This is a genomic window from Bacillus sp. ChL18, assembly GCF_026241425.1.
Lineage (GTDB): Bacteria > Bacillota > Bacilli > Bacillales > Bacillaceae > Bacillus > Bacillus velezensis.
In genome coordinates, this window is record NZ_JAPHWE010000001.1 from 1,834,764 (window position 1) to 1,890,630 (window position 55,867).

63 protein-coding genes and 1 pseudogene (1 of these 64 running past the window's edge) are annotated in these 55,867 nt (G+C 45.5%); 24 read left to right on the forward strand and 40 right to left on the reverse strand.

The genetic code is table 11. The annotated features are described in order from the left end of the window. The 12 genes from OQ477_RS08945 to OQ477_RS09000 form a co-directional block, all read right to left on the reverse strand. On the reverse strand, positions 1-142 hold the 5' portion of the coding sequence (locus OQ477_RS08945) for a phage major capsid protein (RefSeq protein WP_007407274.1). The gene continues 794 nt to the left of window position 1, outside the view; only the first 142 of its 936 coding nucleotides appear in the window; its start codon is at positions 140-142; its stop codon lies off the left edge, out of view. 26 nt (positions 143-168) lie between these two features. Further along, the gene (locus OQ477_RS08950; protein ID WP_007407275.1) at positions 169-1,014 is read right to left on the reverse strand and encodes an XkdF-like putative serine protease domain-containing protein; all 846 of its coding nucleotides are present in this window, start codon (positions 1,012-1,014) and stop codon (positions 169-171) included. 19 nt (positions 1,015-1,033) lie between these two features. Next, positions 1,034-2,425 carry a phage portal protein gene (locus tag OQ477_RS08955; RefSeq protein WP_088412335.1) on the reverse strand — a complete coding sequence of 464 codons (1,392 nt, stop codon included), beginning with the start codon at positions 2,423-2,425 and terminating at the stop codon, positions 1,034-1,036. A gap of 48 nt (positions 2,426-2,473) precedes the next feature. Continuing rightward, complete coding sequence (locus OQ477_RS08960; RefSeq protein ID WP_022553490.1) at positions 2,474-3,772, reverse strand: PBSX family phage terminase large subunit; 1,299 nt, start codon at positions 3,770-3,772, stop codon at positions 2,474-2,476. Continuing rightward, positions 3,769-4,566, reverse strand: coding sequence for a terminase small subunit (locus tag OQ477_RS08965; RefSeq protein ID WP_044802860.1), 798 nt, complete (start codon positions 4,564-4,566; stop codon positions 3,769-3,771). Before OQ477_RS08965 ends, OQ477_RS08960 begins: the two co-directional genes overlap by 4 nt. A gap of 112 nt (positions 4,567-4,678) precedes the next feature. Beyond that, complete coding sequence (locus OQ477_RS08970; protein ID WP_032874577.1) at positions 4,679-5,191, reverse strand: sigma-70 family RNA polymerase sigma factor; 513 nt, start codon at positions 5,189-5,191, stop codon at positions 4,679-4,681. 106 nt (positions 5,192-5,297) lie between these two features. After that, positions 5,298-5,501 carry an XtrA/YqaO family protein gene (locus OQ477_RS08975; RefSeq protein WP_007610788.1) on the reverse strand — a complete coding sequence of 68 codons (204 nt, stop codon included), beginning with the start codon at positions 5,499-5,501 and terminating at the stop codon, positions 5,298-5,300. Next, positions 5,491-5,832, reverse strand: a complete 342-nt coding sequence (locus tag OQ477_RS08980; protein WP_039251797.1) for a hypothetical protein — start codon at positions 5,830-5,832, stop codon at positions 5,491-5,493. Before OQ477_RS08980 ends, OQ477_RS08975 begins: the two co-directional genes overlap by 11 nt. A 97-nt stretch (positions 5,833-5,929) precedes the next feature. Next, entirely contained in the window at positions 5,930-6,097 is a 168-nt protein-coding gene (locus OQ477_RS08985) for a hypothetical protein (protein WP_265972143.1), read from the reverse strand. Then, entirely contained in the window at positions 6,097-6,897 is an 801-nt protein-coding gene (locus tag OQ477_RS08990; protein ID WP_061581963.1) for an ATP-binding protein, read from the reverse strand. The genes OQ477_RS08985 and OQ477_RS08990 overlap by 1 nt, the downstream gene beginning before the upstream one ends. Beyond that, positions 6,797-7,624 carry a hypothetical protein gene (locus tag OQ477_RS08995; RefSeq protein WP_061581962.1) on the reverse strand — a complete coding sequence of 276 codons (828 nt, stop codon included), beginning with the start codon at positions 7,622-7,624 and terminating at the stop codon, positions 6,797-6,799. Before OQ477_RS08995 ends, OQ477_RS08990 begins: the two co-directional genes overlap by 101 nt. Then, positions 7,614-7,793, reverse strand: a complete 180-nt coding sequence (locus OQ477_RS09000) for a hypothetical protein (protein WP_061581961.1) — start codon at positions 7,791-7,793, stop codon at positions 7,614-7,616. The genes OQ477_RS08995 and OQ477_RS09000 overlap by 11 nt, the downstream gene beginning before the upstream one ends. A gap of 190 nt (positions 7,794-7,983) precedes the next feature. Here OQ477_RS09000 and xre point away from each other — a divergent pair, with 190 nt between their 5' ends. Both xre and OQ477_RS09010 read left to right on the forward strand, forming a co-directional pair. Continuing rightward, entirely contained in the window at positions 7,984-8,322 is a 339-nt protein-coding gene (gene xre / locus OQ477_RS09005) for an HTH-type transcriptional regulator Xre (protein WP_003154871.1), read from the forward strand. A 147-nt stretch (positions 8,323-8,469) separates the two neighbouring features. Next, the gene (locus OQ477_RS09010; protein ID WP_021494032.1) at positions 8,470-9,060 is read left to right on the forward strand and encodes an ImmA/IrrE family metallo-endopeptidase; all 591 of its coding nucleotides are present in this window, start codon (positions 8,470-8,472) and stop codon (positions 9,058-9,060) included. Positions 9,061-9,198: 138 nt separating this feature from the next. Here the strand turns inward: OQ477_RS09010 and OQ477_RS09015 are convergent, their stop codons facing one another. Next, complete coding sequence (locus OQ477_RS09015) at positions 9,199-9,804, reverse strand: poly-gamma-glutamate hydrolase family protein (RefSeq protein ID WP_265972144.1); 606 nt, start codon at positions 9,802-9,804, stop codon at positions 9,199-9,201. A gap of 109 nt (positions 9,805-9,913) precedes the next feature. Here OQ477_RS09015 and OQ477_RS09020 point away from each other — a divergent pair, with 109 nt between their 5' ends. Continuing rightward, the gene (locus OQ477_RS09020; RefSeq protein ID WP_007610770.1) at positions 9,914-10,291 is read left to right on the forward strand and encodes a PH domain-containing protein; all 378 of its coding nucleotides are present in this window, start codon (positions 9,914-9,916) and stop codon (positions 10,289-10,291) included. Positions 10,292-10,328: 37 nt separating this feature from the next. Here the strand turns inward: OQ477_RS09020 and OQ477_RS09025 are convergent, their stop codons facing one another. From OQ477_RS09025 to OQ477_RS09035, 3 genes are all read right to left on the reverse strand, one after another. Further along, entirely contained in the window at positions 10,329-11,282 is a 954-nt protein-coding gene (locus OQ477_RS09025) for an N-acetylmuramoyl-L-alanine amidase (protein WP_265972145.1), read from the reverse strand. A 142-nt stretch (positions 11,283-11,424) separates the two neighbouring features. Continuing rightward, positions 11,425-11,559 carry a PhrA family phosphatase inhibitor gene (locus OQ477_RS09030; RefSeq protein WP_003154881.1) on the reverse strand — a complete coding sequence of 45 codons (135 nt, stop codon included), beginning with the start codon at positions 11,557-11,559 and terminating at the stop codon, positions 11,425-11,427. Continuing rightward, on the reverse strand, positions 11,549-12,685 hold the full coding sequence (locus OQ477_RS09035) for a Rap family tetratricopeptide repeat protein (protein ID WP_153014821.1): 1,137 nt from the start codon (positions 12,683-12,685) through the stop codon (positions 11,549-11,551). The genes OQ477_RS09030 and OQ477_RS09035 overlap by 11 nt, the downstream gene beginning before the upstream one ends. Positions 12,686-12,889: 204 nt before the next feature. Between OQ477_RS09035 and OQ477_RS09040 the strand changes: the two genes are divergently transcribed. Both OQ477_RS09040 and OQ477_RS09045 read left to right on the forward strand, forming a co-directional pair. Further along, positions 12,890-13,357 (forward strand): DinB family protein, encoded by a 468-nt coding sequence (locus OQ477_RS09040; RefSeq protein WP_021494037.1) that lies wholly within the window; start codon positions 12,890-12,892, stop codon positions 13,355-13,357. Positions 13,358-13,502: 145 nt separating this feature from the next. Then, the gene (locus OQ477_RS09045) at positions 13,503-14,267 is read left to right on the forward strand and encodes a sulfite exporter TauE/SafE family protein (RefSeq protein ID WP_007610763.1); all 765 of its coding nucleotides are present in this window, start codon (positions 13,503-13,505) and stop codon (positions 14,265-14,267) included. A gap of 33 nt (positions 14,268-14,300) precedes the next feature. Here the strand turns inward: OQ477_RS09045 and OQ477_RS09050 are convergent, their stop codons facing one another. From OQ477_RS09050 to OQ477_RS09085, 8 genes are all read right to left on the reverse strand, one after another. Continuing rightward, a complete protein-coding gene (locus OQ477_RS09050) occupies positions 14,301-15,794 on the reverse strand; it encodes a UxaA family hydrolase (RefSeq protein ID WP_061581958.1) in 1,494 nt (497 codons plus the stop codon). Then, positions 15,791-17,236 (reverse strand): tagaturonate reductase, encoded by a 1,446-nt coding sequence (locus OQ477_RS09055; protein WP_265972146.1) that lies wholly within the window; start codon positions 17,234-17,236, stop codon positions 15,791-15,793. Before OQ477_RS09055 ends, OQ477_RS09050 begins: the two co-directional genes overlap by 4 nt. 81 nt (positions 17,237-17,317) lie before the next feature. Next, positions 17,318-18,316: a LacI family DNA-binding transcriptional regulator gene (locus tag OQ477_RS09060; protein ID WP_265972147.1), complete on the reverse strand. Its 999-nt coding sequence runs from the start codon at positions 18,314-18,316 to the stop codon at positions 17,318-17,320. A 70-nt stretch (positions 18,317-18,386) separates the two neighbouring features. Further along, the gene (locus OQ477_RS09065) at positions 18,387-19,778 is read right to left on the reverse strand and encodes an MFS transporter (protein WP_049589350.1); all 1,392 of its coding nucleotides are present in this window, start codon (positions 19,776-19,778) and stop codon (positions 18,387-18,389) included. A 24-nt stretch (positions 19,779-19,802) separates the two neighbouring features. After that, positions 19,803-21,200: a glucuronate isomerase gene (uxaC, locus tag OQ477_RS09070; RefSeq protein WP_265972148.1), complete on the reverse strand. Its 1,398-nt coding sequence runs from the start codon at positions 21,198-21,200 to the stop codon at positions 19,803-19,805. A 185-nt stretch (positions 21,201-21,385) separates the two neighbouring features. Next, entirely contained in the window at positions 21,386-22,564 is a 1,179-nt protein-coding gene (locus OQ477_RS09075) for an NAD(P)/FAD-dependent oxidoreductase (protein ID WP_032874546.1), read from the reverse strand. A gap of 39 nt (positions 22,565-22,603) precedes the next feature. After that, the gene (locus OQ477_RS09080) at positions 22,604-23,020 is read right to left on the reverse strand and encodes a DUF1641 domain-containing protein (RefSeq protein ID WP_003154908.1); all 417 of its coding nucleotides are present in this window, start codon (positions 23,018-23,020) and stop codon (positions 22,604-22,606) included. A gap of 386 nt (positions 23,021-23,406) precedes the next feature. Then, the gene (locus OQ477_RS09085) at positions 23,407-23,904 is read right to left on the reverse strand and encodes a cupin domain-containing protein (RefSeq protein WP_015417270.1); all 498 of its coding nucleotides are present in this window, start codon (positions 23,902-23,904) and stop codon (positions 23,407-23,409) included. 129 nt (positions 23,905-24,033) lie between these two features. On the opposite strand from OQ477_RS09085, the gene OQ477_RS09090 reads away from it, so the two are divergent. The 3 genes from OQ477_RS09090 to OQ477_RS09100 are packed head-to-tail and all read left to right on the forward strand — an operon-like array spanning position 24,034 to position 26,544. Continuing rightward, positions 24,034-25,017, forward strand: a complete 984-nt coding sequence (locus OQ477_RS09090) for a multidrug resistance efflux transporter family protein (protein WP_265972149.1) — start codon at positions 24,034-24,036, stop codon at positions 25,015-25,017. Positions 25,018-25,043: 26 nt separating this feature from the next. Continuing rightward, positions 25,044-25,781, forward strand: a complete 738-nt coding sequence (locus OQ477_RS09095) for a phosphate ABC transporter ATP-binding protein (protein WP_265972150.1) — start codon at positions 25,044-25,046, stop codon at positions 25,779-25,781. A 1-nt stretch (position 25,782) separates the two neighbouring features. Next, positions 25,783-26,544, forward strand: a complete 762-nt coding sequence (locus tag OQ477_RS09100) for an ABC transporter permease (protein WP_265972151.1) — start codon at positions 25,783-25,785, stop codon at positions 26,542-26,544. Positions 26,545-26,569: 25 nt separating this feature from the next. On the opposite strand, the gene OQ477_RS09105 is transcribed toward OQ477_RS09100, so the two are convergent. Continuing rightward, positions 26,570-27,388: a uroporphyrinogen-III synthase gene (locus OQ477_RS09105; protein WP_265972152.1), complete on the reverse strand. Its 819-nt coding sequence runs from the start codon at positions 27,386-27,388 to the stop codon at positions 26,570-26,572. A 175-nt stretch (positions 27,389-27,563) separates the two neighbouring features. On the opposite strand from OQ477_RS09105, the gene OQ477_RS09110 reads away from it, so the two are divergent. Beyond that, the gene (locus tag OQ477_RS09110; RefSeq protein WP_003154919.1) at positions 27,564-27,749 is read left to right on the forward strand and encodes a hypothetical protein; all 186 of its coding nucleotides are present in this window, start codon (positions 27,564-27,566) and stop codon (positions 27,747-27,749) included. 42 nt (positions 27,750-27,791) lie between these two features. On the opposite strand, the gene OQ477_RS09115 is transcribed toward OQ477_RS09110, so the two are convergent. The 4 genes from OQ477_RS09115 to fdhF all read right to left on the reverse strand — a co-directional run bounded on the left by OQ477_RS09115 (position 27,792) and on the right by fdhF (position 33,893). Continuing rightward, positions 27,792-28,976: a macrolide family glycosyltransferase gene (locus OQ477_RS09115; protein WP_265972153.1), complete on the reverse strand. Its 1,185-nt coding sequence runs from the start codon at positions 28,974-28,976 to the stop codon at positions 27,792-27,794. Next, on the reverse strand, positions 28,973-30,193 hold the full coding sequence (locus OQ477_RS09120) for a cytochrome P450 (RefSeq protein WP_265972154.1): 1,221 nt from the start codon (positions 30,191-30,193) through the stop codon (positions 28,973-28,975). The genes OQ477_RS09115 and OQ477_RS09120 overlap by 4 nt, the downstream gene beginning before the upstream one ends. A gap of 207 nt (positions 30,194-30,400) precedes the next feature. Next, positions 30,401-30,943, reverse strand: a complete 543-nt coding sequence (locus OQ477_RS09125; RefSeq protein ID WP_012117344.1) for a DUF1641 domain-containing protein — start codon at positions 30,941-30,943, stop codon at positions 30,401-30,403. Continuing rightward, the gene (gene fdhF, locus OQ477_RS09130; RefSeq protein ID WP_265972155.1) at positions 30,936-33,893 is read right to left on the reverse strand and encodes a formate dehydrogenase subunit alpha; all 2,958 of its coding nucleotides are present in this window, start codon (positions 33,891-33,893) and stop codon (positions 30,936-30,938) included. Before fdhF ends, OQ477_RS09125 begins: the two co-directional genes overlap by 8 nt. Before the next feature lie 124 nt (positions 33,894-34,017). Here fdhF and OQ477_RS09135 point away from each other — a divergent pair, with 124 nt between their 5' ends. The 4 genes from OQ477_RS09135 (at position 34,018) to OQ477_RS09150 (ending at position 35,599) form a co-directional block, all read left to right on the forward strand. Further along, positions 34,018-34,587 (forward strand): YjgB family protein, encoded by a 570-nt coding sequence (locus tag OQ477_RS09135; protein ID WP_038457697.1) that lies wholly within the window; start codon positions 34,018-34,020, stop codon positions 34,585-34,587. 97 nt (positions 34,588-34,684) lie between these two features. Then, positions 34,685-35,086, forward strand: a complete 402-nt coding sequence (locus OQ477_RS09140) for a DUF2809 domain-containing protein (RefSeq protein WP_265972156.1) — start codon at positions 34,685-34,687, stop codon at positions 35,084-35,086. Positions 35,087-35,129: 43 nt separating this feature from the next. Then, a complete protein-coding gene (locus OQ477_RS09145) occupies positions 35,130-35,303 on the forward strand; it encodes a YjfB family protein (RefSeq protein WP_012117340.1) in 174 nt (57 codons plus the stop codon). Positions 35,304-35,416: 113 nt separating this feature from the next. Further along, positions 35,417-35,599: a hypothetical protein gene (locus tag OQ477_RS09150; RefSeq protein ID WP_074534190.1), complete on the forward strand. Its 183-nt coding sequence runs from the start codon at positions 35,417-35,419 to the stop codon at positions 35,597-35,599. Positions 35,600-35,882: 283 nt separating this feature from the next. Here OQ477_RS09150 and OQ477_RS21035 read toward each other — a convergent pair. Further along, positions 35,883-36,279: pseudogene (locus OQ477_RS21035) on the reverse strand (MgtC/SapB family protein); the annotation flags it as partial. A gap of 362 nt (positions 36,280-36,641) precedes the next feature. Between OQ477_RS21035 and OQ477_RS09160 the strand changes: the two are divergent. After that, complete coding sequence (locus OQ477_RS09160) at positions 36,642-37,067, forward strand: MarR family winged helix-turn-helix transcriptional regulator (protein ID WP_265972157.1); 426 nt, start codon at positions 36,642-36,644, stop codon at positions 37,065-37,067. Then, complete coding sequence (locus OQ477_RS09165) at positions 37,051-37,398, forward strand: DUF3147 family protein (protein ID WP_265972158.1); 348 nt, start codon at positions 37,051-37,053, stop codon at positions 37,396-37,398. The genes OQ477_RS09160 and OQ477_RS09165 overlap by 17 nt, the downstream gene beginning before the upstream one ends. 193 nt (positions 37,399-37,591) lie before the next feature. Here OQ477_RS09165 and OQ477_RS09170 read toward each other — a convergent pair whose 3' ends face one another. Together OQ477_RS09170 and OQ477_RS09175 are read right to left on the reverse strand one after the other, a co-directional pair. Beyond that, positions 37,592-38,275, reverse strand: coding sequence for an HAD family hydrolase (locus OQ477_RS09170; RefSeq protein ID WP_167409023.1), 684 nt, complete (start codon positions 38,273-38,275; stop codon positions 37,592-37,594). 16 nt (positions 38,276-38,291) lie between these two features. Further along, positions 38,292-39,053: a DeoR/GlpR family DNA-binding transcription regulator gene (locus OQ477_RS09175; RefSeq protein WP_007610724.1), complete on the reverse strand. Its 762-nt coding sequence runs from the start codon at positions 39,051-39,053 to the stop codon at positions 38,292-38,294. Between the two features lie 251 nt (positions 39,054-39,304). Between OQ477_RS09175 and lacG the strand changes: the two genes are divergently transcribed. The 9 genes from lacG (at position 39,305) to OQ477_RS09220 (ending at position 49,951) form a co-directional block, all read left to right on the forward strand. Further along, positions 39,305-40,705 (forward strand): 6-phospho-beta-galactosidase, encoded by a 1,401-nt coding sequence (gene lacG, locus OQ477_RS09180; protein WP_265972159.1) that lies wholly within the window; start codon positions 39,305-39,307, stop codon positions 40,703-40,705. 62 nt (positions 40,706-40,767) lie between these two features. After that, complete coding sequence (locus tag OQ477_RS09185) at positions 40,768-41,082, forward strand: PTS lactose/cellobiose transporter subunit IIA (RefSeq protein WP_007407323.1); 315 nt, start codon at positions 40,768-40,770, stop codon at positions 41,080-41,082. 11 nt (positions 41,083-41,093) lie between these two features. Continuing rightward, complete coding sequence (locus OQ477_RS09190; protein WP_265972160.1) at positions 41,094-42,791, forward strand: PTS lactose transporter subunit IIBC; 1,698 nt, start codon at positions 41,094-41,096, stop codon at positions 42,789-42,791. Positions 42,792-42,806: 15 nt separating this feature from the next. Further along, positions 42,807-43,976, forward strand: coding sequence for a galactokinase (locus OQ477_RS09195; protein WP_265972161.1), 1,170 nt, complete (start codon positions 42,807-42,809; stop codon positions 43,974-43,976). A gap of 3 nt (positions 43,977-43,979) precedes the next feature. Continuing rightward, positions 43,980-44,972: a UDP-glucose 4-epimerase GalE gene (gene galE, locus OQ477_RS09200; protein ID WP_265972162.1), complete on the forward strand. Its 993-nt coding sequence runs from the start codon at positions 43,980-43,982 to the stop codon at positions 44,970-44,972. A gap of 1 nt (position 44,973) precedes the next feature. Beyond that, positions 44,974-46,473, forward strand: coding sequence for a UDP-glucose--hexose-1-phosphate uridylyltransferase (galT, locus tag OQ477_RS09205; RefSeq protein ID WP_265972434.1), 1,500 nt, complete (start codon positions 44,974-44,976; stop codon positions 46,471-46,473). Between the two features lie 51 nt (positions 46,474-46,524). After that, positions 46,525-47,637 (forward strand): glycoside hydrolase family 53 protein, encoded by a 1,113-nt coding sequence (locus tag OQ477_RS09210; protein WP_265972163.1) that lies wholly within the window; start codon positions 46,525-46,527, stop codon positions 47,635-47,637. Positions 47,638-47,922: 285 nt separating this feature from the next. Then, positions 47,923-48,396 (forward strand): MarR family transcriptional regulator, encoded by a 474-nt coding sequence (locus tag OQ477_RS09215; protein WP_265972164.1) that lies wholly within the window; start codon positions 47,923-47,925, stop codon positions 48,394-48,396. A gap of 142 nt (positions 48,397-48,538) precedes the next feature. Next, positions 48,539-49,951, forward strand: coding sequence for an MDR family MFS transporter (locus OQ477_RS09220; protein ID WP_265972165.1), 1,413 nt, complete (start codon positions 48,539-48,541; stop codon positions 49,949-49,951). Between the two features lie 99 nt (positions 49,952-50,050). On the opposite strand, the gene OQ477_RS09225 is transcribed toward OQ477_RS09220, so the two are convergent. From OQ477_RS09225 to OQ477_RS09260, 8 genes are all read right to left on the reverse strand, one after another. Next, positions 50,051-50,332, reverse strand: a complete 282-nt coding sequence (locus OQ477_RS09225) for a putative quinol monooxygenase (protein WP_416346523.1) — start codon at positions 50,330-50,332, stop codon at positions 50,051-50,053. A gap of 110 nt (positions 50,333-50,442) precedes the next feature. Beyond that, positions 50,443-51,363 (reverse strand): class A beta-lactamase, encoded by a 921-nt coding sequence (gene bla, locus OQ477_RS09230; RefSeq protein WP_265972435.1) that lies wholly within the window; start codon positions 51,361-51,363, stop codon positions 50,443-50,445. A 347-nt stretch (positions 51,364-51,710) separates the two neighbouring features. Beyond that, positions 51,711-52,097 carry a VOC family protein gene (locus tag OQ477_RS09235; protein ID WP_007407334.1) on the reverse strand — a complete coding sequence of 129 codons (387 nt, stop codon included), beginning with the start codon at positions 52,095-52,097 and terminating at the stop codon, positions 51,711-51,713. A gap of 147 nt (positions 52,098-52,244) precedes the next feature. Then, positions 52,245-52,391: a hypothetical protein gene (locus OQ477_RS09240; protein ID WP_265972168.1), complete on the reverse strand. Its 147-nt coding sequence runs from the start codon at positions 52,389-52,391 to the stop codon at positions 52,245-52,247. After that, a complete protein-coding gene (locus OQ477_RS09245; RefSeq protein WP_265972169.1) occupies positions 52,388-52,750 on the reverse strand; it encodes a hypothetical protein in 363 nt (120 codons plus the stop codon). Before OQ477_RS09245 ends, OQ477_RS09240 begins: the two co-directional genes overlap by 4 nt. Before the next feature lie 632 nt (positions 52,751-53,382). Next, a complete protein-coding gene (locus OQ477_RS09250) occupies positions 53,383-53,853 on the reverse strand; it encodes a hypothetical protein (RefSeq protein ID WP_014417483.1) in 471 nt (156 codons plus the stop codon). A 67-nt stretch (positions 53,854-53,920) separates the two neighbouring features. Next, positions 53,921-54,250, reverse strand: a complete 330-nt coding sequence (locus tag OQ477_RS09255) for an HIT domain-containing protein (RefSeq protein WP_021494066.1) — start codon at positions 54,248-54,250, stop codon at positions 53,921-53,923. A 325-nt stretch (positions 54,251-54,575) separates the two neighbouring features. After that, on the reverse strand, positions 54,576-55,319 hold the full coding sequence (locus OQ477_RS09260; RefSeq protein ID WP_224988640.1) for an alpha/beta fold hydrolase: 744 nt from the start codon (positions 55,317-55,319) through the stop codon (positions 54,576-54,578). Positions 55,320-55,867: the final 548 nt, after the last annotated feature.

Sequence of the window (55,867 nt, forward strand, 5' to 3'; positions counted from 1 at the left end):
TCACACGCGATTCGCTGAAAATGGTCGGCGTGTTCTGCACCATGCGGATAAATGCTGAAGCTTGTGCGGGGTTCATTAAACCGCCGCTTTTTAAAGCGGAAAGTGACATTTCCGCCTTTCTGATGATATCTTGATTTCTCACTCTACAGTTCCTCCTTCTGACTGGGTTTAAAGCAGTCCGCTCCAAATGGATTTTTTAACAGGCTCTTGGCCGCCCGTCTCTTCTTCCGGCTGCTTTGATGCGCCTCTTACTTTTTCAAGCGCTTCAATGCGTTTAATAATCGGCGCGAGCATGTCCTCAACAAGCGTTTTCAGCTTTTCTTCATCAGACGGCGCAGCCGCCCCGTCTTTGTCTTCCGTGTTTTGGTCCAAGCTGTCAAGCCGCTTTAAAAGCGGGTGCAGCGCGTGTTCAATCGATTCTCTTACGTCTTCTTTTCTCATCTTGTTCAAGTCCTCTCCCTTGCGGTTTCTTGATTTGCGGTCACGGTCGAGAAATTGCTTGACCGCGCCGAATAAGCCGGCTTGCTTTTCTGCCGGCTCTTCGTAAACGTCAGCGGTTCCCGCCATGCTGTAGCCCGTAATGATACCGGCTTTAATCTGATCCCATACTTCATCGGAAGCTTTGGTGACAAGCACCCAAGATCCTTTCCGGATCACAGCATTCCCGATTTCAAAGTCATCCGGGGCGACGTACGACTCCACCACCTCGCCGGTCCCGCCTTCAAAATTATGATTTGTATCGATGTTGCGGGCGTCCGCCAAAAAACCGTGAGCGGCCTTTTCAATTTCTTCAGCCGTCATATAATCGCCATGGGCATCCGGGACATCCGGCTCGTAAACGATGCCGTAAACAAGCTTCTGCTCATCCGATTCGCTTTTTGTAAACACCTGCACCTTTTTTTCAAATGACGGAAGGCCTCCGGCTGATTTTGTAAAAAAGAATTCCGTTTGGTTCGCCGCCTTATCGACATAGCTCACAAAACTGATGACGGCATTTCTCAATTCTCTCGGCACGAGATGTTTTCACCCCCTTTCAGGATTGCTCCTTTTTCCCTTTCAGCACCGGCCGGCTGTAGTACTCTTCAGGCCACTCCTCAAGCGTCTTCCCGAGCACTCTTCCGGCCAGATCACGGAGGTCATTAGGAGAGACCGCGCCGGCGGAAATAAATGGCGTAAGCACCTTCGCAATTTCAAGCGGATCGCGAAAATCAGGCCCTTTTAATGTGAGCTGTACATCGTGGAGACCCAATTCTGGCAAAAATAACGTGTTGAGCTTATTAATCAGCGTTTTCCGCTCCGGCTGAAACACCTGCTCCTCCGTTATTTTCCGTGCCGTATCGGCGGTGGCTTTGTTGTATTCCTGCGCCTCGCCCGTATAAAGCGGCGGAAGACGAAACGCGGAGCGGAGTTTATTTCTGCTTTTGTCGTCATATTCAAGAAACAGCGCATCATCCTGCAGAATTTCCGCAAGTGATTTAATTTCCACAGACACGGGCGTAATGTCTTCGCCTCCGTGAAGGTCTTTTTCCTTCGCAATGCCTTCCGCCTCAATCAGCAGAAATTTGTGGGCGTTTTCCACCCCTTCCAGGTCATTCATATAATCCTGGAGCTCTTTGTACGAGGTTTCTGACAGCATGCCGTTTTCAACCGTAATGGCGGCCGGCACGTGACGGCCCTGCTTGAAATACATAAAATTCAGTTCTTCCGCTTTCCGGGCGCCGTACAGATTGACGATATTGCCGACCCAGCGCGGAATTCCGTAAGTGCCGCTGCCGATTTTTAAGTGAATGGCTTCATTTGCCCGGTATTCTTCAGACAGGGTCTTTACGTATTCGCCGGTTCTCATGTCCATCATGCGGGGATCGCCGTATTCCTTAAAAAACACTTTCCGACCGTTCAGCATCTGAACATATTTACGAAACCGTTTTTGCCTTTTAATCGTTTTGGATGCGCCGTTTTCTTCATATGAAAATGTGACTTCAACGGGATCAGTCACACCGCAGACGCGCATATGTTTCACATCCAGATATTCAATCCCCGCCGGTTTTCCCGCCCCGTCCCGAAGCACTTCGAGAAAACCGTTGCCCGTTTTTTCACGGTCTTCTATCGCATATCCGAGGATCGTCTCGGCCGATTCATCAAAATGAAGACATTTGTAAAAGCTCTCCAGCTTCATCCAGTTTTTTTCGGCCCGGGCCTTTTTTGACGGGGAGCAATCTGGGCTATTTACATCAAAGGTATATTCCACATCGAACCCAAAACCCGTAATATTGACTCGATACGCGTCAATGCACTGCTGAAGAATCGTCGAATATTCGGCGATTGTTTTCAGTTCAATGAGATTATAGGGCGGTGAAATGATGTCTTCGCCGTACAGATCGGCAAATTGATCTTCGTTCATCTGCCTTGCCTGCGGCGCGGCCATATTTGATTTAAAGACGGTGGCTCTAACGTTTTGATAGTTTGGCAACGCCTACCTCCTCCTTTCCCGATTCGGACGTCTCCGTTTTTGTGATGCATCTTTCAAATCCGCCGCGTCATAGTCATCCAGCGCATACCAAATGGCTGAAAGGGTGTGGGGATCAATTGAAAACTCATCTTCCGACAGAACGCCGTTTTTGTTTTTTGCGTACGTTAAGTTCTGCAATTCGCGGATCGTATGTTGACAGCTGTCTGAGCAATAGATATGTTTGAACCGTTTCAGCTTTTTTGTATACTGAAGTCTTGAGCCCGGAAACTTTTTGGCCGCAACCATGCAAAAGCCCTGCCTGCGGAAATATTGGATGCTTTTCGGCTCGGCCGAATCCGCTTTGATCAGCTCTTTTTGATCCGCCAATTCCTGAAGCTCCTCAGCTGTCTGATCATCGGTCATTTTGTTTTTGTAATACTCCCAGAAAATATAAAGCTCTTTTTGATCCGGATCGACGGCAAGCCGGATGACCGCATTGTATGACTCTTCAAAACCGAAATCCATGCCCGTCCGAAACAGGGGGCGCCTGATGGAAGCAATCCGCTCCGTTACTTCGTTGTGCTCCATGACCTGAAACTGCGGAAACACGCGGATGCCATTGACGCCGAACTGTCCTTTGCGGGCGATCCGGTACAAATCAGGATCGTAATGCCGTAAGCTGTCCAGCTGCTTAATATAGCTTTTCGGCAAAAACAGATTATCGCACGCTGTGGAATGGTGGTAATACGTATCTCCCTTAACGACAGTGCCTTTTTCATACAGCGTCTGATCATCCAATACGAACCGTTTTTTTTGGTCATCACGGAAAAAATGCCGGTACGTCCAATTGGAGGTGCCGACGGGATTTGTGGTGCATATCATATGAAGCGAAAGCTCGGGATGGCGCAGACGCCCGATCAGCTCCTTAAAGCCTTCATACTTCACTTCAGAGCATTCTTCAATCCAAATCAGTGAAATATGATGAATGGATTTCAATTTGGCCGGGTTGTCCATCCCTTTAAACATAATCCGGCTTCCGTTTGAAAATCTCAGCTGCATCGGCGAAGACACGGCCTTTACGGCATGTCCCAGCTCAAGCTCCCCGATAATATCTTCAAACAAGGCAAAAGTAGAATCTCTGTGCGTATCGAAAACTTCCCGCACGACAAGCGCCGTCCGCTTTTCACGAAGCAGCTTCAGGATGATTTTCAGCGCGGTATGATAGCTTTTTGACGAGCCGTAGCCTCCGACGAGAAATTGGTACGTTTCATTCCAATTGAACAAATAATCTTCAAAGCGCGGGTTAACCGCTTTTTCAATCATGACCGTTCCTCTTTCCGCGTAATGACAATGTCAATCGGCTTTTGGCTGTCTTCTGTTTTTTCCATCTTCTGCTGTGCCAGCTTTAATTTTTCATTTTCGATTTTTTGTTTAAATTGATCGGGGAAAAGGTCAAAGTACAAGGACAGCTTTTCAAGAGCCTTCATCTTGTCGGCAAGCTTGATTGCAATGCCCTCTTTTCCGAGTTTTGCTTCTGTGACGATGGTTCCGTCCAGAAGGTGCGAATCTTTAACGTCAACGTAGCTGATTTCCTGCATAATCGGATTATCATTTTCGTCAAAGAGCGGCCCTGATTTTCCGAAGGCCTGAACCTCTTTTTTTCCGAAGGTTACATAATCGGTAATGTCGGCGAAAGCGATTTTCACATAGACTTGAAGAACGTCCATCGCTTCGACAAACACTTTATTGACCATTTCCTTTTTCATGCGGCTGATTTCTTTGGCGACTTTTTCGTTTTTTAACAGCCTGCTTCCCGTCACATGCGCGCTTTCCGGTGAATACCCGGCTTTTATCGCAGATTGGGTGGCGTTAAAGCTTTTCACATAATAAAGACAAAACAGCCGCTGGCGTTCGTTTAACTCATCACCTTCGCCCGGGGTGTTTTTTCCGCCGCTTTCCGCGTTCTTATGGAGCGCCTCGTCCCAGCGCCCTTCTTTTTTCCATCTGCCGATCGTTCTTGCGGATACGCCTGATTTGCCGGCAAGGGCGCGATTTGTGATGCGGCCTTTATGAGACTGATAGATTGTAAATGCCTGTTCTCTTTTTGCGTTTTTCATGCTACGGCATCACCGCCACCTCCGACATGATTGTCTATAATAAAAAGCGGCTTCTAATCGGGCCGCTTTTTGTGATCGTCTGTTCACTTCTAGGTGGCAAACGTATGACAACTTATGAAGCAGGCGATTGATTTCTTTGTTCCTGCTGTTTTTGAATTTTTAGAAGCGCCCGTTTGACCGTCGTCTGTACGGTTGATTTCTTTACGTTCAGCAAGGCGGCGATCCGTTCATACGAAAAGCATTCCGCTTTGTGGAGCAGCAGCATTTCTTTTTCTCTATCCGTTAAAACGGCTAATGCGTCCCGCAGTCTGATTCTGTCTTCTTCAGTCACATTTGCAGAAGGTTCAAACATCAGCGCCTGCGAATAGGTTTCTATGATTCTAGGATCTTTAATCAGCATTCTCTGATAAGCGTCTCTGCGGTCTATCGCTCTTCTTATGCCGGGCTGCCGGCCTTTTTCAAGCCATTCGATGACATATTCCACATCTGTAATGATCGTTCTGATGATTTTTTTATCTTTCAGTTCTTCTGAAGTAAGCATCGTTTCATCGGCTTCCTCCAGCTGCTTGTACCACTTTTTCGTCTCTTTCAGCGTGCGTTTATATTCAAATAGTAAGTCTTCCATGTAGATCCTCCTCTTTTTCGGAACAAAAAAAGGACACCAACCAATGCGCAGCATGTACGCGATTGATCAGTGTCCGCAGGCTTTCCGTCTTGGACGTATTCTGTTTTTAATTCAATTTAAAGCCGATTTCATATTCGATCCGGGCCAGATCTCCTTTTCGCGTTTCGACAAGCGTTTTGCCGTGCTCCGGCGCTTCGGCGAGCCATGCTTCCTTCTTCAGTCCGTCTACAATAATCACCCGAACCTTGCCTTCTTCCAGCTGGCTTTTTAATGTTGTATGTTCAATGTCAGTCAGTTTTTTAGGATTCATGTTTTACGTCCTCCGTCTTTTTCAGGATGTTTACTTCATGTATGAGGCTTCCGAGCTTATTTATGAACGCTTCTTTTTCTTCAGAACTTTCTCCTCGGAGCAGGCGGAGAGCCGTTTCGGCCGCCTCAAAAAGTTCCGGAGCTTTCGCCATCAATGCCGCGTTGATCTGCTGAGAGTATGAACTTAAGTTGAAAACGGCCGCGATGAGCCTTCCGTTTGAATAAGGGAACTTCTCTTTATCCGCTTCGCTGTAAGCGGAATAAATGTAAATGGGTTTTTCTTCTCCGCTGTGTACGGCCCGCCATGGAGCGGGGCTGTGTTTTTCTTGCAATGGTTATCCTCACTTTCCATCAGCCTCATGCCATGCTTCAATTTGCTTTTCTATCCGTTTCGCCCTGAACAGCAGGCAAAAAAGCCATTTGATATATTTATACACGTGCATCAAGCCTCGTTTTTGCGTCTTGAACCATTCGCTCAAGACGTTTAATGACCGGCGTTAAATCAGTGCCTGTTTTGCAGTTCGGGCAAGGGTGAAAGACAGCGCCGAAACCCGTTTCCGTCATAATGACCTTCTTCGGCCCGCACAGCTTACACATTATCTCGCCCCCTCTAATCTGTGGTTTACGTCAAATGAATTGCCATTAATGATGACTAAATAATCGCTGCACATCTCATAAATTCTTGTGCCTAAGGCTTCATCAACCTGCACCAGTCCGTCACAGGCCAGCTCGCTCGAGATAAGAACCGGCTTATGATTTAAATAGCGGTAATTCACGACGGCGTACATTTGTTCAATCTGCCAATCGGTCGCCCGGGGTTTTCCGTTCAGCGGTTTGAACAGATCGTCAATAAAAAGCACATCCGCCTGTTTCATACGGCCAAGCTTTGTATCAAGCAGATCAAAATCATTTTTTAAATCCGTAAAGCCCTCCACAAAAGGAAAATACAGCACCGGTGTCTGCTTCTGTCTCATGACATAATTGCTGAGAGCGGTCAAAAGATGGGTTTTTCCCGACCCCGGACGCCCTAAAAGGGCAATGCTGTTTTTCCGGCAGTTTTTAATCTTGTCGAAGTTTTCAACATATTCAAGGGCGCACTCATATGCGTCGACGACTGCCTGAGGCTTGCCCCGCGTGATAAACCCTTTGAAATCCAGCTTCCGAAAGGCGCCTGTAATCTCACTTGCGCTGAGAATGCGCTCTGCTTTTCGTTCGGCGGCGCAGCGGCACTTAACCCACACATCCATTCCAAGCTGGTTTTTGAGATAACCGCCCTGATCTTTACAGAGCGGACAGTCAAAGCGGCTTTCGCCTGATTCTTCCGGTCTGTCCGCCAGTAATGGACGTTTTCCGTTTTTCAGGTCGGACAGTATCTGCTCGATCGTTCGTTTTGTCATGTATCGTATTCCTCTCTTTTTTTGTTGTGATTGTCCTTCCCGCAATTCGTGCATTCAAGCGGTCTTCCATATACTTGGCGCAATAGCTGAAAGCCTTGATCGTTTCAGCTGAAGAGGTGCGCCGCTGTTCAAAAGCGGTAAAGCATTCGCCGAGCCATTTGATTGCTTCTTGTGCTGACGCACCGAGAGAAACAATACGGGCGATGGCCTGATAATCCCGGGGCGACGGGTATACGCTCCGCCCCTCCTGTGCAGACCTTAATCTGATAAAATGGGCGGCAATGTCGTTAATCGCTTCTTCAGCAGTATGATTTTTTGTTATATCTATTTCTCTCCGGACATTTTTGTCCCGGTGATCCGCCGATATTGTCCGGTCTGTGACTTCCGGGCGGGTCAATGTCTTTTTCTGCGTGAATCTTTTCGAGTGCTTTACGGAGACGATGAGTCCGTAAGGGGCGCGGACGGTTTTGATATATTCATGCTGTTCCAAAACCTCAAGCCACCGTCTGACGGTTTTTTCGCTGACGGTAAATACATCGGCCATCTCTCTTGCTTTTACGGGCTTATGTCCGAGGACGATCCCCCACTTTACGCCGTCTTTTACGTGTTCCTTTGTCGTTGAGCTGATGAACCATAAAAACAGCCATATGGCGGACCCTATTTTGCCATAATGTTCTGAATTCAATAATCCGGAATAGATGAAAAACGGGTAGCTTTTACGATTCATATTGGACGTCTCCGTTTGTCTTCAGACTTATATAGCGTTCATACTGCGATCGGTTATCAAATCGGAATACCGGTAGTCCGCAAGCGGTAAAAGATATCGAACCGCCTGCTTTTCCTAAACATCTCTGATCAGCCGGATTGCTGCTGAAACGGATGATAATCGGCTTCATCTCTCACCCTCCTGATCAATTTTTTATCGCACGTCGATACATTTCGTATCCCTATGATGTTGATTATATACGATACAATTCGTATCATCAAGACCTTTTTGATACTTTTTTTATCATCACTTTATTTTGATACATTTTGTATCTATAATCATAAGTAACTTAGGGTGTTGAAAAAAGAGAGGTCATTCGGATGATAGGCGGAAGATTAAAGAGTCTCAGAGGAAAGAAAACGCAGGAAGAAGTCGCAAATCATATCGGTGTCTCGCGCGCCAGATATTCTCATTATGAAAACGGCCGATCTGAACCCGATTACGACACGCTGCAAAAGCTTGCGGATTATTTCAAAGTGTCGACTGATTATTTGTTAACCGGAAAAGAACCTTCAGATGAAGACATGTTTGCCGATCCCGACTTGCAGATCGCATATCGGGACATGCAGGACTTTTCCCCGGAAAGCAAGCAGCAGGCCATTGAATTCATTAATTATTTAAAAGAAAAAGAGAAAAACCGCAGGCCGAAACATAAATAATCCGCTCTTTTCCTTTAAACTGCTTAACGTTCAGCCGATATAAAAGCTGAATGTTTATTTTTAAAAGAAAAGGGAATTGATTCAAAGTCCGATCAGGGCTTTTCTTTCTCGCTTAAAAAGAACATATGTTCGAAAGGGTGTATTCAATTGGGCGATTTTTTAACACATCTTGAGGAATACGTCAAAAACTTATATTGCCGCATGGGAATGACCGCCCCTCTCCATATTGATATGCAGATGATTGCCAAGGAGCTTGACATTTGGATTCATTTTGAAGATACGCACAGTATGATGCTGAAGCGGGACGGCATGTACAGCATCGTCCTGAATCAAAAAAAGTCACCCGAAGAGCAATGGCAGGATTTTGCGCACGAACTGTGCCACGTGCTGAAGCATACCGGCAACCATTTTCATATGAACAAGCTGTTCAGGGAACTGCAGGAATTTCAGGCCAACCATTTTATGTACCACTTCTGTGTGCCGACCTTTATGCTGTTAAACATGGAGCTTCCCCAGCGGAGGAGCCACGCCGTCATTTTAATCGCAGCCGCTTTCCGGGTGACGGCATCATTTGCGGAAAAAAGGCTGGAGCTGTTTGAACGGCGTAAAGCAGGTATTCAATTTCAGAAGCGGCTCGCTTGTCTGTTATCCGACAAGCGGCCGAATGGGTATTATGAAAGCGGACAGACACACTTGCATGCCGCTGAGGAAAAAACGCCGTATTTTATTGAAAATTAGCGATTCTCCGCCGGCAGAGTGTCAGCATTTTAAATCGCAGGAAAGGTTTTTGCATCATGCCGCTGTTCTCACCGTGCTGCCCGCCAAGCACTTCTTGCGCCGCATAGCTCCAGTGAATGTAAGAACGGGCCCCCCTGTTCATTTATCATAAAAACCGGCCTTCACGGCTTCTACATACCGAAAAAACAGATCGGTTGGCGTATATTTTTCTCCCCGGCAGCCAAAATTGCTGAACAGCGCGTGTCTCTGCGCCGTGCTCACTTCCAATTGCAGCCCCATTTTCCTTTTTGTCCGATTGACAATGTTGCCGGGATTTACACCTGCCAGCCGATCATTCTTCTCTGTCAGCTCGGCATCAAGTCCCGCTTCACGCAGCAGATCACAAATCAGTCTTGCTTTTTCCAGATCCGCGCCCCCGACGAGTGTATTTGCCTTTTTCAGATCATGATACCCATGAAAAGCCAATGCGTAATGATGGGCGGTCACTTTTTCTAAAGCCAGGGGTTCGTCAAAGCGTGTGCTTGTCAAATGGAGAGAACGGTTATCGCACCGCTTCGTTCCTTCAAATAAATAAATTGAGCTTTGGTCAGAAAATGCCCGCACCAGCTCACTGACTCCCGGCTCAATCCTGCCGCCGTGGGGAGCGAGGACGATACATTTACTTCCCTCTTTTTCTTCATAAATAATACTGTATTCTGATTCAGCAGCTGAAAGGGCTGCGAAATTGTCATATCTATCTTTCATGTGTAACATGCTCTCCTTTTCCAGTCAGCACCAGTTTACTCTACTCATCTGGGAATGGAAACCTTTTTATAGTATGATTTGATAGAATACTTAACAGGGGGGATATATCATGGGGTTCATCAATGGCTTGCTGGGCAATGCGTCAACAATATCGACGGCTGAAGCAAAAGCAGAACTGGCCCGTATTCTGCTGGAAGGTGAAAATGTCAACGCCGCATTTAAGCTTGTCCGAGATATCATTGTCTTTACGGATAAGCGTCTTATCCTTGTTGATAAACAGGGACTCACGGGGAAGAAAACGGAGATTCAATCCATTCCGTACAAGAGCATTTCCAGATTCAGCGTAGAAACCGCCGGCCGCTTTGACCTTGATTCAGAGCTGAAAATTTGGATTTCAGGCGCGGAACTTCCCGCTGTCTCAAAGCAGTTTAAAAAAGATGAAAGCATTTATGATATTCAAAAGGCCCTTGCCGCAGTTTGTATGTAAGAAGAAACGGAAGCCCGGGGAGCTTCCGTTTTATTGATTACAGTTTTTCTTCTATTTTCGCCTTCGTTTTCGGGCCGTAAATTCCGTCTGCCGTTAATCCGCTGACGGATTGAAAGCGTTTTACATCATTTGCCGTTTTCGGGCCGTAAACGCCGTCCGCCCCATGATTTTTTGCTCCTTTATCGGGATAAAAATAAAGAGCGGATAAAGCGTTTTGCACTTGTTTTACGTTTGTCCCTTTCGTCAGCGGTTTCGTCACTTTGATCACACCGGATGGAAGCGGATAGGAAGACACAGCCTGACTTTTTGAAGAAGAACCCGTCTGAGCGAGCTTGATCACTTGTCCGACTGTAATGTGATTCGGATCGGTGATATGGTTGATGCTTTGCAGCGATTTTACGCTGACACCGTGCGATGCGGCGATTTCCGATAAGGTGTCGCCTTTTTTCACATGGTATTCAGACGCGGAAGAAGAAATAGAGGCTTTTTTCGCCGGCATACTCCCGCTTAATTTCTTTTCAATCTTCGCCTTCACTTCATCCCAGCGGCCTTCAGACAAAATGCGGTGCGGGCAGTACTTTCCGTTCCAGTCCTGATGCTTTCTGATTCTGTCAATCCCCCAGCCCCGTTCTTTCAAAAGCTGCGCCGCAAACGCAATTGCCAGTTCTTCTGCAGCTCTGTACCGTTCGCCGCCTGACTTACTGTAACAGATTTCTATAGCAATCGACTTTCGGTTTCCGGTACCGTTCGTGCCGTCTCCCGAATGCCAGGCATTCCGGTCCAACGGAATTCCCTGGATCACTTCTTTGTCATCAACCGCAAAATGATAGCTCGTTGATTCGCTGTTCCCCGTCATATAGCTGATTTCATTAGCGGCGGATGCGTCGTTTGCCGTGTTATGAATGGTAATATACTCCGGCGTCATCGGATTCGGACATTTTAACGCATATTTATCAGCCGATACGAGCCGTTTTTTCACTTCAATCCCCACTCTTCATCTCTCCTTATGCCTTTTTCATCAATAGGTGGCATTCGTAGGACAGATAACTTGAGCATATAGACTCTGCATTCGGATAAAAATGGAATGGATACGCATGCAAAAAATAAGACCCTTCAAAAGAAGGGTCTTTATGTTATGTTTGGTTGCGCGCGGCAATATGGAATGTGCCGTCCGCTTGGTTTTCCAAATGGCTTTCATGGCCGATCACCTGTGTAAAGCTGAACCCGACAGCAACAAGCAGTAATCCTGACAACAGTTTAGATTTCATATAGACAATCTCCTCTCTGGATTTGTTTTTGGGCGTGCACCATTTTTTCATAAAACGTGAGCGCTTTTTCAGGCTGTCCGTGTTCCATGTAAAATTTGGCAGCGTCATGCGCCAATTCTTCCACATACGGATACAGCATGTGTTCTTCCAGAAAATCAAACGTGTGCCTGACGGATGCGTTATCCATTTCCTTGCCGTATAACGCATGTAAAAATTGGAACAGATTCACAAACAATTCATCATTGTATTCGCGGGCGATACTGAGCCCTAGGCGGTATTGCTTCTCTGCTTCGGCTATAGTGTTCTGTTTATAAAGAACCTGTGTTAATGAGTAAATAGAATGCGGAAGATTATCGAACTTTTCTGACCTGCAAATGGAAACGGATGTCTCAAAATATTCGGCTGCTTTAGAGAGGTCTCCCATTTTTTCGTAACAGTTTCCGAGATTATATAAGGCTGAACTAATAAGACGGGGATTGCCTTCTTGTTTTGCAAGATCTAAAGCAAGTTCTAAGTGGGGCAATGCTCTTTCTGGATACTGCATGTCATCATAATTCCCTGCAATAACGAATTCACATTGGATTCTGCGGACGTTGTACGTCTCATACGATTGGTACGTTTCAAGGGCTTGAACGGCATAACTCATGGAGACGTAGGTTTGTTTCAGGTTGTAAAATATCTCGGCCATTTTAAAAGCAAACTCAGCTTTCTCGATGTCATCAGAAACGAGTGCAAGGTTTTTTTCAGCCCGTTTGTAATACATCATGGCGTTTAGGAACATTTTCTGTTTAAATTCGTACATTCCTCGAAAAAAATTAAAGTAGTAATCAAGCAGTCCTGTCAGTTTATACTGGTTGCCTTCAATGTCTTCCAATAATTCTGAAAACTCAGGCTGAGAAGGGTCCTCCTTTAAGGGCTTGATGTAATCCAGCATGACACGGTGTCTGAATTCCATTAATGAATAATACAGCAGCAGATCCTGATCTTCTTCCATATCCTCGATCTCTCTCTCTACTTCACGTTTGACGCGCTCCGCCTCAAGGACGTGAAACTGCCGGATATGGGTATACCATTCATTAATTTTGAGCCCGACAAAAGAGGACGGAATAGTCTGCTTCATCCTCAATAAATCCCCCCTTTTGGAATGACCGAGATATGTCATATTTTATCATATTTGCTAGAAAAAGAAGAACGCAAAAAGACCGCAATTGTCGAATTTCGGATATCCGCAACGATTTATCTCCATCACAAGCTTATTGCTTGTTTCTTCCGTGCCGTTGATATAGCATATCCTTGCAGCTTTTATTCTGTATTAAATGGGGGTTTTCACATGACAGCACAAAATCAATTGGTCAGCCACTTTCTGTCACATCGAAACGTGACGATTGAACTGGCGGAAAAAATCAGCCGCGAGCATTACGACTACAAACCGGCAGAGACATCAATGTCCGCTCAGGAACTTGTAAAACACATCGTTTATTCTTTTCTTATGTTTGCAAACGTCATTAACGACGGAAACGGATCAGCCATCCAGAACAAACCGAAAGAAGAAGCGGAAACAGACCTCGTCAAACTGGCGGAAGCATGTACTGAAAAAACGACAGACATCCTGTCACAGCTGACTGAAGAGCAGCTGAACCGCGAAATTGACCTGACCGCCTCTTTCGGCAGAAAAGTGACCGGCGCTGCTCTCCTTCAGCTTGCAATGGAGCATGAAATTCATCATAAAGGCAACCTTTTCGTGTATGTCAGAGAAATGGGCCACACGGAACTTCCGTTTTATCAGCAAAAATCATAATCCGGCCATCCGCCGGTCTGCGACATAACAGCAGGCTGGCGGATTTTTTTGTTCTGTATAAAATTTTCCGAAAATTTAATTGATTACCGCCTCTTAATCATATATAATCTGATAAAAATAGTAGGATTATTCAGGAGGCACACAGATGACTGTAAGCATTGTGTTTATGGGTTTCTTTGTCGGAACGCTGGTCGGATTGACGGGTGTGGGAGGAGCGGCGCTTTTGACTCCTTTACTGATCGTTTTGGGGATCAACCCCTCAATCGCCGTCGGCACTGACCTTTTATATAACTCCATCACCAAACTGTTCGGTGTCGTTTCTCATTGGAAGCAGCGCACCGTTCAATTTAAACTTGTCGGCTATTTGGCGCTCGGGAGCATTCCCAGCGCAACAGCCGCCATCGGTGTTCTTCACTTGTTTCCCGCTTTTCATCAGCATCAGGAGCAGATTATCAAACAGGCGCTCGGCTACGTGCTGACCCTTGTCGCCATTTCCATTATCGCCCGCCTTTTTTTCGATAAAAAACTGCGGCCGAACCGCTGGCAGCAAAAAACGCTTGAAGAAAAGCGGACACTCATGATATTGATCGGCGTCATTTTCGGCTTCATCGTCGGCCTGACATCTATTGGGTCCGGCTCGTTATTTGCAATCGCCATGTTATACCTGTTCAGAATGAAAACGGCAGAAGTAGTGGGAACGGATATCGCACATGCCTTTTTGCTCGTAACGGCTGCCGGTCTGTTAAACGCAAGCTTCGGAAGCGTCGATTACCTGCTTGTATTGAATCTGTTGATCGGCTCTGTGCCGGGTGTGCTTCTCGGCAGCTTCTTTTCGCCGAAATTCTCACCGCGCCCGCTGCAGTTTGTGATGGCGGCGATTATTTTAATCAGCGGAATAAAATTAATATAAAAAAGGCGGTCTGTTGTCAGATCGCCTTTTCCCTTATAACGTCACACCGGACTTAAAGATTGCAAGCTCCCGAAAATCGTTTTTTTCGTTATTGACGAATTCTCCGCTTGCAACTTTAATAATGTATTGAATAAAATCTCTTACAATGTGATCTTCTGTTGTTTGGTCTTCCGCCAATCTGCCCGCGTTGTAATCAATCCAATGAGGCTTTGATTGAAATAAATCGGTATTTGTTGATACTTTCACAGTCGGGACAAATGTGCCGAACGGCGTGCCTCTTCCGGTTGTAAACAAAACGATGTGACAGCCCGCCGCGGCGAGCGCTGAAGAAGCGATTAAATCATTGCCGGGCGCACTGAGCAGTGTCAATCCCTTTGTTTTCAGTGTTTCACCGTATGTCAGCACATCAGAAACCGGTGCAAGACCGGCTTTTTGGGTGCAGCCGAGCGACTTGTCTTCGAGCGTTGAAATGCCGCCTTCCTTATTCCCTGGTGACGGGTTTTCATAAATCGGCTGCTCGTGCTTCATAAAATATTGCTTGAAATCATTGATCAATCGGACTGTTTTATGAAACACTTCTTCACTCGCCGCACGCTGCATGAGAATCGTCTCAGCGCCGAACATCTCAGGCACCTCCGTTAAAACCGTGCTCCCTCCCTGTGCAATCAAGTAATCTGAAAATCTCCCTAATAAAGGGTTTGCCGTGATGCCGGAAAAACCGTCCGACCCGCCGCATTTCAATCCGATGCTCAATTCTGACAGCGGAATCTCCTCACGTTTATCTCCCTTTGCCGCAAGGTGTATCTCTTTAAGAAGCGCAGTCCCCGCTTCAATTTCATCTGTGACAGCCTGTGATTCGAGAAATTTCACCCGATCTCCATTCACTTCAGAAAGCGTTTCCTTAATCGCCGCCAGCTCATTATTTTCACAGCCGAGCCCTAAAACCAGCACACCGCCCGCATTTGGATGACGGATGGCGTTTATCAGCATTTGTTTCGTATTCTCATGATCATCGCCAAGCTGGGAGCAGCCGTATTGGTGCTTTAAAACCAGCACATTGTCAAAGGGCGCAATGTCTTTCGCCTCTTTTACGAAGCGCTGCAGGATTTTCTCAGCGACGCCGTTTACGCAGCCGACTGTAGGCACGATCCACAGTTCGTTCCGGACGCCGGATGTACCATTTTCTCTTCTGTAGCCTTTAAATGTCCGGTTCTCATTTGTAAAAGGATTGTCCTCGAAGCGCGGTGAATACGTGTATTCTTGCACATCGGATAAATTCGTTTGCAGATTATGGGTATGAATATGCTCGCCGGCCGAAATCCGTCTTGTTGCACGCCCGATCGAAAAACCGTATTTAATGATGCTGCCATTTTCTTCAATGGTTTGCAGCGCGATTTTATGCCCCCGCTTTACAGGGTCCTTCACTTCAATCGTCAGTCCGTCTGTATGCAGCCGCTCCCCTTTGTTAAAATGACGCATGGCGAGAAGCACGTTATCGTTTTTATGGATTTTTATGACCTCTTTCATTTCACTTCCCCCTTTTTTCCGCAGCATTCATGTAACGCATGCTTCATGCCCCGCTTATGAATGACAGACAGAAAAAAAGCCGTTCGTTCAGTCAGCCCCGGAAGATGATTCAGATTCTTCCCCCACAATCGCTCTTCTCCTAATATGGCAGATGCCGCTTGAAACATATCATCTTTGCAACGGGACCGCGCCATTTGAAAACGGTGAAGAACCTCCTCGCCGTCAGCCGGTTTGTTCGGTCCGTTCCAGTATGAATAGATCATGGCGCTGAACGAAAATACCAGCTTCTCAGGTAGCCGGCCCTCCTGTTCGATACAAGCCTTCAGCGTCGGCAGGTTTCTTGTTTTGAATTTCGCGGCGGCGTTAAGGGTAATGCTTTGCAGATAATGTTGGATATAAGGGTTTTTAAACCGCTGTAACACATCTGCCGCGTATTGGGTGACACCCTCCATTTGCAGCACAGGGAGGATTTCTTCATTGATCAGCTCTTCGATGAACCTGCCCGTCATCTCGTGCTCAGCCGCTTCCCGGACGGTTTGCAGTCCGTATAGTAAGGCCACTGGCGCCAATGCTGTATGAGCGCCGTTTAAGATTCTCACCTTTTTTGTCCTGTAAGGCGTAAGGTCAGACGTGATCAGGGCGTTCAGCCCGGCCTCAGCAAAAGGAAGCTCATTCTGAAGCTGTTCCGGCCCTTCTATCACCCACAAATAATAATGCTCACCAACCACAAGCAGACGGTCTTCGTATCCGAGAAAATTGGTAAGTTCTTCTACGGTATCAACAGGGAATCCGGGAACAATCCGATCCACGAGGGTATTGCAGAAGATGTTCGCCTCATGAATCCATTGAGTAAAATCAGGCTCCAGCTCCCACAGCCCGGCATATTGAAGCACGGCAGCCTTCAGTTTCCGTCCGTTTTCTTCGACCAGTTCACATGGAAGCACAATGCACCCTTTCTCGGCGTCACCCGCAAATGCCTTATAGCGGAAATAAAGGAACGCCGCTAATTTCCCGGGGAATGTTTTTTGAGGTCTATCCTCAAGCCGGTCGCCTTTCTCAAACGTAATTCCCGCTTCTGTCGTATTGGAAATGATAAAACGAAGCTCCTCTTGTGCTGCCAGCCGTTTAAAGGAATCATAGTCAGAAAAAAGATCAATGCCGCGGCTGATGGATTTGACGATCGTGTGTTCTTCAGCCGGTTTCCCGTCCTTTATCCCCTGCAAAAAAAGCGTAAATAAACCGTCCTGCTCGTTTAAACGTTTGATTTTCTCAGAGCCTCTCGGCTGTACGGCGACAACGCTTCCGTTAAAATCCGTCAATTGATTCAATTGATCGATCTGCCAGTCAGCGAAGGCCCGCAAAAAGTTGCCTTCGCCGAACTGAAGGACTTTTTCAGGATATTGAATGTATTCGCCGCACATCTTTTTATTCAGCTGCCGCAAGCTGTCCGCCTCCTTCTGTATTTATGCATATGCACGCGTTAACATTTTGCCGTACGAAAACCCGGATAATCAGACGGGCCGTTATGTGAGTTTTTTAATTGAATCTCTTATCATCACCTCGGTGTTTTCGTATATTTTTTCCGCCGCCGTATCCGGGTCGGTGATTAGCGCCAAGATCTTCTCTGCGCCGAGTATGCTGATGTTTTCAACCGGGCGTTTTACTGTTGAAAGCCTCGGCGTCATGTATTGGGAAATGCCGATGTCATCAAACCCGATAACAGATATATCTTCCGGAACGTTCAGGCCTTTGGCGAAAATGGCGTTCATCGCCCCGATCGCCATATCATCGTTTGAACAAAAAACAGCCGTAGGCGGTGATTGAAGCGCCAAGAGTTTTTCCATCGCCTGACTGCCGCTTTCCATATCATAGCGGCCTTTTACACTGTATTCATGCTTAATCGGAATAGAATGATCAATTAAAGATGTCAAATAGCCTTCTTTCCGCTGAGAAGTTGACCTGAATCCTTCCTTTCCCTCAATGATCGCGATATCTCTGTGTCCGTTTGCGATCAGGCAGTCGACCGCCTGTCTGGAGCCTTCTTTATCGTTTGACAGGATATTCGTGATGCTCTGGTCATCAATGTCCCGGTTCAGCACGACAAGCGGGATGTTTTTCTCGCGGATATGATAAATAAATGCATTATCACTGTCGCTTTGGCTCATTAATATGATTCCGTCATATCTCATGGGCGTAATGGTTTCAAAGCTTTTCAGGTCGTCAATCGCGCGGACGAACAAATTGTATTCCTCACTGATTGTGCGGTTTACACCTTTGATGGTATCGGAAAAAAAGCTGTGTGAGGTTCCGTTTGTGATGCTTGTAAAAAACAGTCCGATCGTATGGGACTTTTGCATGGCAAGGCTTTTTGCATTTACATTCGGTGTGTAATTCAGCTGTGAAGCGAGCTCTAATATTTTCTGTTTTGTATGCTCTTTAATATAGGGGCTGCCGTTAAGTGCCCGGGATACGGTTGTGTGGGATACGTTGGCGAGTTTTGCGATATCTTTTATGGTTACCATCGTTTTTCCTTTCTTTCTGTATGCTGTCATTTATTTCTATTGTACCATTAACGGACAGTCCATAAAATCACTAAAGTTGAGGTTTTGCATGATGTAAGTCCTGAACGAGCTCGGCATGCTGCCGGTCCGTCAGCTTATACATTAAACCGATAATCAGCATGGCGCACGCTAAAGCGAAAGCCGGGTACAGCAGCAGTAGCCCTTTAATCCCGATCAGCGTGCCTTTTGTCTGAGATGCATTCGGGATATAGCCGATAACGCTCAGCCCGATGCCTGAAAGAAAACCTGATAAAGATTGGGCGAGTTTTCTCGAGAAGTTGAAAAGCGAATATGTCGTCGCCTCCTTCCGTTCACCCGTCTTCCATTCTCCGTAATCAATAATGTCCGACACGAGCGCCCACGTAATGCCGTTTGGTATGCTGATCCCTATAAAAGCAATGCTCGCTAACGCCGTAAAGATATATACGTTTGACGGGAGACAGAAATTCAGCGCATCAGCCGCGGCGCTGACGGCAAAACCGATCATCACCGTTTGCTTTTTTCCGAAACGTTTGACGAGTTTCGGCATAAACAAAACACCTAAAAATGAAGAACCGATGATGATAAAACTCATGTAGGACATCAGCTCCGCATTGTTGAGATTGTACTGGGCGAAGTAAACAAGCATAGCGGATTTAATGTTATATGCCGATATTGAGAAAATCGTCATGAAAACGACGGTCAGAAGCGGTTTGTTGCCGATAAAGCATTTGAAAACCGACATGACGGACAGCTTTTCTTTCGGCGCTTCACGGACGATAATTCTTTCTTTGCAGTTTCGGTAGCAGATCATAAATCCCGCGATTCCGATTACGGCCATCATTCCCATGACTGCCGGGTAGCCGATGTGAACGTTATCAAAATGAACGAGAATCGGGATGACGATGACACTTGTAATGAGCAGCGCGCCGAGGGAGCCGATCTGGCGGAATGCGGAAAGCGCCGTTCTGTCCTCCGCATCCTGAGTAATGGCCGCGCCGAGGGAGCCGTACGGAATATTGACGAAAGAATAAGCGACCCCCCACAGCATGTAAGAAGCATAGGCGTACACAAGCTTCCAGGTGACGCTCACGTCCGGTGACACAAAAATCAATACGGTCATGACCGCAAGAATAATACTTCCGAATAATAAGTACGGCCTGAATTTCCCCCGGGGTCCGATCTTTTTTCTGTAGTCAATGGCCGAGCCGACAATCGGATCAGTCAAAGCCGCAAACAGCTTGCTGACCAAAAAAATACTGCCGGCGAACGCTGCCGGAATGCCTGCGACATCTGTGAAAAACTTCAGCAAATAGATCTGCCCGAGATCAAACATAAATCCGTTCCCAAAATCTCCAAAACCATAGGATACTTTTTCTTTCAGACTCAGCTTATGCTCCTTCACTTTTGCGGCAGGTGCTGTCACGACAGGCACATTACTCATAGGCCACCTCTTTCATTCCATTTTTTAAAAGCGGAAATATTCCTCAGCATTCCGGTAACAAATCCCCTCGACAATCTTTCCTAAAAGCTCCATATCGTAAGGCGCTTCGCCTTGTTCCGCCCAGCCGCCGATCAGCGTGCAGACAAGCCGCCTGAAGTATTCATGGCGGGGATAGGACAGGAAACTTCTTGAATCCGTCAGCATCCCGATAAAACGGCTGAACAGGCCTAAGTTTGATAACGCTTTCATTTGCTGGAGCATTCCATCTTTCGTGTCATTGAACCACCAGGCTGTGCCGAATTGAATTTTCCCCGGTGTTTTCCCATCCTGAAAGCTGTTGATCATGCTGGCGATAATATAGTTGTCATTCGGATTCAAAGAATACAAAATCGTTTTAGGCAATTGCCGCTTTTTTTCGGCGGAATCTAACAGCCGGGCAAGCGGCTTTGCGATACGTTCATCATTAATTGAGTCATATCCCGTATCAGGACCGATGCTGCTGAACTTATTTGTATTGGTATTTCTTAACGCGTTAATATGGAACTGCATCGCCCAGTCCAGTTCGGCGTAAAGACCGCAAAGATATTGCAGCGTCCGTGTTTTGAATTTCTTTTCATCTTCAAAAGACACATGCTCTCCGCCTAATCCGGCTGCAAAAATCCGGGCCGCTTCCTCTTCGGTCGTCTCGGCGTAAACCATTTGATCTAACGCATGATCCGACACTCTTCCCCCGGCATTGTGAAAAAAGCGGACGCGGGATTCTAACGCATCTAAATACGATTGGTAGGTGGTGACAGCTATTCCTGAAGCGCTCTCCAGCGAACGGACCCAATCGGCAAAACCCGGGCTGCTGATGTCCAGTCCTTTGTCAGGCCGAAATCCGGGCAGCACTTGAACCGGAAAATCACTTTCTTTCAACAGTTCGTGGTATGTCAGCGCATCGGCAGGATCGTCGGTTGTGCAAATGACTTTGACATTTGATTTCAGAATGAGATCCCTTGCGCCAAACCCGTCTCCCTGCAGGAGCTCATTCGTTTTTTTCCAGATTGCCGCGGCCGTTTTTTCATTCAATACGTCATAAATGCCGAACCAGCGCTGCAGCTCTAAATGCGTCCAGCTGTACAGCGGATTGCCTATCGCCATCGGCACCGTTTTTGCCCAGGCGAAAAACTTCTCTTCATCTGAAGCGTTTCCGGTAATGCAGCGCTCTTCAATGCCGTTGGCCCTCATGATCCGCCACTTGTAGTGGTCACCGTAAAGCCATGCCTCCGTAATGGTTGCGAAGGTTTTATTTTCATAGATTTCCTTTGGGCTTAAGTGACAGTGATAATCAATGATCGGCATGTTTTCAGCGTAATCCCGGTACAGCTTTACGGCCGTTTTACTATCCAGTAAAAAATCATCACCCATAAAAGCTTTCACACTTTCATCCTCCCTCTTAAAAATGTTAACGTTAACAAAATGGTTCTTTTTTATTTTAGCTTCCTCTTTCTCACATATCAATCATTTTTATTTTATTTTTCAGAAAATTGTATCCGTTAACATTTTCATACAAAAAAAGACACTGCCGAGAAAGTCCGGCAATGTCTTCTGTATGATCTTAAGGATTAGTAAGCGAGGCTGAATAATCCTTTGATATGTGTTAAATAACGTACGTTACTTGCTTCTTTCATTAAAGATGCCGGAAGACCTTTCAGCGGAGTAGAGTTCGCTCCGATGATGGCAACCGCGTCTTTACGTCCGAGGCTTGCAAGCGTACCAGAGTTTACAGGCTTGAATGTTTCAAGCGTTTTTCCTTCTAAGTAAGCGAACAGGTTGTAACCGACAAGTTCACCCATCTGCCAAGCGATTTGCGCTGTCGGCGGGTACGGACGGCCGTCCGGCGCAAAGTATACAGCGCTGTCTCCGACAACGAATACATCTTCGTGAGAAGTAGATTGTAAGAAATCGTTAACCGTCGCACGGCCGCGGTTCACTTCAAGGCCGGATTCACCGACTAACGGGTTGCCTTGTACGCCGCCTGTCCATACAAATGTGTTGGCAACGACTTTTGAACCGTCTTTCAGATCAATAACGTTTCCTTCAACATTTGTAACAGGAAGACCTGTTAAGAACTCAACGCCGCGTTTTTCAAGACTTTTTGTCGCGCGTTCGATAAGGTCATCAGGAAGAACAGGAAGAATTTTCGGACCTGCTTCTACTAATTTCAGTTTGATTTCTTTCGGATCTACGCCGTATTTTTTCGTAAGGTTCGGCATAATGTCAGCAAGCTCACCGACAAGCTCAACGCCAGTTAAGCCGCCGCCGCCGATAAGGATCGTTGCATCAGCTTCGTTTTTCGTTTTAGCGTATTCACGCACACGGTCTTCCACGTGTTTGTATACTTTGTTGGCATCAGCAGCAGATTTCAGCACCATGCTGTTTTCTTCGAGTCCAGGAATGCCGAAATAAGCCGTAACAGAACCAAGTCCGACAACAAGCGCGTCATAAGTCAGCTTAGAACCGTCAGAAAGAGAAACTTCTTTCTTATCAACTGAGAAAGAATTGACTTCTGCGATTTTAATGTCGACGTCTTTTCCTTTCAGAAGTTTTTCAAGCGGCATAGCAACAGCCTGTTCAGACACGTTGCCTGCTGCAAGACGGTGCAGTTCCGTAATGATTTGGTGAGTCGGGTATTTGTTCACAACGGTTACGCGTGCTTCATCTTTACTGTAATGTTTGCGAACGGTTAAAGCAGAAAGAACTCCACCGTAACCAGCGCCTAAAATGACAATATGTTTTGACATCGTATATCCTCCGTCCTTTATATCAATTTGAATCTGAGATTATTTTTGTTTTTCGTTCATGATTTCAAGATAGCTGTTAGCAAAACGGAACAGCTTTTGAGCTTGAGGATCTTTCAGCATGCGCAGCAGGCCGAAAAGTCCGATCGTTTCATTGCTTGCATCCGCGCGGTCTTTTGCTTCGATCGCAGTAGCCGCCACTTCTTTCGCTGTTTCTTTCACCGGCTCAAGAATTTCTGTAAGCGCACCCACTGTATCGCTCTTCAATACTTCGTCTGTCGCTACAGACTGTGCAAAATCATAAGACTTCGTTAAAATATTTACTAACTCAGTCAGTTTTGGAAGCTGATCCACTAAAACAGTCAGTGATTCTTGAACTTCAGGTTTTAGCAGCTGATCAATAAGATCGCGTTGGCCTTGGCTGACAGATGCATTTGTTTGATCGATTGTTTCTGGCATATCCGATTCTCCTTTACTATAAGCAGTATGCTGATTTTTTTGGAAAGGGTAGCCTTTCCCCCTTCATGCAGAAAAGCATGAAAAAGCAAGATTGTGAATTCATGCACAATCATTTACAAAAATAAATGTTTACTACCCAGTTTTTCACTTTGCCATATCCAGTATTATTTTTATATCAACAAAAACAATTGAATAAGTCAAAATTTCTTTTTCCTCTCTGAAAATAGCAAACATAAAAAACCCAAATTTGATTTACTCTTATATAATAACACTTTTTGAACAAAATTTGAACGTGAATTGTTTCGTTTATGAAATTATTTATATGGCGGGGGTGTAATAACGTTTCTTTCAGGCTATTTTTTTACAGACCATCCGCTTTTCCCCTGTCATTTTTCCCACAATTTTAATAGCGGGCCCGTTTTTCCCGTAAAGGGGTCGCATTCCGGGAGCGGGACACGGCTGATTTCTTCTGAAGTTCTATCATTTTTCTCCGTTTTTGTATCGTACTGCCGGCCGCCCGGATAAGCCCCGATCACGGTAAAATCAGAACTGCCCGACAGTTTTTTATGTCCGGTGCCGGCCGGAATGACCGCTGCGTCCCCCGTTTGAAGAACGGCGTCCGCTCCTTGTTCCCCGCCGAACCTCAAAACCGCGTTTCCTTTTACCGCGACAAGAACTTCGTGCGTGGTGCTGTGAAAATGGTGATACGGAAATACTCCGCCCGTCCAGCTGTTCGACCAATCGTGCCGGCGGAGGACGGACTCTGCTTTCTGTACCGTTTCTTCATTAAATACCGCTTTATAAATAACAAGCGGAAGATTCGGGTTATTCGGAATGCGGCCGTCATCTTCGAAATAAAGCACTTGAATATCCTCTTTCTGCACTGTTTTCACCTCCGTATATGTCTGTTTCCCATTCATCATTTGTTAAAACGCTATTTTCTCATATTCCATTGCGAAGCCTGCCGGTGAATAGTATAGTATATAAAAATATGTGTCAAAATGAGGGATTTAATGAAAGCCATCGTGATCGGAATATTGGCATCTCTGTTTTTCGCAGTCACATTTATTTTAAACAGGGCGATGGAGCTTTCCGGCGGAAGCTGGATGTGGAGCTCTTCCCTGCGTTTTCTTTTTATGATTCCGTTTTTATTTTTGATCGTTTATGCGAAAGGAAAATGGGCGCCGCTCTGGCATGAAATCCGAAAAAAACCGTTTTTTTGGCTGAAGTGGAGTTTTACCGGATTCGTGCTTTTTTATGCCCCGATTACGTTTGCCGCGGCATATGGGCCGGGCTGGCTGATCGCGGGCACGTGGCAGATTACAATTGTCGCGGGTGTGCTTCTGTCGCCGTTTTTTTACGAAACAAAACATTCACCGGCGGGCCCGGTTTCCGCCAGACAAAAGATCCCGCTGATTTCGCTGGTTACTTCCGTCATCATCCTGATCGGAGCCGGGCTGATTCAGCTTCAGCATGCGGATTCTCTGTCCGGCCGCACGATACTATTCAGCGTTGTGCCGGTCGTCATCGCCGCTTTTGCCTATCCGCTCGGCAACCGCAAAATGCTGGAACAGTACGGCGGAAAACTCGATACATTTCAGCGGGTGCTCGGCATGACGCTCGCAAGCCTTCCGTTTTGGCTTTTGATCGCCGCTTTCGGCTGGCATAGAGACGGGCTTCCGTCAATGGGACAGACATTCCAATCCTTTATCGTCGCACTCAGCTCTGGCGTTATCGCAACAGTATTATTTTTCCGCGCCACCGATATGGTGAGGAATGAGCCGCAGAAGCTCGCTGCTGTTGAAGCGACGCAGTCCGGAGAGGTTCTTTTTGCACTGATCGGCGAAATCGTCTTTTTATCCGCGGCGTTTCCGTCACTTCTTTCATTTGCCGGACTGTTCATAATTATTGCGGGAATGGTCATGCATACATTCGCTTCCCGGCAGACAGACCAGAAAACGGCTGAGCAAACGTCAGCCAATCTCACCGGTTCCTGATTTTTTTACGAAAGGTGTCATCCTGTATGAAAGAAGAAATTCCGGCAATATCTTTTCTGTCAGCCGGCAAACGCTTTGAACAAAACAATACGTCCTTTGATGTCCTAAGCCGTGTAACCGGACATATTCAAAAAGGTTCTATCACGGCGTTGATAGGGCCTTCCGGCGCGGGAAAAAGCACATTGCTGTCGCTGTGCAATCTGATGAATACACCTGATGAAGGGGAAGTGCTTGTATTCGGAAAAGAAATAAGACACTGGGACATCAGAGAGCTCAGAAAAACCGCAGGCCTTGCATTTCAATCAGCTCCCGTCCTCGAGGGAACGGTGCGGGACAACCTTCTGCTCGCAGAAAAACTCCACGGGGCGCAGCACTATACCCCTGAAGAGCTCGCAGATTTTACAGATCTTCCGCGCGGGCTTCTGGATCGGAATGCAAAAGAATTATCCGGCGGGCAGCGGCAGAAGCTCTCATTAGCGCGAACCCTCGCCGGACTGCCGTCCATCCTGCTGCTGGATGAAATCACCTCGGCGCTGGACCCGTCATCCGTTCTCATCATTGAGAAACTGATGACGAAACTCCATCGGCAAAAACAGCTGACGATCCTGTGGATCACCCATAACCTTGAACAAGCGGAACGATTATCCGATACAGTATGGTTTATGGCTGAGGGACGGCTTTTAGAAACCGCGGAAACGAAAACGTTCTTTAAGGAACCGAAACATGAAAAGGCCCGGGCGCTTTTACAAGGGAGCGGGTGCTGATATGAATGAACTTTCTCTGTTATTGACAAGTATATTTGTCATTATCGCTTTATTCCTGTCTAAATCTTTTAAAGCCGGCGTCGAAAAGGATATGATCGTCGCAACCGTCAGGGCCGTCATTCAGCTGCTTATCATCGGCTATGTGCTGTCGCTGATTTTTCGCGGTGATCACCCGATATTTATCATATTAATGGTGCTTCTCATGCTCACGGCCGCTTCGCACAATGTCTCCAAACGGAAAAAAATGCGGATCGGCTCATTTTGGCGCGTTTTTCTGACACTGGCGATCGCGGAAGTTGTGACGCAGGGACTTTTACTGACCCTGCATATCATTCCGTTCACTTCAAGATATGTCATACCGATAAGCGGCATGGTCATCGGAAACGCCATGGTGCTCTCAAGCCTGTTTTTAAGCCGGCTCAGTTCGGAAGCGGATCTGCGGAAAGAAGAAATCCAGCTGATTCTCTCTCTCGGAGGAACGCCTAAGCAGGCCGTCCGGCAGATATTGACGTCCAGTATGAAGCTCAGTATGATCCCGACGCTTGAAAGCCAGAAAACATTGGGTCTCGTTCAGCTTCCCGGCATGATGACGGGGCAGATTTTAGCGGGGGCTGATCCGATACAGGCGGTGCGCTTTCAGCTGCTGATCGTTTTTACAACGATGGCCTCCGCTCTTCTTACATGTATCATACTCAGCGCCTTGACATATCCTTCCCTTTTCACGGAACACTGGCAATTAAAAAAATTCAGCAGGGAAGCATAGGCTTTTTTCCCTGCTGAATAATTATTTATGACAAGGTCAGAGATTCATAGTAACGGGATAATTCAATAATCATCGCTCCCATCCGCTCAATGTCCGGAGCAAGGACCCTCTTTACCCCTTCATCCCGGATCGCTTCAGCCGTCACTTTGCCGACTGCGGCGGCAAGCACATGTTTTTCGAATGCCTGCTGCAATTCTTTTGTGCACCCTTTTTCTTTTGCATAATCAAAGAGAGAGCGCACTTGAATGGCTGTCGTAAAACATACGGCATCAACCTCTCCGTTTAACAGCTCTCCCAGCAGTTTATCGACCGTCTCCCTTTCCGGCGGAATATGCTGATACGGGAGAACAGGGAATACCTCCGCTCCGTTTTTCTCAAGGAACTCCGTTAAGACCGGCGCTTTTTCGCCATGAAGCTGTATCATGACTTTTTTATCTTTAAAGTCAAATCGTTCCAAGGAGCGGATCAGCCCTCTTGTTGTACCGTCTTCATCTGAGGCATGCGGCGTGATGCCGAGCTTTTTTAAGGCCGCATATGTTTTATAGCCTCTGCAGCCGATTTTCGCTTCATGAACGGCCGCTAAAAATTCTTCTTTCAGACCGATTTTTTCCGATACCGACAATAACGTTTCCGTACCGATGCCTGTGGTGAATATCGCCCAGTCGGCTTTTTGCCCGGCAAATGTTCTTACGTCGGGTTCAATTTGATCCTCCGCCAGGTATACGGTTCCTTGGAGGGAACGGACGACCGCCGTTCCGCCCTGCTTTTCTATTAATTTTGTGATCTCTTCTGTTTTCCGCGAACCGCCGATGGCAATCCGTTTCCCGTTCAATCCTTTTCCCATCGCTGTTTTCTTCTTCCCTTCAGATGCCGGGCGCCCTATGGCAGGCCGTCATTTATTTCTATTATTGTTACGCAATCAGCCGGGAAAATCAAGCTATGCTCCCGTTGAATCCCTCGTGCAGTTGCTGTATCATTAACCGGGCAGAACGATTTGATTCGCGGAGGGATTTTCAATCATGGAAACAAAAAAAGAGTTCGAGACAAAAGGATACGATACTTCGGTCATTTATGAGTTCAATGAATATCCTGATGTTCACAGCGGCCGATGTGACAATTGCGACTACACGCTGTTTAAAAGCTCAGTGAAGGGCGGAAAATTTTTGAGGGAATGCCGGAGATGCGGCATGAAGAAAAACATATAACAAAACAGGCAGCCGTCTTCCGATGCGCTGCCTGTTTCTCAATCAATTTTCGACGGCCGCCGTTTTCAAAAATTCTTCAATGGCGCAAACAGCCTGTTTGGAGCCGCCGGTTTCTTCTATTTTCTGCTGCATGCTTTTCACGCGGCTGAGGATGTTCTTATCGCCGTATACGTTCTGAACGTCTTTTTGCAAACGGGCCACAGTGACTTCTTTCGGCGGCAGATGCACGCCAAGCCCCAATTCATCCACACGCTTTGCGGTGACCTCTTGTTCGTGCATTTGCGGAACGACAACGAGCGGGACACCCGCATTCATTGCTTCCATTGTACTGTTCATCCCGCCGTGAGATACGAACAGCTTTGCTTTCTCCAGCACATCAAGCTGAGGAACGTGCTGGCGGATGATAAAGTGATCGGGGACATCCGAAAAACTTTCCGGATCAATTGTTGTGCCGACTGACATAATAACCCGCCAGTCCGAGTCCCGAAACGCGTCAATACACATCCGGTAAAATTCAGGCCAGGCGTTAAACGCCGTTCCCAGTGAGATGAGCATAAGCGGACGGTCATCGGCTGCATCAATTTCCAGACTTCCCGTATTTGTGCGTTCTCCAAGAGACGGACCCACAAAACAGAAACGTTCGTCAAAGGTTTCCTGTTTCGGCTGAAAGGCTCTTGGCATAAAGACGATATTCAATTTTTCAGGCATAAAAAACTCTTCCATTGTCATCCGTTTCAATTGTTCATTTTCAATCTGCTCCTGGTATTCTTCTATCGCCTGTTTGGCCGCTTCCAGTGTTTCTTCGTCTCTTCCTAATTGAAAATACTCATTCATTGCATAGCTCGGGCAGAACTTTACGGCCGGGATGCCGCCATTATCCGCAAACAATTTTCCGGCAAGAGCTAAAAAATCAAACAGGACGATGTCAGGAAGGTCGTCTTTGTACAGCTCTTCCAGCTGCGGAAGCACTTCAACCGCTTCTTCCAGAAACATCACAAACGCGTCATTTTTGTTTACCCGTTCTTTTATCGTCTCCGGGTCCGCCTTTATGCTTGTGCGGTATAAAACGGGAATGGCGCCCGTTTTGGCAACGGAAGCTTCAAATTCCTCAGTCGTAGCGAATGTCACTTTATACCCGCGATTGACAAGTTCCTCGGCTACGGGCAGCGTGGGATTGACATGACCGTGAGCGGCCACATTAATAATGGCGATGTGTGTTTTTCTCATCTTTTTTCTTCTCCCTCATTTTCATTTATCTCCGCTTCTAAAGACTCCAGCCCGTACATGACACTGTTTCGGATCGGCTCAATCCGGACGGGCTCAAGGTGTGAAAAGGCTTTTACAATTCCTTTCAGCGCGGCTTCCGCTTCAAGTCTGGCAAGCGGTGCGCCTAAGCAGAAGTGTACGCCGAATCCGAAGGAAAGGTGCGGATTCGATTGGCGATGAATATCAAATACGCCCGCCTTCTCAAATTTGTTTTCATCACGGTTGGCAGATGCAACGTAGCAGAGAACGATCTCCCCGCTTTTCAAGCGGCGTCCGCGCAGTTCAGTGTCGTGCCGGACCGTCCTTCTGACAAACGGAGCGGGAGCGCGAAAACGCAGCGTTTCTTCCACCGTTTGCGCGATGAGAGAAGGGTCCTGTCTCAGCTCTTCATAAAGGCCGGGCGTCTCTAATATGCTGTAAACCGCATTTGAAATGAGATTAGTCGTTGTTTCATTTCCCGCCACTAAAAGCAGGTTGCAAAACGGGATCAGATCTTCTGCCGTGAGCTTCTCTCCCTCTTCTTCCTCTTTTATCAAAATAGAAATAATGTCTTGGCCGGGCTTTTTTCGTTTGCTTTCTATTATTTCCGCAAAAAATGCCGCCAGCTCCGCCTCACATTGGTCACGTTCCTGCTGATTTTTCTCCGCCGCTTCAGGGCTCGCATCTTTCGGCATGCTGACGAGAATGTCCGACCATTTTTTAAACTGATCCATACGTTCGGACGGAACGCCTAATAATTCTGAAATCACCATGACCGGCAAAGGGTAAGAGAGATCTTTAACGATATCAATCCGCCCTTTGTTCTTTGCCTGTTTCAGGAGATGATCGGTAATGTCTTTAATTCTCGGTTCCCATTCCTTCAAGACGCGGGGAGTGAAAGCGCGATTGACGGCAGATCTGATTTGGGTATGCTTCGGCGGGTCCATATTCAGCATGGACTTTGCAATCGAGCTTTTCACATCAGTCATGAGGCTTGAGAACGTCTCTTTATCACTGATGACTTTTTTGACATCATCGTATAAAAACACACTCCAAACCTTCGTTTCTTCATCAAAGTGTATAGGGCTTTCCCGTCTCATTTTTTCGTACCAAGGAAAAGGGTTGTATACGTCCAGGCCGTTTTTTCCTTTCATCAGGGTTCTTTGGATGGCTTGTCTCGTGCTCCTCAGCTTACTCATGTTTCATCACTCCTGATTGTTTCATATTTGAATAGTTGACGTATCTTGAATTTTATCCTAGCACATATTTTCAATTTTTTTCTATTCATAACCTGAACTATTAACATAACACAACAAAAGTCATGAATCCGGAGGTGAAATTTCTCCCAAGAAAATAGCAGAAGCGCACAAAAAACCCGAGCCTTCGGCCAGGCTCGGGAGAAATGTTCACTCATTCGTCTGCGGTTTCTGGTGCTGCTTTTGGTCTTCAGGAGGCTGCGTATTTCTTTCCATATCGTCCGTATCAGCGCCCATGCCTTTCAGGAAAGAAAACAGCAGAGTGACGGCCTTGTTGATTTCCGGGTCTTTTAAAGCGCGGACGATATCAAAATACCCCGTCTTCCTGCCGCTGTCTTTTTCCTCGACGGCCTTTGTGACGCCCGCATTGATTTTAACGATAAACGGCTCAAGCTGTTTTACATCGAGCATGCCGAGAACGCCGCTTAACAGCAGGAGATTTTTCAGCATATTGGCCGTTTCCGGAGTATTCGCCTTCTTCACCAGGATATCCATCACTTTGTCTCCCTGGCCGAAGAGCCCGCGCAGAAGCGCCAAAACGCCGCGCTCGTTCATGTGCTGAAGAATGTGCAGAGATTCCAAAATCGCGTCTTTATTTCGTAAAAGAGCCGTCTCGATCTCTTCTAAGTCCTTTTTTCGTTTGTCTTCTTCTGTGACGGTCTGTTTTCGGATGCCGCTGATTGCTTTAGCCATTTTGCTGTTTCCCCCTTTTTACGGCGTCTCCCGGAAATACATAATCTTTACGCGCCCATTTCCGCTCAACCCGGACACCGATCTGCGGCTGCGGGTTTCCATAACGGAAATTGATTTTCGGAAGCGGATTAACGCCTTCTTTTTTCAAAATCTCCATCTTCGCTGATGTTTCTTTATAAGCCGGTGTATCGGTATCCTTATCCGCATAGCTGCTGGTCAAAAGGTTAATGGCGGCATCTTTTGAATCGTTCATCGGAAGATAGACTTGTTTGCCTTTTACCCTGTCTGTGATGACGCATTTGACTTTCACATTTCCGTACGGTGAAGTCAGACGGACAAGCGTTCCGTCTTCCAGCCCTCTTTCTTCGGCGAGTTCGGGCGAGACCTCAAGGAACACACTCGGTGTTTTTTCGGATATTCCTTTTGATCGGTAAGTTAGATTCCCTTCGTGAAAATGCTCGAGCAGCCTTCCGTTATTCACATGGATATCATATTCTTCATCAAATTCTTTCGGCTCGGTCCACTGAACGGGATATAGAATCGCTTTGCCGTCTGAAAACGGGAACTTATCCGTAAATAAAAGCGGTGAATCGGTTCCGTCCGCTGCAACCGGCCATTGCAGTGAATTGTAGCCTTCGAGACGTTCGTAAGTGACGCCTGCGTAGAGCGGCGAAAGCATCGCCGCTTCTTCCATAATGTCTGCCGGATGTTCATAGTGCCAATCAGCGCCCAGACGGTTGGCGATGTCCGTAATGATCTGCCAATCAGGCTTTGAATCTCCCAGCGGTTCAAACACTTCGTAAAGGCGCTGCACCCTCCGTTCCGTATTCGTAAACGTCCCTTCTTTTTCAAGGCTCGGGCTTGCCGGAAGCACGACATCGGCGAACTCGGCCGTACGCGAAAGAAAGATATCCTGCACAACGAAGAAATCAAGCTTTTCAAATGCGGCATGAACATGGTTAATATTGGAGTCGACAAGCCCCATTTCTTCCCCTTTTAAATACATGGACTTCAGTTTTCCTGAGTGGATGCCTTCGATCATTTCATGATTTGTCATTCCGATTTCTTTCGGCAGGTCTGTTCCCCAGCCCTGTTCATACTTTTTGCGGGCTTTTTCATCCGTTACTTTTTCATAGCCGGGGAAGCTGTCAGGCATACTGCCGAAATCACTGGCGCCCTGCACGTTATTATGGCCCCGAAGCGGATATGAGCCTGCGCCGGGCTTGCCGTAATTCCCGGTCACAAGAAGCATGTTGGAAATGGCCGTGCTCGTATCACTTCCTCCGATATGCTGGGTGACACCCATCGCCCACAGTGCGCACACGCTGCCGGCTTCATGAATCATCCGGGCCACTTTGATTAGGGTATCCTTATCCACACCGGTATGTTTTTCCGCATATTCCATTGTATAAGGTTCAAGGCTTTTCACGAATTCATCTAATCCGTTCACTCTCTCCTTCAGAAATGCAGTATCCGCCAAATCGTGATCAAGCAGATACTTCGATACGGCATTCAGCCAGACAATATCTGATCCGGCACGCGGCTGGAAAAACACATCGGAGCGCTCGGCCATTTCATGTTTTCGCAAGTCAGCGACGACGAGCTTCTGTCCGTGCAGCTTATGAGAACGTTTAATGCGTGTGGACAGGACGGGGTGAGACTCAGACGTATTTGAACCGATTATCAGCACGAGCTCAGCTTTTTCTATATCTGTAATCGACCCTGAATCACCGCCGTATCCGACCGTTCTGAACAATCCGGCCGTGGCGGGAGACTGGCAGTAGCGTGAGCAGTTGTCGACATTATTTGTGCCGATGACAGCTCTTGCAAGCTTCTGCATCACGTACGATTCTTCATTCGTGCATTTGGAAGATGTGATAAAGGCAAGCGCGTCCGGGCCGAAATGTTCTTTTATATCGGTAAATTTATCAGCGATCAGCTGCAGCGCTTCATCCCATTCCGCCTCCCGAAACGATTCTCCTTCCCGGATAAGCGGTTTGGTAAGGCGCTTTTCACTATTGACGAAATCCCAGCCGAATTTCCCTTTTATACACGTTGAAATGCCATTTGCGGGCGCCTCGGCCTGAGGTTCTACCTTTAAAATGTCTCTTCCTTTCGTCCAAATATCAAAACTGCAGCCGACACCGCAGTAAGTGCATACGGTTTTCGTTTTTTTGATTCTTTCATCCCGCATGGCCGATTCCATATCCGATATGGCCAAAATTGATCCGTATCCGGTTTCGACGCCTTTTGTGATGTCAATCATCGGCCGAAGCGTCTCTTGGTTAATGCCTGTTAAATACCCCGCTTCGCCTTCCATACCTTTTTCCATCATGGCATTACACGGACATACCGTCGAGCAATGTCCGCAGGAAACACATGATGATTCATTGATCGGCACATCCTGATCCCAAATGACCCGCGGGCGTTTCCGCTCCCAATCAATGCTTAACGTTTCGGTTACCTGTACGTCCTGACAGGCTTCGACGCAGCGTCCGCACAAAATGCACTGGTCGGGATCATATCGGTAAAACGGATTTGATTCATCTTTAGGATACGGTTTTTGATCGAACGGAATGCTTTGATGATTGATTTTCATTTCCTTTACGGTATTATGTACTTCGCAGCTCCCATTGTTGTAATCACAGACCGTGCAGTACAATTCATGGTTGTGCAAAATGTTGTCCATGCCGATAATCTGCGCTTTTTTCACATCAGACGAAAGCGTATCGATGACATCTCCGTCCTTTATTTGCGCGGAACACGAACGCACCAGTTCCCCGTTAACATTGACGATACAGGTATCGCATGTTTCAATCGGCCCGAGACTCGGATGATAACACACATGCGGCACGTCAATTGAACTATTATTCAAAAGCTGCAAAACGGTTTGACCGTCCGGCGCTTCCATTTCAACCCCATTGATTGTAACCTTCTTTGTATCAGCCATTTTCTTTTCCCCTTTCTGTACCCCTCTATACATCCTCTATGATTCCCAACCGGCCTTTCACTAAAACATCTCGTTTATCTCAGGAAACATACGGGTATGAGCGGTAAAAAGGAGGCGTTCACATATGTTGAAGAAAAAAACACTCGCCACGGGATTGTCGGCAGTGATGCTCACGGGATGCGCATTCGGCGCAGAAGCATTTTCAGATACACAGCCCGTCCATGCCGCAGCCGCTTCAAAAACGGAAAACCAGCGTGCACAAGAACTGGTGAACAGCCTTTACCAATCGGCGTTTAAAGGGGAAATGCCGCAAAATGTGAAAGGCCTGAAAATCAACCAAAGCACAAGACAGGACGTTTACGATAAAATCGGCGAGCCGGAACAAAAAGCAGACAGCCGCAATCCATTTGATTTATACAGCTGGAACATGGGAAACCCCGGTTATGGATTTTCCTATCATAAAAACGGAAAAATCTCGGAAATACGCTATTTCGGAACAGGGGTCGAGCGGCGCTTAAACCTCGGCGGCGTCACACCTGACGTCTTAAGCAAACAAATCGGCAGCGCTGACAAAATCCTGACAGTGCCAAAAACGGGCGAAACAGATTACGTCTACCATACGGGGCAGTATGAGCTCCGCTTCGTCATCGGCAGTGACCAAAAAGCAGACCACGTCAACCTAAAAGCCAGATAACGCAAAAAAAGCGGCCTCCCGGGCCGTTTTTTCATAGACAGCTTCTCCGTCGTTCCTTACAATACATGGGAGTACAAAAAAAGGGGAACAGTTTGAAGTGAATAGACATCCATTGACATACGGAATATGTACCGTTTTTATCATCGCCCTCGGTTTGCTGTCCAGAACCGCATACATCACCGCCCTATTGCCCGGCATCATAAACGCTTATTTAGGAGATGCCTTGTGGGCGGCAATGATTTTTACAGGATTCGGGCTTTTATTTCGGCACATCCGGACGGAAACAGCCGCTATCCTGAGCCTCTCGTTTTGCTGTCTGATTGAATGCAGCCAGCTGTATCACGCGCCTTGGATTGACTCAATCAGAAGCAGCACGCTCGGCGGGCTGATCCTCGGCTGGCAATTTGTCTGGAGTGACATTTTCGCCTATACCCTCGGGGTATGCGCTGCCGCATTTTTAGAATGGGCCGTAAAAAGAAACCGCCAGTCCCCTTCATAATCGGAGCATGCCGCCGATATGAAGGGATAAGGAGGTGGAAGCTATGGATATCCCTGCGTTATCAATCGCTATGCACCAGGCATCTCTGGCGCAGAATGTAAATATCGCTTTAACAAAAACGGTCATGCAGCATGCACAGGCTGCGGCGGAAGAAACAGTGAAAATGCTGCCGTCCCAGCACCCGACTGCCGGCCATTCAATTGATGTGAAAGTGTAAAAAAAGATGCCGGATGATAACCGGCGTCTTTTTTTTGCCCGTTGTACGTACACCATACCGGGCATACAGGAATAAGGTAAACGGAACCATCATTTGAAAAGGAGGTTTTCCTCTTGTACGATCCTTTCTATCATGAAGACACAGCCGAGAGCCACGAACGGGTGCCATATCATTATCCGCGGCCGCCTTATTATTTCCCCAGACCATATCCATACTATCCGCGGCCGCCTTATTATTTCCCCAGACCGTATCCATACTATCCGCGGCCGTATATCCCGTTCTATCCCTGGTATTAATGTTTGAAAAGAAATGACCGCAGACAGGAGGCTTCCCCTGTCTGCTATTCAACTTTGACCGACAGAATATACGGGAGAGCTTGAACTTTTTCCATTACCGCCGCTTTCCCGCTTTTGCTTTTCACCCTTCCCTTCACTTCAAGCACCGCCTTATTCAATTCATAGGACGTAATAAGAATTCCTTTTTCCTCAAGAGAAGTTAAAATATCATGCATGACGGCTTTCTCCTCAATCCTGAAACTGACAGACAAAGAATGCGCCGCCGGTTTAAACAGAAAATTTAACAGTTCAAGCCCGATTAACGCCAAAATCGTGCCGCTGATGCCAATGACATACATACCTGCCCCGATCGTCAGCCCGATCCCCGACGTAGCCCAAATCCCCGCGGCCGTCGTAAGCCCCCGCACGACATGCCGCTGCAAAATAATCGTGCCGGCTCCTAAAAATCCGACGCCGCTGACGACCTGCGCCGCCACCCGGCTCGGATCAAAGGACGTATGGCTGTTGGATAACAAATCAAAAAAGCCGTATTTGGAAACGATCATCATCAAGGCGCTGCCGACGGCCACTAAAAAATGCGTCCTCAAACCGGCTTCCTTCGCCCTGAATTCTCTCTCCAATCCAATAAGAGCCCCAAGCAGACCCGCAACCGCCAGACGAATCACAAAATCAAGTTCCATCCGTCTCTCTCCTTTCCTTATCTTCTTACCCGCTTTTTATCCCCCGTATCTTTTTCAATCAGCACAAGACTGCCCTGCTGAAAAAACTGCATTTGAATATATACTTTGGTTCTTTATCATATTGTCAGCGCCCTTATTTATATGCGGAAGGCATTAAGCTGAATTTTCCAAAATAAAGGAGATAACTTATTGAGAGTATATTAAACAAGTTTATTCGTTGAAGCTGCGGCCGCTTGTCTCTTCCAATCTTCTCTCAAAACAGAACGAATGCCGCTCCCTCATGCTCAAAAATTGCTTTCAATCCGCAAAAATATATCGTAATATAAGATATAATCTTAATAAACGATAGAAGGTGGATGATGATGTCAAACAAAATAATCCGATTAAATGACCTCTGGACAGATATTTACTACCGGCTCCGTTATCAGCACCATGAAAAAATTACTCACCAAGGTGTACGGATTCTGCAAGTCATTCAAAAAGAGAAGGCAGTCGGAATAAAAGACATTGCCGAAGCGATTCAAGTATCACATAATACCGCTTCGGAACATATAAAGCGGTTACTGCAGAAAAAGTACGTTTATAAAACCAGAAGTGTTGAGGATGAGCGGAAAGTCATTTTAAAACTTACCAGTTTGGGGGCGGATGTCCTTTACCGGCATTCCGGTCTTGATGAAGAAAAGCTTAAACAGCTTCTTTTTGACAGCATGAATAATGAAGAAAGAACACTTGTCTTAAAAGCATTCAGTTTGATGAAGGAGCGTGCTGAAGATGTTTACGATCGTTAAAATCATTGTCTCCGCTGCTATTATTGGGATTATCACTGAAATATCAAGAAGAAGCCCGAGTTATGGAGGTCTTATAGCGGCTTTACCAATTGTCAGTATGCTGAGCATGGTTTGGCTGTACATCCAAGGCGAAACGAAGGAGACATTAAGTCATTTTGCATTCAGCGTGGCTTCCGGCATCCCCTCCACAATCATTATGCTGGTCATTATCGGCATCGCCCTTCGCCATTCACTGTCTTTCATTGCCGCATCAGGGCTTGGTCTTACAGGATGGCTGGTTTTCTTGTATGCTCAGGATTTTATCGTAAAACATATAAACAGTCAGCAATAAGCACCTTAGCGCTTGTTTGTAAATACGAGGAATTAAAAAAACAGGGATACCCCTGTCTTAAAAGTGACTCCGATTAAAAAGCGAAACCCCTTTCTTCACGAAAAGCAGACACCGCCGAACACAAAATCATCCCGTGTTGCGAACGGAGTCCGCAGCCTGTACAGCCATACCCGTGTGAAAACCGGCTGATCTCTCAAACAGAATGTCCGGCAATCACCTCAAAAAATGAGGTGAAATCTGTCAGTATCCCGTCACCCGCCAGCTGTTTTTCTTCAAATAGCGCGCGGTTTTTTCCGAGCGGATCAATGGCCATAATCTTGCCTGCACCTGCTTTTTTCGCCGCTGTGAGCCCCGAAAAGGCATCTTCAATGACTAAGCAATCTTCAGGTCTGAGGCCTAACTTTTCCGATGCGATGAGAAAAATATCCGGCGCCGGTTTTCCGGGGAAGCTCCCGTCATCAAACGTGACTTTGTCAAAATCAAACCACCGATCCAACTGAAAGACGTCAAAGTAAAACTCGACATTTTCCTTTACCGTAGCCGTGGCAATGGTCATCGGCGTTTCTGATTTTTTCAGATGGTTCAATACACCGGTCAGTCCTTTCGTCAGCTTTAACTCATCTTTGTTTTCAAGGCATAATTCTCTGTAGTAGGCTTCTTTTTCAAAAGACAGCTTCTCGATTTCTTCATTTGTTAAATCGCCGGAAATAAAATACGTCAGGATTTCACTGTTTGTTCTCCCATGAATGTTAACGAAAATGTCTTCATCAGAAATGGTTTTCGGTGCGTATTTTTTCACCATGAAAAACCATGCTTTTTCGTGCAGATGCGAATCTTGAAACATCGTGCCGTTGAAATCAAAAATAACCCCTTTCATCGAACCGCCCGCCTTTTTATTTTTTTGCGATTTTGACATCTACATATTGCTCGTAATGAATTTGAACATCTTTCATCACTTTATCATCCGTAATCAGATAATCCATATCATGCAAGTTATAGAACACGTAAAAATCTTCCCGGTTGAATTTTTTATTATCCGCCAGCAAAAATTTCGTCCGCGAATTATTCAGCGCGATTTGATGGGCTTCCCCTTCTTCAATGCTGTAAGAAGAAATCTCATCATTATGTATGCCGTTGGCGCTGATGAAGGCTTTCGTAAAATTGAATTTCTGCAGATTGCCGTTCACGATGGGCCCGACGAAGGCACCGGTATTTTTCCGGAAATCGCCGCCAATCAGGATGGTATCCGCAGTGTCACCATGTTTTAAAATATCAAATACGGGATAGTTGTTTGTGATAATCCTGATTCGCTTATGCAGCAGGTGTTTGGCTAAAAGTTCAATCGTCGTGCCGGGCCCTAAAAAAACGGTATCGCCGTCATTTACATATGAAGCTGCGAGTTCCGCGATCTTCTCCTTCTCCTCCATTTGAACACCCAGTTTTTCATTATGCGATAATTCGTGATCAATGGAATAAGATATGCTCTGTGCGCCTCCGTGAATACGTACGATTTTTCCGGCCTTATCCAGCTCGTCCAGATCTCTTCTCACTGTCATATCAGAAACATCCAGTTCATCGATAATATCACTCACCGTAATAAACCCCCGCGAGTTTACGATATCGATGATTTTTAAAAGACGCTCTTTTTTTAACATGTTCAATCATCCCCTCAACTTTACACACAATCTAACACACCGCGGCAATCCGGTCAACAAAAACAAACACCAACAAACAACATAATCAACATATAAACAACGAAAAACTTATAAAATCCCTATTAAAACAGATTTTATTTCTTTATGAAGCTATTGACAACAAAAATGTATGCGTTTACTATTAAACAAAAGATAACAATTACGAACATTAACAAACTTCAATTCACACATTGGCGAAGGAGGATTCAGCAATGCTCAAATTACCTCATGACTTTATTTTCGGCGGGGCGACTGCGGCATATCAAGCGGAAGGCGCCACAAAAGAAGGCGGCAAAGGGCCTGTGGCCTGGGATGAGTTTCTTGAAAAACAGGGAAGATTCAGCCCTGATCCGGCAAGTGATTTTTACCGCCAGTTTCCGGAAGATATTAAACTATGTGAAAAATTCGGAATAAACGGCATCCGCCTTTCTATAGCCTGGACGAGAATTTTCCCTGACGGCACGGGCAAAATCAATCAGGAAGGTGTTGATTACTATCATCGTATTTTCTCAGAGTGCCATAAACGCAACGTCACCCCTTTTGTCACGCTGCATCATTTCGATACACCGAAAGGATTGTTTGATCAGGGAGACTTTCTCAACCGCGCTGCAATAGAAGCGTTTGTCAGCTATGCGGAGTTTTGCTTTAAAGAATTCAGCGAAATCAGATATTGGAGCACGTTTAACGAAATTTATCCCACAGCCACCAACCAGTATTTACTCGGGGTTTTTCCGCCATCTATTAAAGGTGATATCACAAAAGTCATTCAATGCCTCCATCACATGATGGTAGCGCATGCGATGACCGTCAATCTTTTTAAAGACGGCGGCTATCCGGGAGAAATCGGTGTCGTCCACTCATTGGAAACAAAATATCCCGCCAGTGACTCAGAAAAAGACCGCCACGCCTGTTTTCTGGATGACGCGTTATCCGTGAGATTCCTCCTCGACGCCACCTACCTCGGCTATTATTCTGAGGAAACCATGCGGGCTCTGGATGAAATCTGTGAGGCAAACGGCGCTTCATACGAGTTTTCAGACAGTGACTTTGACGTGATGAAAAAAGCTTCGACGCGCAATGATTATCTCGGCATCAATCATTATCAATGCCATTTCCTCAAAGCGTACGACGGAGAAACCGTTATTCACCATAACGGAACGGGCGATAAGGGCACTTCGGTCTATAAAGTAAAAGGAATCGGCGAAAGAATTTACAAAGAAGGCCTGAAGCGGACCGATTGGGACTGGCTCATCTATCCTGAAGGCATGTATGACATGCTGATGCGCATCAAACGGGACTACCCGCAATATAACAAAATTTACATTACCGAAAACGGCATGGGCTATAGAGATGAGTTTGAAGACGGCATCATTATGGATAAGGCAAGAATCGACTATTTAAAAGTCTATTTAGAAGCCGTCAGTAAAGCGATTACCGACGGAGTCAATGTAAAAGGGTACTTCTTATGGTCCTTAATGGATTTATTTTCATGGACCAACGGCTACAACAAACGTTACGGTCTTTTTTACGTCGACTTCGACACCCAAAAACGGTATCCGAAAGAATCGGCCTACTGGTACAAACTTGTAAGTGAAACAAAAACAATCATTTAACGATCATACATGGTGAAAAGAGTCTCTTTTCATCATGTGTGCCGTCTTTAGGAGGTTTTTTCATGACAAAGGAAGAATTGCAGATGCTCGGTTTTGAAATTGTCGCCTATGCCGGCGATGCCAGAAGCACTTTATTGAAAGTCCTGAAAGAAGTCCGTGCCGGAAACTTCGAAAACACGGAAGCAGCATTGAAAAGCGCCGATGAAAATTTAACCCTCGCCCACAATGCGCAAACGAAAATGTTAGCTGAAGAAGCTGACGGCAAGGACATGGAATTAGGATTCATTTTCGTTCACGGCCAGGACCACTTGATGACAACCCTTTTGCTCCGTGATCTTATTCAGGATTTTATAGAACTCTACCGAAGCCGCCGATAAGGAGTGGAAAAATGAACGGTATCATCAAGCAAATCGAAAAGGGAAAACCGTTTTTTGAAAAAATCTCAAGAAACATTTATTTAGGCGCGATCCGCGACGGTTTCTTAACGGCCATGCCTGTTATTTTATTCGCCAGCATTTTTATCCTCACCGCCGCTGTGCCGGAAGTGTTGGGTTTCACTTGGCCTAAAAGTGTTTCTGAATGGCTTTGGAAAGTTTATAACTATTCAATGGGCGCCCTCGGTCTGATCGTTGCGGCAACAAGTGCGAAATGCCTGAGTGAATCAATGAACCGAAAAATCCCGAAAAACAAAGGGATCAACCCCGTTTCAGCGATGCTTGCTTCAGTCGTCGGGTTTCTCATTTTAAGCGTCACTCAAATCGACGGCGGATTCTCCACGGAATACCTCGGCACAAAAGGTCTTTTAGCCGCTTTTGTATCCGCTTTCATAACAGTGAACGTTTACAGATTCTGCGTGCTGAAAAATATTACGATTAAAATGCCTAAAGAAGTACCGGGTACCATTTCACAAACATTTAAAGATGTTTTTCCGTTCGCTTTTTCCGTTCTGGCCATGGTAATCATTGATTTATTGATCAGGAACACGCTGAACGTATCTTTTGCAGAGGCTCTCTCCTCTCTCTTATCGCCGTTTTTTACCGCCGCAGACGGTTATCTGGGGATTTGTGTCATTTGGGGAATGATGGCGCTGTTCTGGTTTGTCGGCGTTCACGGGCCTTCTATTGTGGAGCCGGCCATTGCAGCTATTATTTACGCAAATGTGGAGGCGAACCTTCAGCTTCATAATGCCGGTGAGCAGGCGTCCAACGTGCTGACCGTCGGACTTGGGAACTTCGTCGGCACAATGGGAGGGACCGGCGCAACCCTTGTGGTTCCGTTTATCTTTCTTCTTTTCGCGAAATCCAAGCAATTGAAAGCAGTCGGAAAAGCATCCGCGGTTCCGGTGTCTTTCGCAGTAAACGAACCTCTGCTCTTTGCTGCGCCGATCATTTTAAATCCTTATTTTTTCATTCCGTTTGTTGTAACGCCGATGGTGAATGTCTGTCTGTTTAAATTTTTCGTGGATGTCATCGGAATGAACAGTTTTATGTATGTTCTTCCTTGGGCCACCCCGGCGCCCGCCGGCTTGATTCTCGGAACCGGGATGGGGCTCTCGGCTTTTGTGCTGACGGCTGTATTAATCATTGTCGATTTCCTGATATACCTGCCATTCTGTAAAGCTTATGACAAAGTATTAGCGGCGAAAGAAGCCCAACATACCGAACCTGAAAGCGCGCCGCAAACATTACAGCCCGCCATGGCCGGCGCCTCAGAAGACGCGGCCTCCGTCATCAGCACAAATTTTCAGGAATCCTCATCCGCCTTGGAACACGGCACCAATGTGTTAGTGCTGTGCGCCGGAGCGGGAACGAGCGCCATGCTTGCGAACGCACTGACAGAAGGAGCCGAAGAATACAACGTGCCGATTACCGCCTCAGCAGGCGCCTACGGTTCCCATTACGACATCATGAAAGATTTCGATATGATCATTTTGGCTCCGCAGGTCGGCTCTTATTATGATGACATTAAAGAAGATGCGGACCGCCTGCAAGTGAAACTCATCGCAACGAAAGGAGCGGAATATATCAGCCTCACCAGAAATTCACAAAAAGCCATTCAGTTCATACTGGAGCATACCTCAAAATAGAATCGGGGGTTTATCATGGATGCAAAACTTTTGAAATCAAGATTCGAAGACATTTTCCAGAGAAGTAACGGGGAACTGTTTTTCGCACCCGGCCGGATCAACCTGATCGGGGAACATACGGATTATATAGGCGGCCACGTTCTTCCATGCGCGATCACGATCGGAACTTATGCCGTATGCGCAAAACGCGAAGATCATCAGATCCGGTTATACTCAGAAAACTTTCCTGACAGCGGCATTGTCTGTCTTGATCTTTCCGCCACAGCATACAAAAAAGAAGACGGCTGGGCCAATTATCCGAAGGGGATGATCCATTACCTTCTTGAAGCCGGCTGCCAAATAGACAGCGGAGTGGATATTCTTTTTCACGGTACGATTCCAAACGGAGCCGGTTTAAGCTCCTCCGCTTCTATTGAAATGTTAACCGGCTCCATTTTAAGGAAGTTATTCAGTCTGGATGTTTCCGATACTGAACTGGCGCTTATCGGGAAAAGAGTCGAAAATGAATTTATCGGCGTGAATTCAGGCATTATGGATCAATTCGCAGTGCAAAAAGGCAAAAAGAACATGGCCATTCTGTTAAACTGCGATAAGCTTGAGCACGAAATGATTCCGGCGGCTTTTAACGGATATAAAATCGTCATTATAAATACGAACAAGCGCCGGGAGCTGGCGGCTTCAAAATATAATGAACGCCGCAGCGAATGCGACGCAGCTCTTTCAGAACTGCGGCAATATCGGAATATCGCATCACTTGCGGAATTGACGGGAGAAGAATTCAACAAACTCGAATCCCTTCTCTCCTGTGAAACTTTGCGTAAAAGAGCCCGGCACGCGGTCAATGAAAACGAGCGGACCCTCTCAGCCGCGGAGGCTCTCAAATCGAATGATTTGAAAACGTTCGGGGAGCTGATGAATGCGTCCCACCGTTCGTTACGCGATGATTATGAAGTGACCGGTGACGAATTAGACGCGCTCGCTGAAGCAGCCTGGAAAGAAGGAGCGCTCGGAGCGCGGATGACGGGCGCGGGGTTCGGAGGCTGCGCCATAGCCATTGTGGAAAGTGAAGAAACCGCCGGCTTTACCCGGGCCGTTTCATCTCACTACCGCAGCAGGACAGGTCTTGAAGCTTCTTTCTACATCGCGGATATAAGCGATGGCGCGGCTGAATGGAGGGAAAAATAAATCATGGCGATTCTCGTTCTCGGCGGAGCCGGCTATATCGGTTCTCATGCGGTTGATCAATTATTAAACAAAGGATTGAAAACGATAGCTGTGGATCATCTGCAGACAGGCCACCGGAAAGCCGTTCATGAAAAAGCAGTTTTTTACCATGGAGATATCCGTGACAAACCGTTTCTTCGCTCTGTGTTTGCGAAGGAAAACGTAACAGGCGTTCTCCATTTTGCCGCTCAATCTCTTGTCGGCGAATCAATGAAAGACCCTCTTTCATATTTCAATAATAATGTGTACGGTACGCAAATTACGCTGGAGGTCATGCAGGAATTCGGAGTCAAACACATTGTGTTTTCTTCATCCGCCGCTGTATACGGCGAACCTGAAAAAGTGCCCATCACAGAAGACATGCCGGAAAAGCCGGAAAGCGCATACGGCGAATCAAAACTCATGGCAGAAAAAATGCTGAAGTGGTGTGAAACTGCCTGCGGCATAAAGTATGTCTCGCTTCGGTATTTTAACGTTGCCGGCGCGAAAACGGACGGTTCCATCGGAGAAGATCATCATCCGGAAACCCACCTTATCCCTATCCTTTTACAAACCGCGCTCGGTCAGCGCGAGGAGGTTTTGATATTCGGCACTGACTATGATACAAAAGACGGCACGTGCATCCGCGATTATGTCCATGTTTCCGATTTAATCGATGCCCATATTCTCGCTCTGGAATATTTGCAAAACGGCGGAGACAGCGGCATTTTCAATTTAGGATCAAGCAGCGGGTTTTCCGTATCAGAAATGGCGGAAGCGGCCCGGCAAGTGACCGAAAGAGACATAAAAGTAAGAGCGGCCGCAAGAAGACCCGGTGATCCAAGCACCCTCATCGCTTCCAGCGATAAAGCGCGGAACATTCTGGGCTGGAATCCGAAACAAACGGACATATCGGAAATCATTGCGTCAGCATGGAAGTGGCATCGGCATCATCCAAACGGATACAAAGACAAATGAAATGGAGGCGGCGGTCATTGAAGTTTTTGAATCAGTGGCAGGGTTTCTGAAAGAAAGCACTGTCTTAGGCGACATAAATGAAACAGATGTGATTTATACAAGAAACAGACTTCTCGATCTGCTCGGACTGACGGATTATGCAGAACCGAAGCATATCAAGAAACAAAACAGGCTTCACTATTTGGACGAAATGGTGAAAGACGCGGTAAAACGGTCAATCATTAACGATACGCCGGCTGAAAGAGACATGCTGGGAAGCAGAATCATGGACGTGATCACACCGGCCCCTTCTCTGATCAATGCCGCATTCAGCAAATTGTTATCAGATTGCCCGAAAAAAGCAACAGATTATTTTTATAGATTGAGTCAAAACAACGACTATATTAAGACGCGGGCCATTCGAAAAAATATCGTGTACCGCTCACCAACACCTTTTGGAGAATTGGACATCACCATTAATTTATCAAAGCCCGAAAAAGATCCTAAAGACATCGCCGCGGTAAAAAACAGTCCGGAAAACCGGTATCCGACATGCCTGCTCTGTATGGAAAACGAGGGGTATGCCGGAACACCGCATCACCCTGCCCGTTCAAACCACCGCATCATCAGGCTTGACTTAGCGGGAGAACAGTGGGGTTTTCAATACTCTCCTTATGCGTATTACAGCGAGCATGCCATCTTTCTTTCAAGCGTGCACAAGCCGATGAACATCAGCCGTGACAGCTTCAGAAGGCTTCTGGCCATTACGGAAATCTTCCCGCATTATTTCGCGGGATCAAACGCAGACTTGCCGATCGTAGGAGGCTCCATTCTTTCTCACGATCATTATCAAGGCGGCGGCCATGAGTTTCCGATGGCAAAAGCGGGTTCCCTCTACCCTTTTCATATGCGTCATTTTCCAGACGTTCAGGCCGAAGTCGTGAAGTGGCCGGTATCAGTGATCCGCCTTCGCGCAAAAGATCCGGATTTGCTGACAGATGCCGCTGCGTATGTTTTTGAAAAGTGGCGGGAATATTCAGACGAAACCGTCAGCATCATCGCAAAGACAAATGAACCCCATAATACCGTCACTCCAATTGCCAGACGCAGGGGAACGGATTTCGAAATGGATCTCGCTCTCAGAAACAACCGCACCTCCGAAGATTATCCGGATGGCATTTTTCACCCGCATCAAGATGTCCATCACATCAAAAAAGAAAATATCGGTCTGATTGAAGTGATGGGACTCGCCGTTTTACCTCCCCGCCTGAAAGATGAGCTGGCAGAAGTGAAAAAGTATTTACTGAATAAACCTCATGACATCAAAGACATTCATCTTCCGTGGGCTGAAAACATCAAAGCGGATAAAGACGTGACACCGGAAAATGCAGCCGCTGTTATACAAAAAGAAACCGCGAATGTATTTTTACGCGCGCTGACCGATGCAGGCGTTTTTAAAATGACACCCGAAGGAATTCAGGCGTTTCAGCGTTTCACGACGTTATTGGAGAATGGCAGCTGAAACATTCAGAGTGAAATCAATCAACAATCTTTTTTTTCAGGAGGTATTGTGATGTTCAAAAACCGATTGAAACGTGTATTTGTAAACGCAATCTGTCTTTCTCTCATTTTCACTGCTTTTACATTCTTTGAGAAGTCTCCTAAAGCAAAAGCGGATGCCCCGTTTGCCTACGGCGCTGATATAGGATGGCTGAAACAAATGGAGGACGAAGGTGTGCGCTGGCTGGATGACGGCGGAAAACAGAAAGATGCCTTGCAGATTCTTAAAGATCACGGAATAAATGCCGTGAGACTGAGAGTGTTTGTGAATCCGCCAAGCAGCTATTATTGGCTGAAAGACGGCACAACATGGACCATGCTCGGCTATAGTGACAAAGCGGGCGTACTTGCGGCGGCCAAAAGGGCAAAAGCGTTAGGAATGAAGGTAATGGTTGACTTCCATTACAGTGATGTGTTCGCTGATCCCGGCCACCAGATCAAGCCGAACAAATGGACCGGCTATTCAAACAGCCAGCTGCAGGCAGCCGTGTATAACCATACGTACGATGTCATGAAAGAACTTAAAAATCACGGCATCTCCCCTGATTGGGTGCAAGTAGGGAATGAAATGAATTCAGGAATTTTACTGCCCGACGGCAGCACGAACGATTTCAGCAAATTGACCGCCTTACTGAACAGAGGCTATGACGCCGTGAAATCCGTCAGCCCGGCCACCAAGGTCATCAGCCATTTGGCACACGGCACGGACAACAGCCTATTCAGATGGTGGTTTGATCAATTCTTTAAAAACGGAGGAAAAACCGACATCATCGGCGTTTCGTTCTATCCCTATTGGGAAGGTAAGCCGTACTGGGAGCTCACCAGCCATTTATCATCTAATTTGAATGACATCGCCTCACGCTACAACAAGGAAGTCATGGTGGTTGAACTGGGCGGAGATGAAAATAATCCGAAAGATTCCTACTGGACCATAAAAGACACCATAAAACTGGTGAAAGCCGTTCCGAACGGCAAAGGAACCGGCGTATTTTACTGGGAGCCCGAGGCTCACTCCAGCGTTCTGTCAGACGCGTATCCATTAGGCGCAACCGCCAAAGTGTCTAAAAACGTCTTGAAATACACAACCGCAATTGACGCTTTTCATGACGCCGCAACAGGAAAATGATTGATGCGAACCTCAAGCAGGCTCATTGCGCAGCCTGCTTTTTTATAAGGCTGTAGTGTTGGCCTGTTATGAAACAGAGCAAGTAACGAATACGGAAAGAAAAATACCCGAAAACCCACGTTTCGGTTTAAAAGCCGCTTTTTAAATAGAATACTTCTTCTATCCCCCTCCTTCTTAATTTCTGCGCACTATCTCTCAGTTCCTAAATAATAACTTTACGATTGTTGAAAAAGAAACAAAAATTTTATAATATTGTGTAAGCACCACCGAGCAGGAGGACGGGACATGAACAAAAAAGAACAGCTCCTCACGGATTTCAGGGACTTTTTTAACAAGATGGTGTGGCTGAATAGGCTGAAGATGGAAGAAAGCCTTAAGGGGCATAAACCTTCTGAAGTGCATTGCATCGAATTCATCGAAAAAATTGAAGACGCCAATGTGACTAAACTTGCGGAGTCCCTTTATATGACAAGAGGGGCCATAAGTAAATTAACGAAGAAGCTTATCAATAAAGGCCTTATCGAAAGCTATCAGAAGCCGCTTAACAAGAAAGAAATCTATTTCAGGCTTACCGAGCAAGGAAAAGTCATTTATAAAATTCACGAGGAATTGCACAAAGAGTTTCAAGAACGGGACAAAATCGTGTTTGAACAAGTAACTGATGAACAATTTGACACGATGCTGAACTTCGTGGAAACATACAGCAGGCATTTGGATTCAGAAATAAAGAAACTTGGTGCAGACATGAAATCGGAATAAATATGAATAAAACCATAGGCAGCCCTTCTCCATGAAAACGGGCTGCCTTTTTATATCCCTTTTATTATTGACAAAGAAACAAAATCGCTCTATCATTTTGTTGACAAGGAAACAAAGACAGCAATTTTGAGAGGAGCATACTATGTCAACACATAAAAGAAAGGAACTTCGGGTGCCAAAAGAAGTTCTCACAGCCGCCTGGGCAATTGCACTGGGAGCAATCGCTCCAATGCTTGACTCTACGATGGTAAACATCGCCATCGACAAACTGACCAAAGACTTCAACACGACATTGGATACCATTCAGTGGTCCGTTACAGGCTATGTCTTAGCACTTGCGATTGCAGTACCCGTATCCGGCTGGCTTATGAATAAATATAACGGTAAGAAAATCTTCATCGGCTCAGTCATCGCCTTTGGTGTGATTTCTGTTTTTGCGGGGATGAGCCGTGACGTTTCCAGCTTCATCTTCTTCCGTTTGCTTCAAGGATTCAGCGCCGGTATTATGACTCCGCTTATGTCAACACTCTTGGTTAAAACGGCAGGTCCGGAAAACCTGGGAAAAGTGATGGCAATCGTCAGCACCCCTATGATCTTCGGCCCGATCTTAGGACCTGTCATCGGAGGCTTCATCGTCCAAGGCGCTTCGTGGCATTGGATTTTTTACATCAACGTGTTCATCGTTTTGATTGCTGCACCGCTTATGGTGAAAACCATTCCAGACTTTGAACCATTCAACAAAGATCGTAAACTCGATATTTTCGGGATTATCAATTTGTCATTAATGAGCGCGGCATTGATGTACGGTATTACGAAAGCGGCGGATCATGCATCATTTAACAATAGCGACACCATTTTATGGACGGGCATCGGTCTTGTTTCAGCAGCCATTTATCTTGTATATAATCTGATCAAGAAAAACCAAACCGTGCTGCCTATGAATTTGTTTGCAAACAAGAGCTTCTTATCATCTTCGATCGGGTTGTTCTTAGCGAATGTTGCCATCATGGGGCCGATGTTAATACTTCCGCTGTTTTTTCAAAACATTCGTCATTTCACGGCAGTCGGAGCAGCACTCGCTTTAATCCCTCAAGGAGTCGGAATGCTCGTGACTCGTCCGCTGATCGGAAAATTGATTGATAAGATCGGTGCGAAATACGTGGTTACGGTCAGTCTTGTTCTTTCGCTGATCGGATCTATTCCGCTTATTTTTATCACCGATAACACAAGTATGATTTGGATTTCCGTCGTATTATTTATCCGCGGCACCAGTTTTGGAGGAATTATGCTCCCATTAATGAGTGACGCTTATACAGGCCTTGACAGCAAGCAGCTTCCGGAAGCGGGTGTCGGTATTCATATGATTGAAAACCTCGGTTCCAGCTTTGGGTCAGCTGTGATCGCAACCGTTACCGCAACTGTCATACAAGGATTGCAGCCGACGATTCCGAACAGTTTAAAAGGCTACCATGCCGGATTCTTAGTATCCGTCATCATCCTTGCGGCCATCTTCATTCCAAGCCTGTTCCTTACCCATAAAAAGACTGCGATATAAAGAACTTTTTAAAGTAAAAAACCCTTGCACAGCAAGGGTTTTAGTGAATGAAACTGATGATTGCTGTCGGCAGAGTCGGCCAACAATAGACAAAGCCTTTTACTCATTCACATCGCTTTTCATTAACCATTCTACTTCCGTTAATTCTTGTTTTTGAACGTCTTTTGTATGTTTTTTCGTAAAATGGACTTTAACAGCTTCTTCGTTTTCCCAAATCTCCCAAAGCATGATTTTGCGTTCTGATGGTTCAAGCGGATGAGCATGGAACTGAATACAGCCTTCTTCTTTGTTCGTTTCTTCCTCAAGTTTTTTGAATTCCTTCATTATTTCATTAAGGTCTCTATCACTGATGATTTTTAAGCATGCCGTTATGTAATGCATCGAAATTCCCCCTCTTCCCATCTTTTTATGGCTTTACATTATAACATCGAAACCGGCATACCGCATTCTCAACAAATAAAAAGCCGTCCATAAAAAATGAACGGCAATGTTTATTTAAGGGCATTAAGAGCGACTTTTGCAGCCTCAGCGATAAGAGCATTATTATAATCGGCATCTTCCGTAAACCGGTTTGACAGGATTGCCAAAACAATTGGGGCTCTGTCAGGCGGCCAAACGATCGCAATGTCGTTTCGTGTGCCGTAGCTTCCGGCTCCGGATTTATCGCCGACTTCCCATCCTGCAGGAGCGCCTGCCCGAATCAGTTCGTCGCCGGTAGCGTTGCCCCGCATCCAATCCGTTAAGATCGTGCGCTTGTCAGTCGTGAGAGTGTTACCCAAAGCGAAAGTCTTAAGGTCAGTTGCCAGTGCTTTTGCGGTGCTTGTGTCACGACGATCCCCGGGAATCGCAGAGTTTAGATCCGTCTCGAACCGATCAGCTTTCGTTACATGATCCCCGATCTGTTTCAATGACTTTTCGAAACCTTTAGGGCCGCCAAGCTGCTGCAACAATAGGTTCCCGGCGGTATTATCGCTGTAACGGACAGCGGCTTCTGAGATTTCTTTCAGGCTCATGCCTGTATCCAGGTGTTTTTCTGTGATTGGAGAATATGTAACTAAATCGTCTTTGCTGTAGCGGATGATGGCATTAAGTTTTTCATTTGAGCTTTTCTTCAGAACAGCAGCTGCGGCCAGAACTTTATAGGTTGATGCGTAAGCAAACCGTTCATTCGGCCGATAGGCGATTGTCTTGTTTGAACCTGTATCAATCGCATAAACCCCAAGCCTGGCATCAAATTTTTTCTCAAGCTGAACAAATTTCTGATTCGTTATACAGCTTGTCATTTTTGTGTTTTCTATAGACTTCGCTTCAGCATGCGCTGAGCCGAATAAAGGATTGAAACCGGTAAAGCTTAAACATAAAAGTCCAATGCATAGTCCAACTTGTATTCCCGCTTTATTTTTCACATCCAGGCCTCCTCATTATAATGTTTTTGTATACATCTTCTAATTAACATTACAAACAGGATGAAAGTCAATATATTTCCTGTGAATGATTAAATCCTGCATTCTGATTCCTCTCCTTATTAAATGCGCCGCCCTTGCCGCGTCTGAATGTTTGCATGTCCGCTTCGTGATCATCATCTATTTGTTATCCCTCCGTGCAAATAAAAACGGACACAGTCAGAGCACAGTGATGCTGTGCAATGATCAGTGTCCGCAGGCTTTCCGTCTTGGACCTATATACGTTTCTCTTGCAGACTATAAAAATCATAAGGTAAGTTAACAAACGCATTACCTTAATCCCGCCAGTCAAAAAATTATATCATTTTATATATTTCAATAAGATTATTATCTGGATCTCTGAAATGAGCAACTCGTGCACGCCATTCCTGACGATCATGTGGTTCATTGACGCATTTAATCCCTTGCTTGTGCAGATAGTCATACGTTTTATCAACATCTTCTACCTTAAACTGAAGCAAAAATCTTGATTGCGCATCTCCGTCTAAAGATTTTCTTTCTTCTCCAACTATTTCAGCCATATTTTCTCGAGATAAAAGTTCTATTTTCGTTTCTCCATTATCGAAAAGTGCATATTCCATTTCCTTCTCTAACCAACTTATTGGAAGTCCTAATGAATCTTTGTAAAACTCGACGCTTTTCTTAAAATCATTAACCAATAGTCTAATTTGCAGCAACTTCATATTGAACGCCTCCTATCATTTTACTGGCCATTCATTTAATCATACAATAGGGACCTGACAGCATTATGTCAAGTTTCCATAATTTTTTTCCATACTGCACCCAAATTTCTGATGAAAGCCTTCGGAGATTCATGAAACTGCGTTTAATCAATTCACATTCTTAGTTTGAATTCTCCTCCTCTCCGCCGTGGAGGCTCCGGCCATGTAAGTCGCGCATGCGTAAACATCCGGCCGCCGCTCCTGTAAGTAATACAGCTGATAGAATGATTGACTGAATAATTTTTTCACCGTCATTGCTTCCCCTGCTTTTTATATTCTGCGATTTCCTTAGGGGTAGCCTTTCGGACTCCGTCTGTGTCTGTCCTGTTTGCCACTTGAACGCCTTCCATGTTTTTTATCTCGCTGACTATTCCCAAATGCTCTAAATACACATGATCACCAATCTTGAAACGATTCTGTTTGGCCCGCTCCTCGGTCATGCTCCTGTATTCAGCCGCGGCTTTCATTTTTAATTCAGCCAGACACATTTGACAAAGGGTTACTGTTACAGAATTGCCGTTAAAATCAGTAAACGAAACCGATCTGACAGATTCCTTTTCCGGGTGCATCGTGCATGTTTTCTTCATAGGTGATGGCCGTGTAAATTCAATCATTCCGCTTCCTCCTCCATAAAAGTCTTTTCGTCCCCTGACATAACTCCGGATGAATGGGAAGTTCCATACACCCGCATTCGAACCGTCACGACACATGGAGATTGCCTTTCCTTCGCCATTGACGGATATTCATACATCCTTCATAGCTGAAAGCCTATATTCCTTTATATTCCCAATGCTTGCCGCACTTCCCTGTTAGGATGAAATTTCTAAAGCTGTTGACCAGTTGCCGCATGTTGGTTCCCCATGCGAAAAGCCGTTTGGGCCGCCGTATCCCAATTCATACGGGTGAATTTCAGCCCTCTCATATGTGTGTATGCTTTGTAAAGGAGGTGCATCACATGATGTTCTAACAACCGATTCAACATGAACAAAGTGATGTAGTCGACAAAAAGATTGCCGAGAACAAAAAGAACGGTGAATCTAAAAACAATTGACCTTTCTGAATATGAATTGCTGGTCAACGTATATTTCAAATTAATAAGATAAATAAAATAGACCCCCTCAAAGTTAATGGTGAGGGGGTCTTGAGTATGCGGCCGATATTTCTTTATTGAACTCCAAACGAAGAGATGCAAAAATGGATTGAAGAGGTGATGGTTTTGCCGCCATGTTAATGTACAAATATTTAATTAATACTGTATCAGTTTATTCAATATGTTAATTTTACTTTGATCTTTATTACTCTTCTTTGTTCTTCTATATCCATCTAATAAAGACATATTATAAACCTTGAGGTAATCATCAATAGTCAGCAAATGATATTTGGCTCCGTCATCTTCAAAAACCCCTAGGTTATGATAATCTACATCTGCAAATGGTTTTAAATCCTCAATGTAAGCAATGCCTATTTTAGTATTAGTTTTCCTAAATTCATGCTCATGTAAATCAACCAATTTATATCCTTGCAGTTCCATAATTTTTTTAAGTTTTTCCCACTTTTCCTCTAAAAATATTAAAGGAATAAGGATGTCAATATCTTCTGGTGAAAAGTTCAACCCAGTTACCTTTTCAAGACCTAAAGAGCCATATAATAATGGGGTAATGTCTAACTCTTTATTAAGAGTTTTAGCTATATTTATAAATTCATTATACAATTTCATTTTATATCCTCAATTTTTGGCTATTTAGAATCAACTGCTCCTTGGAGTCCACTTTAAAAGGATTCTTTTATCTCAATGGATCTCCTGAAGCTATATGCCAATGCAGATGCTTTGAATCCTGATAATCTCCTAAGTTTGTAAGCACCCTGCAAGAACCACTTTCTTTTGTCACCTTCGCCGCAACCTTTTTAATCACACCCAGCAACTCGAGTAAAAGTTCATTGTCGTCTTCTTCCAAAGTGATTAAAGAAGAGATATGTTTTTTAGGAATAGCAACAATATGCACCGGCCAAAAAGGTCTTGTATGATGATACGCCAATACATTCTCGGTTTCTAAAACTTTATTTACTTTTGTTTTTCCGCTTAATACTTCATCGCAATAAAAGTCTTCTGTCAATCATTAATCCCCCTTACTTTTTAGCGTTGATCTTCATAGTCAATATACAAATTTAACCCAATGCTCTACTTTATTTTTCACCTTTATCATTAAAATAAGAGAACCACAATAAACTTATGAACCCATCAGCTCCTATAATTGTAGATATAATGTAAGTCCAATTAAGTAAATTCATAAGCTTTCTTCTCTAAGAAATAATTTCGATACGTCTAAATATATCGCTTTATAGAATTTTCCATTCCGTGCAATCCAGCAGCTTTTGATACGGTGTTTAAGGATTGCTACCTGTGCTGCTTTTACTCCTTGTACAGTTTTTAAACTAAACTTATTTTTGTATCTCTTTCAATGTATCTTTAATAATGTCAACAATAATCTGAGGTTGATCAACATGTAGACCATGTGATGCATTTTTCACAACAATATGTTTGCTATTTGTTGATAAACGCAGAAAGTCTCTTTGAAATAGATTCCACGCAGCGAAGGATTCAGTTGTATGATAAGACTGTAAACCAGCGCTGACAACTATAAGTGGAACATCTCCTAATGATGTGCATTTGTCTATTTGTTCAAAACTATCTTGAATTTCACTTAAAGAACCTTCTACCGAAAATTGATTAAAGTAAAGAGATCTTGTTTCTTCACTGAATAGTGGTGGCATAATTTTGTTTTGATCTTCATGGCAGGAATCTAAGAGAATAACCGCTGCTACTTCTTCTGGATATGTACAAGCATATAACCTTACATTTGCTCCTCCAAATGAATGCCCTACAAGCATATATGGTGGTTTAATATTCGCATTTTGTAAAAGGGTACGAAGATTTTCAACAGACTGCTTGCTGTCTTTTGGTCTATCGTCTTTTTCACTTTTTCCTAAACCTGCTCTATCGTAGATGAAAAATTGCGCAAATTTTGAAATTTCACCTTTTATAGGGTCCCAAGAAGCAGAAGGGCATCCGTACCCTGATTCAAATATGACTGTAATGTTTTCATTTTGCCTTTCAAAAAATTCGTAATAGAGCTTAATACCACCAATATCTTGCATCTTGCCAGTATTGGTAATTTTATTCATACAAAAACCTCCAGTGTTTAATCATTAGGTTCATAGGTTAAAATGGAGCATTCTGTCTCTGATATTTTATATACTTTCCTGTTTTTCTGTCGAATGCCATCCATCTCATTCCAATAAACTCTTCTTCTCTAAATATACTTCTTTTAAGCCCTTATCATCACTTAGAACACTATATGCTACCCCAGAAATCGAGACTCTCTATGTAATAATGGGTATTCATCTAATCTGTCATTTTTTAAGATATTAGTTAAGATATTTATCATTGTTCACATCTCTCTTTGTTAGAGTAAAAACGTGTTTAAACTTAAACCATCTGAAACACGACATACAATGCAACTTCAGCTACAAGCAAATAAATCATATATCTAGCATAATTGAATACATCTTCATCAGTATTTTTCTCTTTTTTAAAAGTCCATGCAAATAAACCTAATACAGTTGCCACTAATGCGATTTCAATTATTGTTAATATTTACATACCTTCCTCCTAAAAAAGAACAGGGTAAATAGACTTATGTTAATTTTCATTCAATTAAGTCTCTTCAGTC

What these genes read in the sequence shown, in the direction of transcription:
- OQ477_RS08985 (WP_265972143.1), bottom strand. Translation starts at nt 6,097, where the DNA reads ATGTGTAAGCTGTGCGGGCCGAAGAAGGTCATTATGACGGAAACGGGT.
- OQ477_RS09090 (WP_265972149.1), top strand. Translation starts at nt 24,034, where the DNA reads ATGAAAGCCATCGTGATCGGAATATTGGCATCTCTGTTTTTCGCAGTC.
- OQ477_RS08995 (WP_061581962.1), bottom strand. Translation starts at nt 7,624, where the DNA reads ATGAATCGTAAAAGCTACCCGTTTTTCATCTATTCCGGATTATTGAAT.
- xre (WP_003154871.1), top strand. Translation starts at nt 7,984, where the DNA reads ATGATAGGCGGAAGATTAAAGAGTCTCAGAGGAAAGAAAACGCAGGAA.
- OQ477_RS09020 (WP_007610770.1), top strand. Translation starts at nt 9,914, where the DNA reads ATGGGGTTCATCAATGGCTTGCTGGGCAATGCGTCAACAATATCGACG.
- OQ477_RS09215 (WP_265972164.1), top strand. Translation starts at nt 47,923, where the DNA reads ATGAACAAAAAAGAACAGCTCCTCACGGATTTCAGGGACTTTTTTAAC.
- OQ477_RS09045 (WP_007610763.1), top strand. Translation starts at nt 13,503, where the DNA reads ATGACTGTAAGCATTGTGTTTATGGGTTTCTTTGTCGGAACGCTGGTC.
- OQ477_RS09175 (WP_007610724.1), bottom strand. Translation starts at nt 39,053, where the DNA reads ATGTTAAAAAAAGAGCGTCTTTTAAAAATCATCGATATCGTAAACTCG.
- OQ477_RS09110 (WP_003154919.1), top strand. Translation starts at nt 27,564, where the DNA reads ATGGAAACAAAAAAAGAGTTCGAGACAAAAGGATACGATACTTCGGTC.
- OQ477_RS09100 (WP_265972151.1), top strand. Translation starts at nt 25,783, where the DNA reads ATGAATGAACTTTCTCTGTTATTGACAAGTATATTTGTCATTATCGCT.
- OQ477_RS09160 (WP_265972157.1), top strand. Translation starts at nt 36,642, where the DNA reads ATGTCAAACAAAATAATCCGATTAAATGACCTCTGGACAGATATTTAC.
- OQ477_RS09235 (WP_007407334.1), bottom strand. Translation starts at nt 52,097, where the DNA reads ATGAAGTTGCTGCAAATTAGACTATTGGTTAATGATTTTAAGAAAAGC.
- galT (WP_265972434.1), top strand. Translation starts at nt 44,974, where the DNA reads ATGGAGGCGGCGGTCATTGAAGTTTTTGAATCAGTGGCAGGGTTTCTG.
- OQ477_RS09145 (WP_012117340.1), top strand. Translation starts at nt 35,130, where the DNA reads ATGGATATCCCTGCGTTATCAATCGCTATGCACCAGGCATCTCTGGCG.
- OQ477_RS09030 (WP_003154881.1), bottom strand. Translation starts at nt 11,559, where the DNA reads ATGAAATCTAAACTGTTGTCAGGATTACTGCTTGTTGCTGTCGGGTTC.
- OQ477_RS09115 (WP_265972153.1), bottom strand. Translation starts at nt 28,976, where the DNA reads ATGAGAAAAACACACATCGCCATTATTAATGTGGCCGCTCACGGTCAT.
- fdhF (WP_265972155.1), bottom strand. Translation starts at nt 33,893, where the DNA reads ATGGCTGATACAAAGAAGGTTACAATCAATGGGGTTGAAATGGAAGCG.
- lacG (WP_265972159.1), top strand. Translation starts at nt 39,305, where the DNA reads ATGCTCAAATTACCTCATGACTTTATTTTCGGCGGGGCGACTGCGGCA.
- OQ477_RS08960 (WP_022553490.1), bottom strand. Translation starts at nt 3,772, where the DNA reads ATGATTGAAAAAGCGGTTAACCCGCGCTTTGAAGATTATTTGTTCAAT.
- OQ477_RS08975 (WP_007610788.1), bottom strand. Translation starts at nt 5,501, where the DNA reads ATGAATCCTAAAAAACTGACTGACATTGAACATACAACATTAAAAAGC.
- galE (WP_265972162.1), top strand. Translation starts at nt 43,980, where the DNA reads ATGGCGATTCTCGTTCTCGGCGGAGCCGGCTATATCGGTTCTCATGCG.
- OQ477_RS09120 (WP_265972154.1), bottom strand. Translation starts at nt 30,193, where the DNA reads ATGAGTAAGCTGAGGAGCACGAGACAAGCCATCCAAAGAACCCTGATG.
- OQ477_RS09240 (WP_265972168.1), bottom strand. Translation starts at nt 52,391, where the DNA reads ATGACGGTGAAAAAATTATTCAGTCAATCATTCTATCAGCTGTATTAC.
- OQ477_RS09250 (WP_014417483.1), bottom strand. Translation starts at nt 53,853, where the DNA reads ATGAAATTGTATAATGAATTTATAAATATAGCTAAAACTCTTAATAAA.
- OQ477_RS08970 (WP_032874577.1), bottom strand. Translation starts at nt 5,191, where the DNA reads ATGGAAGACTTACTATTTGAATATAAACGCACGCTGAAAGAGACGAAA.
- OQ477_RS09125 (WP_012117344.1), bottom strand. Translation starts at nt 30,943, where the DNA reads ATGGCTAAAGCAATCAGCGGCATCCGAAAACAGACCGTCACAGAAGAA.
- OQ477_RS09195 (WP_265972161.1), top strand. Translation starts at nt 42,807, where the DNA reads ATGGATGCAAAACTTTTGAAATCAAGATTCGAAGACATTTTCCAGAGA.
- OQ477_RS09185 (WP_007407323.1), top strand. Translation starts at nt 40,768, where the DNA reads ATGACAAAGGAAGAATTGCAGATGCTCGGTTTTGAAATTGTCGCCTAT.
- OQ477_RS08955 (WP_088412335.1), bottom strand. Translation starts at nt 2,425, where the DNA reads ATGGCCGCGCCGCAGGCAAGGCAGATGAACGAAGATCAATTTGCCGAT.
- OQ477_RS09190 (WP_265972160.1), top strand. Translation starts at nt 41,094, where the DNA reads ATGAACGGTATCATCAAGCAAATCGAAAAGGGAAAACCGTTTTTTGAA.
- OQ477_RS09170 (WP_167409023.1), bottom strand. Translation starts at nt 38,275, where the DNA reads ATGAAAGGGGTTATTTTTGATTTCAACGGCACGATGTTTCAAGATTCG.
- OQ477_RS09065 (WP_049589350.1), bottom strand. Translation starts at nt 19,778, where the DNA reads ATGAGTAATGTGCCTGTCGTGACAGCACCTGCCGCAAAAGTGAAGGAG.
- OQ477_RS09225 (WP_416346523.1), bottom strand. Translation starts at nt 50,332, where the DNA reads ATGCATTACATAACGGCATGCTTAAAAATCATCAGTGATAGAGACCTT.
- OQ477_RS08965 (WP_044802860.1), bottom strand. Translation starts at nt 4,566, where the DNA reads ATGAAAAACGCAAAAAGAGAACAGGCATTTACAATCTATCAGTCTCAT.
- OQ477_RS09245 (WP_265972169.1), bottom strand. Translation starts at nt 52,750, where the DNA reads ATGATTGAATTTACACGGCCATCACCTATGAAGAAAACATGCACGATG.
- OQ477_RS09015 (WP_265972144.1), bottom strand. Translation starts at nt 9,804, where the DNA reads ATGAAAGATAGATATGACAATTTCGCAGCCCTTTCAGCTGCTGAATCA.
- OQ477_RS09105 (WP_265972152.1), bottom strand. Translation starts at nt 27,388, where the DNA reads ATGGGAAAAGGATTGAACGGGAAACGGATTGCCATCGGCGGTTCGCGG.
- OQ477_RS09080 (WP_003154908.1), bottom strand. Translation starts at nt 23,020, where the DNA reads ATGCCAGAAACAATCGATCAAACAAATGCATCTGTCAGCCAAGGCCAA.
- OQ477_RS09165 (WP_265972158.1), top strand. Translation starts at nt 37,051, where the DNA reads ATGTTTACGATCGTTAAAATCATTGTCTCCGCTGCTATTATTGGGATT.
- OQ477_RS08990 (WP_061581963.1), bottom strand. Translation starts at nt 6,897, where the DNA reads ATGACAAAACGAACGATCGAGCAGATACTGTCCGACCTGAAAAACGGA.
- OQ477_RS09220 (WP_265972165.1), top strand. Translation starts at nt 48,539, where the DNA reads ATGTCAACACATAAAAGAAAGGAACTTCGGGTGCCAAAAGAAGTTCTC.
- OQ477_RS09095 (WP_265972150.1), top strand. Translation starts at nt 25,044, where the DNA reads ATGAAAGAAGAAATTCCGGCAATATCTTTTCTGTCAGCCGGCAAACGC.
- OQ477_RS09135 (WP_038457697.1), top strand. Translation starts at nt 34,018, where the DNA reads ATGTTGAAGAAAAAAACACTCGCCACGGGATTGTCGGCAGTGATGCTC.
- OQ477_RS09075 (WP_032874546.1), bottom strand. Translation starts at nt 22,564, where the DNA reads ATGTCAAAACATATTGTCATTTTAGGCGCTGGTTACGGTGGAGTTCTT.
- OQ477_RS09060 (WP_265972147.1), bottom strand. Translation starts at nt 18,316, where the DNA reads ATGGTAACCATAAAAGATATCGCAAAACTCGCCAACGTATCCCACACA.
- OQ477_RS09000 (WP_061581961.1), bottom strand. Translation starts at nt 7,793, where the DNA reads ATGAAGCCGATTATCATCCGTTTCAGCAGCAATCCGGCTGATCAGAGA.
- OQ477_RS09040 (WP_021494037.1), top strand. Translation starts at nt 12,890, where the DNA reads ATGACAGCACAAAATCAATTGGTCAGCCACTTTCTGTCACATCGAAAC.
- OQ477_RS09050 (WP_061581958.1), bottom strand. Translation starts at nt 15,794, where the DNA reads ATGAAAGAGGTCATAAAAATCCATAAAAACGATAACGTGCTTCTCGCC.
- OQ477_RS09260 (WP_224988640.1), bottom strand. Translation starts at nt 55,319, where the DNA reads ATGAATAAAATTACCAATACTGGCAAGATGCAAGATATTGGTGGTATT.
- OQ477_RS09210 (WP_265972163.1), top strand. Translation starts at nt 46,525, where the DNA reads ATGTTCAAAAACCGATTGAAACGTGTATTTGTAAACGCAATCTGTCTT.